This is a genomic window from Janthinobacterium sp. CG_23.3 (genome assembly GCF_046115965.1).
Lineage (GTDB): Bacteria > Pseudomonadota > Gammaproteobacteria > Burkholderiales > Burkholderiaceae_D > Janthinobacterium.
Genome location: NZ_JBJXIB010000042.1, coordinates 1 through 41,241, shown reverse-complemented (window position 1 = coordinate 41,241; position 41,241 = coordinate 1). Strand labels below are relative to the sequence as shown.

The following is a 41,241-nucleotide window of genomic DNA, read 5'->3' as shown; positions in this document are numbered from 1 at the left end:
GGGGCGGTTTTGGTGGCATGCACGCATGATGCGTTATCCACGATTCGTTTACAACAACTTTCTACGCTGTACGCTCAGGCTGAATAGTCACAATTGACATTACTCCCTCTTTAGGGGCAAAGAAATTTTTACGGCATTGCAAGCGTAAACAGCAGGAGGTGGTCGTATAATAGGCCGCATTGCAATGCGAACATGTCCCCTATCACCACAACGGGATCAGATCCAAAATATGCACAGATAAAAATGTATGCGATGAATATAGTGGATGAATAGGCAGAACAATGCCTGCGTGGCGGCCGGGGGTTGGCGCCAGCATTACACAAAATTAAGATAATAGCAACTTGCTTGGTACTGGCGGTATATACTCGGCATGCTGGATGGCAGAACTCCCGGCCTTACGCTGCCGGTTTAGACGGCCGCGCGCCCAGGGATAGAGCGACCGCACATCACATCGCGCCGAGCGCGAATTCTCCGGCCCACAGCTCGTCGACCCGTATGAACTGCCATTTTTCCCTCGGTTCGCGTCCGGCGATGCGGTCGCTGGCGTGTTTTTGCGACAGGTCGATGCGCTCGACCGGGATGTAGGTGTCCGACTTGGTCGAAAAGAAGACCTTGACGACCGGCTTGGTAAGCTGGGCCGGGTTCTGTTCAAGCACCACGGCCAGACGCCCGCTGTCCATTCTGACCAGGGCGCCGGTTGGGTAGATGCCGAGGGTTTTGATAAACGCCGACAATATCTTCTGGTCGAAATGGCCCTTCCATGAAATCATCTGGGCCACCGATTCAGCCGGGTCCCAACCCGACTTGTACGGCCGGTTCGAGGTGATCGCGTCGTACACGTCGCACACCGCCCCCATGCGCGCCATCAGCGAAATGTCCTCGCCGGCCAGCTTGTCCGGATAACCGCTGCCATCGTATTTTTCATGGTGGTGCAGACAGACGTCGAGCGCCGCCGCGTTGGCGGCATCGCCGCGCACCAGCAGCTCGTAGCCGCGCACCGGGTGCCGCTTGACGGAGTCGAATTCCTGGCTGGTTAGCTTACCCGGCTTGTTGAGAATGTCGTTTGAAATGGTGGCCTTGCCGATGTCGTGCAGCAGTCCGGCCAGGCCGGCGTCGCGGCATTGCTCTTCGTCCATGCCGAGCGCGCGCCCCAGCGACACCATCAGCGCGCACACCGCCACCGAGTGCATATAGGTGTAGTCGTCGCTGGTTTTCAAGCGCGCCAGGCTGATCAATGCGCCGGGGTTGCGCAACATCGATTCGGCGATTTCCGTCACCAGCGGCACGCATTGCTCCGGGTCGATGGCGTTGCCCAGGCGCGCCTCGTTGAACATCGACGCGGTGGCGTCGCGGGCTTTGCGGCACAGTTTCGCGGCGCGTTGCATTTCCTCGCCGAAGCTGGCGCTCACCGGCGGCAGCGCCGGCGCTTCCGGCAAGACCACGCGCGGCGCGGCGGCCGCTGGCGCCACGGCGACCGGCGGCGCCACATCCTCACCTTTTTCGATATCTATCCAGCACTCGGCCACGCTGCTGCCATGGGCGGCCAGCAGATCGGCCGGTTCCAGCAATAAAAACTTGGTTTTCCAAAAAGGGTGTTGCAGCCAGGCGCCGTCGAATCCGTTCAGGAACATTCCCAGACGCAATTCCCGCACTTTAATTTTTTTTAGGTTATTCATTTTATTTTCCATTCGGCGGCAACTCTTGCAGCGCACATTGCTGCTTATTACTGCTTATTACTGCTTATTGCTGAATATTACTGCTTATTACTGCTTATTACTGCTTATTACTGCTTATTACTGCCGACTTAATACAGCATACCTATTTCAGCCGACGTAGCACCCAAACGCCAGACGGAAAATCGCTATATCGATATCACTTAAAATTCTAACAGATGGTGCTTAATAGAAAAATTTTTCATGCCACAATAGTTTTTTTTATATCCTAAGGACATCATGAAGCTCGAAACGCTCGCCGTGCACGCCGGTTACTCGCCCGACCCGACCACCCGGGCGGCGGCGGTGCCGATTTATCAAACGGTCGCCTACGCCTTCGACAACGCCCAGCACGGCGCCGACCTGTTCGACTTGAAGGTGCCCGGCAATATCTACACCCGCATCATGAACCCGACCCAGGATGTGCTGGAAAAACGCGTCGCCGCGCTGGAAGGCGGGGTCGCCGCGCTGGCGGTGGCGTCGGGCATGGCGGCGATCACCTACGCGATCCAGACCATCGCCGAGGCCGGCGACAACTTCATCTCCGCCAGCCAGTTGTACGGCGGCACCTACAACCTGTTCGCCCATACCTTGCCGCAAATCGGCATCGAGGTGCGCTTCGCCGACGCGCGCCAGCCCGACACCTTCGCCGCGCTGATCGACGCGCGCACCAAGGCGATCTTTTGCGAGTCGATCGGCAACCCGTTGGGCAACGTCACCGACTTCGCCAAGCTGGCCGAGATCGCCCACGCCCACGGCATCCCTTTGATCGTCGACAACACCGTGCCCAGCCCCTACCTGTGCCGGCCGATCGAGCACGGCGCCGATATCGTGGTCCATTCGCTGACCAAATACCTGGGCGGCCACGGCACCAGCGTCGGCGGCGCCATCGTCGACAGCGGCAAATTCCCCTGGGCCGAGCATAAGGAGCGCTTCAAGCGCTTGAACGAACCGGACGTGTCCTACCACGGCGTGGTCTACACCGAGGCGTTCGGGCCGGCGGCCTTTATCGGCCGCGCCCGCGTGGTGCCGCTGCGCAATATGGGGGCGGCGATCGCGCCGTTGAACGCGTTTTTGATCTTGCAGGGGATCGAAACGCTGGCCCTGCGCATGGACCGCATTTGCAGCAACGCCCAGGCGCTGGCGCAGCATCTGGCGCGCCATCCGAAGGTGGCCTGGGTCAACTACGCCGGGCTGGAGGACCACCCCGACCACGCGCTGGCGCGCCAGTACATGGGCGGCCGGGCCTCGGGGATTTTGTCGTTCGGCTTGAAGACGGCGTCGCGCGACGATCCACGCGCGGCCGGCGCGCGCGTGCTCGACGCGCTACAATTGTTCACCCGGCTGGTCAACATCGGCGACGCCAAGTCGCTGGCGACGCACCCCGCCTCGACTACGCACCGGCAGTTGAATCCGGCGGAGCTGGCCAAGGCCGGCGTCTCCGAGGACATGTTGCGCCTGTCGGTAGGCATCGAGCACATCGACGACTTGCTGGCCGACCTGGAGCAGGCATTGGCCGCCGCCTGAGGCGTATGCCTTGCGTCAACATCAAACGCCAGCGTGTCGTGGGTCGGATTAACGCAAAGCGTCGTCCGACGCCGAGCCGCCGCCGACGCCAGTCCGGTTACGCCGTTGCGGCCCGCCCGACCTGTGAAAAGCGCGCTCACTTTACTCCCGGCTAGAATTTCTCGGCCACCAGGTAGTCGATCAGCACGCGCACTTTCAGCGCCAGGTGCGGCCCCGGCATGTAGACCGCGTGCACCGCGCCGGCGTAGGGTGCGCATAGTTGCCACTCCGGCAGCAACTGGCGCACCGTGCCGGCGGCCAGCGCGGCGCCGGCGCTGAAGTCGGTCACCAGGCCGATGCCGGCGCCGGCCTCGACCGCGCCGAGGATCGCCGCGCTGTTGTCGATGGTTAGCCGGGTCGTCACCGCCACGCTGTGGCGCACGCCGCCGCGCTGCAACTGCCAGCGATCGCCGTGCGAGAGATAGCCGAAGTGGATGCAGTCGTGCCCGGCCAGCGCCTGCGGCTGCCGCGGTTCGCCGCGCGCCGCCAGGTAGCCGGGCGCGGCCACCAGGATGTAGCGCATGTCACCGAGTTGCCGCGCCGCCAGCCCCGGCGCCAGCTGGTGCGCGATGCGGATGCCCAGGTCGTAGCCCTCGCCGACCAGGTCGACCAGCCGGTCCACCAGCGTCAGGCGCAGGTCCACCTCCGGGTACAGCGCCAGGAAGCGCGGCAGCCGCGGCGCCAGCCAGACCTGCCCCAGCACCACCGGCGCGGTGACGCGGATCACGCCGTTCGGACGCGCGCTGTAGCTGCCCGCCAGCGCGTGGATCTCGCGCGCGGTGCTGAGCATGCGCGCGCAGCCGTCGTGGACTTGCCGGCCCAGCTCGGTCAGCGCCAGCGAGCGGGTGGTCCGGTGCAACAGGCGCCCGCCCATGTGCGCCTCCAGCCGCGAGACGTGGCGGCTGACCGCCGAGGTGGTCAACGCCAGCTGGCGCGCGGCGGCCGAAAAACTGCCGCTGTCGACCACTTGAGCGAAGATCGCCATTTCCCTGAGCATTTCCACCGTCGCCACCTTTGCACACAGATCAACAATGCTTTGCATTTTAAGGCAATTGTTTATTTATTGGTGCAGATACATACTCAACCCCGTGGCAACATTTCTCACTTACTCAGGAGCGGCAAGCATGAAACAGCGGATGAAACAACGTCAATTGGGGGCTAGCGGTTTGCGCGTCTCGGCCATGGGCTTGGGCTGCATGGGCATGAGCACCACCTACGGCCCGGCCGACGACACCGAGTCGCTGGCCACGTTGCGCCGCGCGCTCGAATTGGGCGTCAATTTCTTCGACACGGCCGAGCAGTACGGCCCCTACCACAACGAGGAGTTGCTGGGCCGCGCCTTCGCCGGGCGCCGCCACGAGGTGGTGCTGGCGACCAAGTTCGGTTTCAAGATCGAGGACGGCGTGACCACCGGCGTCACCAGCGACCTGTCGCACATCCGCCGCGCGGTCGAAGGGTCGCTGCGCCGCCTCGGCACCGACTATATCGACTTGCTGTACCAGCACAGGATCGACCCGCGGGTGCCGGTCGAGGACGTGGTCGGCGTGATGGCCGAGCTGGTGCGCGAGGGCAAGGTGCGCTTCCTCGGCCTGTCCGAGGCGGGCGTGGCCAACATCCGCAAGGCGCACGCCGTGCATCCGATCACGGCGCTGCAAAGCGAGTACTCGCTGTGGGAGCGCAACCTGGAAGTGGAGATCCTGCCGGTGCTGCGCGAACTGGGTATCGGACTGGTGCCGTTCAGCCCGCTCGGCCGGGGCTTCCTCGGCGGTACCGCCCTGCGCGCCGAGCAATACGCGCCGTCCGACTTCCGCCACCTCGACCCGCGCCTGCAGGGCGACAACTTCGACGCCAATATGCGCGCCGCGCAGGTGGTCGGCGACATTGCCGCGGCCAGACAGCTGACCCCGGGCCAGGTGGCGCTGGCGTGGGTGCTGCAACAGGGCGACGACATCGTGCCTATCCCCGGCACCAAGCGGCGCAGCTATCTGGAACAGAACGCGGCGGCCGCCGAGGTCACGCTCAGTCCGGCCGAAACGACGACGCTGGAGCAGGCGCTGCTGCAGGTTTCCGGGGAACGCTACAGCAAGGAACGGATGGCCTGGATCGACCGCTAAGCGCCGCGCCTGCTGGCCGGTTTGCGGCACGCACCTGTGCGCCGCAAACCGGCCGCGACCCGGCATTGCTGCCGATCAATGCGGCCCCGGCCACCCTTCCGTACAGTCGAGTTCGGGCAGCCCGCCCGGATCGACTCAACCTGGGAGGAATTCGCATGAAACAGATGGCATTGGTTTTGCAAGGTGGTGGCGCGCTCGGCGCCTTCGAATACGGCGTGGTGGCGGCCCTGGTTGAACGCGGCTGGCAACCGACGGCGGTGACGGGCGTGTCGATCGGCGCCATCAACGCCGCGGCGGTGGCCGGCGCGCCCGGCGGCGACATTTGCGCCAGCCTGCACAAGTTGTGGGCCGCCATCACCCTGCCGGAGGTGCCGTGGCTGCCGGCATCGCAGCAGGGCAGCCTGTCGCTGTTCGGCAACCCGAATTTCTACAAGCCACGCACCGACTACTTCGACATGCTGAGCTGGACCAGCCTGTGTAGCACCTTGCCGATGTACACGACGCTCAACAAGCATTGCGACTTCGAACAAATCAACGACCCGACCCACATGCGCCTGGCGGTGACGTCGACCAATCTGCAAACCGGCGGACCGACCACCTTCTCCAACCACCTGGCGCACGGCGCCGAGCGCATCGTCGCCGAGGGCCACATCGCCCACCGCACCAGCATCGACGCCGCCCACATCATCGCCAGCGGCAGCCTGCCGCCCGGTTTCGGCGCCACCGAGATCAACGGCACCCAGTTCTGGGACGGCGGCCTGTTCAGCAACACGCCGATCGACGCCCTGCTCAACCTGCTTGAGCCCGACGAGATCGAGACGCTGCCGATTTTCGTCGTCGACTTGTTCCCCAGCGAGGGCTTGCCGCTGCCGACCAACCTGGTCGAAGTACAGACCCGCACCATCGCGCTGCAATACCAGAACCGCTTCTGGGCACAGTACGGCGGCACCGAGGGCCTGCAGGGTTTTATCCAGATGCTGGCCGAGCTGGAGCGCGAACTGCCGCAGGGCAGCGCGCTGCGCGGCCGGGCGTCCTACCAGTGGCTGATGCGCCTGCGGGCGCTGAAAAACGTCCAGGTTATCCAGGCGGCGGAACCACCGCTGACCGGCGGCGCCGACTTCTCGCCCTACGGCGTGAGCAACGCCTACCAGGCCGGACGCGACGCCGTGGAGAAACACTTTGGCAACGCGCCACAGGGCGCGCAGGAAGCGGCCGCCGCACTGACTTAATGACGCTCATTGGGTAGTAGGCCTGGAGCAGCGCGTGCCGCTTCGGCCAACATGGTCGGATTACGCTGTCGCTAATCCGACCCACAACACACGCTTACTTCTTAATCTGGTTGCCGATCACGCCGCCCACCACGGCGCCGCCAACCGCGCCCCCGGTTTCGCCACCGGTCAGCACCGAGCCGGCGACACCGCCGACGGCCGCGCCCACGGCCGTGTTGCGTTCCCGCTCAGTCAGATTGCCGCACCCGGCCGCCAGCAGTAAGCTCAGCATAACGACCGCCGTTTTAGCCTGTCCGTTCATGATGGTTTCCTCCTCCCGGTATTAGATCATCGTCCACCGGGCCAAGTTCCTTGAGTTGGCGCCAGCGCGCCAAGCCACCGGCCACGCTGACGGTCAGCAGGCCGAGCAGCGCCAGCAGCTCGTGGCGCACCTGCGCCAGCGACGCGCCGAGCTGGTTCAGGGCAATGAAGCCCTGAATGCCGGCGGTCGACGGCAGCAACCAGCGCGCCAGCGACAAGGCCGGCGGCAAGGCCGTCTCGGGCCAGGCCAGGCCGGCCAGGAACAGCACCGGCAGCGACGTGACGATGAGCAGTTGCGCGCCGCGTTCGCGGGTGCGAAACAGCGTGCCGAGCAGGATGCCGAAGGCCGCCACCGTCAGCGCGAACAAGGCGGTGAAGACGGCCAGGCCGACGCCGTTGCCGCCGCGCGGATAGTCCTGCCACCACAGCACGAAACCGAAGAAGTAGGCGCAGTTAACCGCCGCCACCGAGGCGTACGCCAGCAGCATGCCGCAGTAGCCGGCGGCGTCGCGCGCCAGCGGACAGTCGCGCCGCTGCGCCCAGGTGCCGAACATCATCGAGATCGCCATCAGCAGCGTTTGCTGGACGATCAGCGTGGCCACGCCCGGCACGATGTAGGCGCCGTAGCCCTCGCGCACGTTAAATAGCGGCACCGCGTTGACCGTCACCGGCTGGCGCTGCTGCGCCGCCTGCGGCGCCGACGGCGTGGCCGCGCCCAGGCGCTTGATTTCGATACCGGCCGAGACGGTGCCGACCACCTCGGCCAGGCCGTTCAGCGCGGCCTTGTTGAGCATCAGGTACAGGCCGTTGCCGGCCAGTTCAACCTCGGCCGCGCGCCCGGCCAGCACCTTGTTTTGCAGGCCGGCCGGCAGGAACAGCGTGCCGGCGATGTCGTTGCGCCAGATCAGGTCCTGCGCCACCCGCAAGTCCGGCGTCACCGCCACCACCTTGATCGACGGATGCGCCGCCGCGTAGCGCGCGATCTGCCGCGACAGCGCGCTGTGGTCCTGGTCGACGATCGCCACCGGCACCTGGGTGACGCTCTCGCGGCTGTACGGCAGCGGGTAGAAGAAGGAATAGATGACGCCGCCGACGAACAGCAGCGTCAGCGCGCCCTTGTCGGCCAACATCGCGCGCCAGGTCAGCGCGAACGCCCGCCAGAGCCGCGCCGGCACGCCGGTGTTGCCGTCTTCGCTGATGTGTTCTTTCATGTTTTGCCCCAGGCGGCGGCACTGTTGCCGCGCCGGCTCAGCAGCAGCAGGCCGAGCCCGCCGCAGCCGAGCGCGAAGCCGGCCAGCGTCAGCATGTCGACCACGCCGTAGCGCCAGGGAGCGCCGCCGAGCCAGTGGCGGCTTTGCAGTTGCAGGTAGTGCGTCAGCGGCAGCGCCTGCGCCCAGGCGCGCGCCAGCGGCGGCATCGCCAGCAGCGGGAAACCCTGGCCGGCGTAGGCGAAGGCCGGCGCCGTAATGAAGGCCGCCGCCGACAGCGCGTTGCGCAGCGACAGCGTGACGCCGATCAGCAGCAGGCCGACGCCGAGGTAGGCCAGCACCAGCAGCAGCAAGCCGGCCACCAGCGCGGCCACGCTGCCGGCCACGGCCCAGCCGCGCAGCACGGCGAAAAACAGCAGGAACAGCAGCGCCTGCAGCGCGAAGGCCAGCAGCGGCAGCGCCAGCTTGCCCAGCACCGCGCGCGGCCAGCTGCCGCCGGCCGTGGCCAGCCACTGCGGCACGCTGGCGTCGCGCAGCTCGCGCCCGACGCTCGTCACCACCGCCACCACGACGAAAATTTGCAGCATCGACGGAATCAGCGCCAGCACCAGGAACGATTCGTAGCTGGTGTTTTCGTTGAACAGGCTGACCATGCGGCTGCGGATCGGTTCGAACTGCTGCGCCGCCTGCACCGGGCCGGCGCCGCGCTTGGCGCGCGCGCCCAGCTCGACCCCGGCAGACAGGGTACTGGCGACGGTGCGCACGTCGCGCGTCAGGCCGCCGGCGTGGGAGGAAAACTGGCCGTTGTAGAACCATTGCACGCTGGCCGCGCGCCCGCCCAGCAGTTGGCCTTCGAAGCCGCGCGGGATCAGCACGAAGCCGTAGGCGCGGCGCTCGCGCAGCAAGGCCATCGCTTCGGCGCCGTCGGCCGCCTGCGCCACCACCGCCACGCCGGGCGAGGCGTCGAGCCAGCGTCCCAGCTGGCGCGAGGCGGCACTGTGGTCTTCGTCGACTAGCGCCACCGGCACGTCGCGCGCCATGCCGGCCGAGAAGATCAGCCAGATCAGCAGGTACAGCGCCAGCGGGATCCAGCTCAGCATGCCCAGGTCCCAGAAGTCGGCGCGCACCCGCAAGCACTCGCGCGCCAAGACCGCGCCGGCGCCGGCGGACCGCTTGTCGCTCATCGCGGCCCCATTCAGAGCGGCGGGAAGACGACCGACATGCCCGGCCGCAGGCCGTCCACCGCGGTCGTCGGCCGCAGGCGGATTTCAAACGTGCGCAAATCGGTGCCGCCCGGGCGCGCCGCGCGCCAGGTGGCGAAGTCCGGCATGACGGCCACCGAGCTGACCTTGAAACTGACTTGCCGCTTCAGCGCCGCGACGTCGCCGCTGTGGGCGCTGCCCATGGCGAAGGCGGCCATCTCGTCCTCGCGCACTTGCAGCACGGCCCAGGCGTCGTCGAGCTTGACCAGGGTGACGACCGGGAAGCCCTGCGGCGCCAGTTCGCCCGGCTGGATCTGGATCTTGCTGACCTGGCCGGCCGCCGGCGCGACGACGCGGGTTTCGGCCAGGGCGATTTCGGCTTCGCTGAGCACGCCGGCAACCTGGCGCGCCTGCGCGTGCGCCGCCAGCTTGTCTTCGCTGCGCGCCCCCTTCAGCGCCATGTCGTACTGGGCCTTGGCGGCCTGCGCCAACTGCTGCGCCGCGCGCGCCTGCGCCTCGGCCTCGTCGCGTTTCTGGCGCGCCACCACGCCCTGGCCGAACATCGCGTCGACCCGGCCAAAGGTGGTCTGGGCGATGTCGGCGCCGGTGCGGGCGCGCTGCCAATTCAGGCGCGCCGCCTCGACCTCCTCCGGCCGGGCGCCGGCGTCGGCCTTCGCCGCCACGGCCTGGGCGGCCTCGCCGGCGGCGGTGGCCTGGGCGATCTTGGCCTGCACTTCGGCGCTGGTCAGCTCGAACAGCGGGTCGCCGCGGCGCACCGTCTGGCCCAGTTGCACGTGCAGCGCGCCGACCCGGCCCGGCACCTTGGACGAGACGTTGACCTCCTGCGCGTCCATCTGCCCTTGCAGCGGCAGCCGCTGCGGCTGGAATGCCTGGAACAAACCCCAGGCCAGGAAGGCCGCGACCGCGGCCAGCCCCAGCCAGAGCGCGTACGGCGGGTTTTTCTTCGTTGTCGTCATATTAATGATCCTGCAGAGGGATGAGCACGTCGGCGGACGCGGCCAGCGCGGCCAGGCGCTGCGGCTGGCCGCTGGCCTCGAGTAGCTGGGCCAGCGCCATCACGTAGGCGTAGGCGGTTTGCGCGCGCTGGGTTTCTATTTTGGCCAGATTGAGGCGGGCGTCGACCTCGTCGAGCGCCGTGACCTGGCCGTTCTGGAAGGCGGCCGATTGCAGCTTGATGTTTTCGCGCGCCAGTTCCAGCGACGAGGCGCTGGCGAGGAACTGGATGCGGGCGTTTTCCAGCGCCCGCCAATTTTTTTCGATCAAAGTCGGAATGTCGCGCGCGGCCTGCCGCGCCGTCACCTCGACCCTTTCCTGGTCGAGCCGCGCGGCCTGGATCATCTTGCCGGTATCGATGCGCCCGACCAGCGGCACGCTCAGCGCCACGCCGACCATCCAGGTCGACTGCACCAACGCGTCGTTGCCGCGGTTGCGGTTGTAATTGCCGACCGCGAACACGCTGGGGCCGTACTCGCGCCCGTGCAGGCGCAGCGCCTGCTGCGCCTGGGCGCGCTTGCTGTCGATCTTGCCCCAGGCGGCGTTGCCGTCCATGCCGGCGTCGACGAACGATTGCAGCGGGCCGAGCGGCGCGCTGTGCACGAACAGCGGCGTGCGCGGACGCACCGGCACGGCCGACGCCAGCAGCCGGTTCAGCGCCACCTGCGCGATCTCGGCGTCGCTGCGCGCCTGCGCCTCCTCGCTGCGGGCGCCGTCCAGGGCGACGTCGGCGCGCAGCCGTTCGGCGCGCGAAATCAGGCCGCCGGCTTCGAGTTTTTTGGCGTGGCGCTGGTGTTCGGCGATGCCAGCGCTGGCGTCGGCGCGCACCGCGACGACGCGCTCGGCCAGCAGCAGCTGGAAGTAGCGCTGCGCCACCTGGGTCGCCAGTTTTTCCTCGACCTCGCGGCTGTCGGCCTCGGCTTCCTGGCGCATGCCGGCCGCCAGGCCCTTGACGGCGTCGAGGCGGCCGCCGGTGTAGAGCGGCCAGACGCTGCTCAGGCCGACCGAGGACAGGTTGGCAGTCAGGTTGCGGCTGATGGAAGTCGGAATGTCCGGCAGCGGCAGGCTGGGGATGGCGGCTTCGATGCCGCCGACCACGCCGGCCACGCGGCTGGTGTCGAGGTTGACGCTGGTGCTCAGGCGGCCCTGGAAGGCGTTCAGGCTCAGCGACGGCCCGTCGATGCGTGACAGCGCCTGCGCCTTCAAGTCCTTGGCGCGGGCGTCGAGCTGCGCGCCCTGCAGCGCGCCGGAGGCGGCGGCGGCGGCGTGCACGGCCTCGGCGAAGCCGAGCGCGACGGGCGTTTGGGCGGCGGCCTGCGGCGCCGCGACGACGGCGGCAATCAGTGGCCAGGGAGCGATCAGGCGGCTCAACCCTTGTGGTACTTCCATGTGCGATTTCCGTTCAGCGAAAGCGCGTGTTGCGCGTAGTATGTAAAATTGCATGTTACCAAAGCAATTATATACACGCCGAATCGGATTTCACGTTTGTTTGCCCCTTGAAAGCGCTGTTTTGACGGCCGCGAAATAGAGCAAAACCTCCAATTTAATTGCGTGCGGCGCGTGTGCCGGCCAGCGCGCCTGGCAATCGGTGGATAGCGTTTTGAAAAATTATGCGCTAAGATGGCTTTCGCAATCATTTGCCACACATGCATTATTGCAAATATATACTTGTTTATATCCATAAACAACATCGACAAACGGGCGCGCCGCAATCCACGCCGGCGCACCCCGGGCGCCACCCTCGCCGCCCCGCAATCCACCAGCACCACCGAATCAAGCCGACTGCACGACGTTCGGACCGACCAGTCGGCGCCGCCCGCCACCTATACATCTAGACAGAAAATGGAGCAAGACCATGAACGCCATCCTGGCCCCCAGCATTGTGCCGCTTGAACTGATCCTGCCGGACGAGCCGCTACTGATGATGGGAGCCGGCCCGGTTCCCATTCCGCACCGCGTGGCCTACGCCAACTCGATCGTCATCAACCATCTGGGCGAGACCATGAACAAGGTCATCGCGCAGGTCAAGGACATGGGCCGTTATGTGTTCCAGACCACGTCGAGCCATGTGATGGGCGTGGCCGGGCCGGGGTCGGCGGCGATGGAAATGGCGGTCTGCAACCTGGTGCGGCCGGGCGCGCGCGTGCTGTCGGTGTGCAACGGCTATTTCAGCAACCGCATGGCCGAGATGGCCCGCCGCGTCGGCGGCCAGGTCACGCTGGTCGACATCGCCAACAACGAAAGCGCCGACCTGCAACTGATCGAGCAGTATTTCAACAGCGCTCACTACGACGTCCTGACCATCGTCCAAGGCGAGACCTCGAACACCGTGTGCAACAAGGATTTGCAGCAGATCGCCAAGATGGCCAAGTCGCACGGCTGCCTGGTCGTGGTCGACGCCGTCTGCACGCTGAGCACCATGCCGCTGGAGATGGACCGGTGGCAGATCGACGCCGTCATCACCGGCGGGCAGAAGGGGCTGTCGTCGATTCCCGGCGTGTCGCTGCTGGCGTTTTCAAACGACGCCTGGACCCGCATCGAGGGCCGCGAGGACACGCTGGCGCATTGGTGCCTGGACGCCAAGCTGGCCGACAAGTTCTGGAACCAGAATTCCTACCACTACACGGCGCCGGTGTCGGGCATCCTGGCGCTGCACGAGGCGCTGCGCCTGGTGTGCGAGGAAACCCTGGCCCAGCGCTTCCAGCGCCACCGCCAGTGCTCCGAGGCATTGCAGGAAAGCATAGAGGAAATGGGCTTGCACTTGCTGGTGCCGCCGCGCGCCCGTTTGAATTCGGTGATCGGCATCACGATTCCGGACAAGGTTTCGGCCGACGCGGTGCGCGCCTACATGTCGAAGGTGCACAAGGTGGAGATATCCGGCTCCTTCGGCTTGAACATCCTGCGCATCGGCCAGATGGGCGAGCAAAGCCGCGCGCACCACCTGTTCAGGACGCTGCACGCCTTCGGCACCAGCATGCAAGCCTGCGGCGCGCGGCTCGATTTGCCGGCCGGAATGGCCCGGCTGGAAACGCGCCTGTCCGAGCGCTCGGCAACGCTGGCCGTCTAAAACAGGGGGCCGAGCCCGGCTCCCCGCCTTGGCCCGCGCCCTACTCCGCGAGCAGGCGCGCGGCGTGCGCGTACACCACGCAGCCGTGCTGGCGCGCGAAGCCGACCAGGCAAATGCCGGCCCGCTCGGCCATGCGCACCGCCAGCGCGGTCGGCGCCGAGATCGTCGCCAGCAGGCCGATGTCGGCGCGCGCCGCCTTTTGCACCAGCTCGTAACTGGCGCGGCTGCTCATGATGGCGAAGCCCGGCGGCCGCTTGCCGCCGCGCGCCAGTGCGCCGATCAGTTTGTCGAGCGCGTTGTGGCGGCCGACGTCTTCGCGCACCGTCAAGATGGCGCCGTCCAGGCCGACCCAGGCGGCGGCGTGGGTGGCGCCGGTCAGCGCGTTGAGCGGCTGGCGCGACGCCAGCGACGCGAAGGCGCGCAGCAAGGCCGCCTTGGCGATCACGTCCGCGGCGCCGACCGCGGCCGGCTCCAGGTCCAGCGCGCCCAGGCTTTCCAGGCCGCACAGGCCGCAGCCGGTATTGCCGGCCTGGCTGCGGCGGCGCTCCTTGAGGCGCATGAAGCAATCGCTGGCGATGCTCAGGCGCAGTTCGGCGCCGACCGCGCCGGGCGTGTACACCAATTCAATATCGTAGATGTCGCCGGGCTGGTCGACGATGCGCTCGGACAGGCTGAAGCCGACGGCGAAATCGTCCAGGTCGAGCGGCGTCGCCATCATCACCGCTTGCGAGATGCCGTTGTAGACCAGCGCCAGCGGCACCTCTTCGGCCACCGAATCGGTGGCCGGCAGGCCGGTGCCGCCGGGCGCGTGGCGCAGCACCGCCAGATTGCTCCAGCCGGACAGCGGCGTTTCGCTCATTGGCATGCGGCGCGGCCTTTGTCGCTCAGCGCCAGCATGGTGCGCTCGCCGTCCTGGCTGACGCGCACCAGGCCGGGCCCGGCGACGCCGCCGATGACGTCGTCGCCGAGGTAGGCCAGGCAGCGCAGCAAGGTGCTCTGGCGCACGCCGAGGCGCTTGCCCACGCGCGCCGTCGATACCGGCGTGGCGTGGCCGGCCAGTTCGGCCAGCAGCGCCAGCGCCAAGTCGGGCGCCGCCGTGGCGTCGTTGCCGCCCTGCCCGCTCATGGCGCGGCGCCGGCCGCGTGCGCCGCCAGCACGATCGGTATCGACTTCGAGGTCGGCGTGCGGGCGAAGTCGGCAAAGCTCGACAGCGGCACCAGCGGATTGGTTTCGGGGAAGTAGGCCGCCACGCAGCCGCGCGGAATGTTGTAGGCCACCAGCATGAAGCGCTTGGCTTGGCGCCGCGCCTGGTCGTCGCACAGGCTTTCCAGGTCGACCCAGGCGCCGGCCAGCAAGCCCAATTCGGCGATGTCGTCCGGGTGGATGAACAGCACGCGGCGCTCGCCGAAGACGCCGCGGTAGCGGTCGTTCAAGCCGTAGATGGTGGTGTTGTACTGGTCGTGCGAGCGTATCGTCGTCAGGTTGAACACCGGCGTGGCGCGGCCGCTGCGGGCCAGGTGGATCGGCAGGTCGGTCGGCACCGGGTACGCGAAGAAGTTGGCCTTGCCGGTGTCGGTCGCCCATTCGCGCTCGGCGGCGGTGTTGCGCAGGTGGAAGCCGCCGGGCGTCTTGACGCGCTCGTTGAAGCCGGCGAAGTCGACGAAGACGGCGGCGATCTTGTCGCGGATGCGGTCGTAGTCGGCCACCAGCCACATCCAGTCGGTCTTGCTGCGGCCCCGCAGCGTCGCCGCCGCCAGCCGCGCGACGATCATCGGCTCCGACAGCAGGCTGGCCGACGACGGCGCGTTGATGCCCGACGACAGGTGCACCATGCTCATCGAATCCTCGACGCTGACCGCCTGCGCACCGCCGGCCTGCTGGTCGATCTCGGTGCGGCCCAGGCACGGCAGAACCAGGGCGTCGTCGCCGCACACCAGATGGCTGCGGTTGAGTTTGGTGGCCACGTGCACCGTCAGCGCGCACTGGCGCAGCGCGCGTTCGGTCACGGCGGTGTCCGGCGTGGCCGCGGCGAAGTTGCCGCCCATCGCGAAGAACACCTTGCCCGGCTCGGCCAGCATGGCGCCGATGGCGCCAACGGTGTCGTAGCCGTCGGCGCGCGGCGGGGCGAAGTCGAACACCTCGCCGAGGCGGTCGAGGAAGGACGCCTTCGGCTTTTCGTAGATGCCCATGGTGCGGTCGCCCTGGACGTTGCTGTGGCCGCGCACCGGGCACGGGCCGGCGCCGGGGCGGCCGATGTTGCCGCGCAATAGCAGCAGGTTGACGATCATGCGGATCGTCGCCACCGAGTGGCGGTGCTGGGTGATGCCCATGCCCCAGCAGGCGATGACCTTGCCGGCGCCCATGTAGATGTCGGCGGCGCGCTGGATTTCGGCGCGCGTCAAACCGGCCTCGCGCACGATCACGTCCCACGGTTCGGCCAGCACGTCGGCCGTGAAGGCGTCGACGTTGGCGGTGTGCGCGGCGATGAAGGCGACGTCGACGATGCGCGCCCGCCCGCCCGCCTGGGCGGCGGCGTCGGCTTCGAGCACGCATTTGATCATGCCCTTGACGGCGGCCAAGTCGCCGCCTATCTTCGGCTGGAAGTAGTCGGAGGAAATCGCGGTCGAGCCGCCGGTGAGCATTTCGCCGCCGCTTTGCGGGTTCTGGAATTTTTCCAGGCCGCGCTCGCGCAGCGGGTTGAACGACACGATGGCGGCGCCGCGCTTGGCCGCGCCGCGCAACTCGCCCAGCATGCGCGGGTGGTTGGTGCCGGGGTTCTGGCCGAAAATGAACAGCGCGTCGGCCAGTTGGAAGTCGGCCAGTTGCACCGTGCCCTTGCCGACGCCGATGGCTTCGCGCATGGCGTAGCCGGACGGTTCGTGGCACATGTTCGAGCAGTCGGGGAAGTTGTTGGTGCCGAATTCGCGCACGAACAACTGGTACAGGAAGGCCGCCTCGTTGCTGGTGCGCCCAGAGGTGTAGAAGATGGCGTCGTCGGGCGTGGGCAAGGCGTTCAGGCGCGCGGCGATCAGCGCGAAGGCCTCGTCCCAGCCGATGGCCTGGTAACGGTCGCTGGCGCGGTCGTAGCGCATCGGCTCGGTCAGCCGGCCCTGCCCCTCGAGCCAGTGGTCCGACTGTTGCGTCAACCACTGCACCGTGTGCTGGGCGATCAAGGCCGGGGTGGCGCGGCGCGCGGTCGACTCGGCGGCGATGGCCTTGGCGCCGTTCTCGCAAAATTCAAAGGTCGAGGTGTGGTCGGCGTCGGGCCAGGCGCAGCCGGGGCAGTCGAAGCCGTCCGGCTGGTTGGCCGACAGCAGGGTGCGCGCGCCCTTGGCCGGAATGCCCTGCTGCAAAATCTGCTGCGCCACGCTCTTCAGGGCGCCCCAGCCGCCCGCTGGCCGGTTGTACACCTGGACTGTCTTCTTGCTCATGGGATCCCTTTGCGCGCGGCGTGCGCCGGCGGCGCCGCAGCTTTGTCGAAAGGGCAAATTTTATACGATAAGTGCGCCCTTTGCGGCCGCGCGCAAAAATGCCGGCGCCGGTATACACATCCGCCACAGGGGCGTGTCGGCTCGGCGCAAACGCGGGTCGCCCCCGTTCAAGCGGCGCCGCGGCGCGCGTATTTCGGCCGGGCCGGGCGATACCACAACTGCTTGCGCGCGCCGGCGACATGCCTGCGTGACCCGAACGTATCGGCTCACGCAAGCGTGTCGGCTGACGCTACGCTAAGCCGAACGATGTCGCGCGCACCAAGCTTGCGCGAAAGCCGCCTTGGTCAGCGCGCGGCGGGTATCCAGCAAATCTTCGATCAGTTTCTGGGCGTGGCGCAGCAGTTGCGGGTGGCGCGCGTCGCGTGGATGCAGCGCCAGCCGCACCAGCGGCGCCGACCGCTGCAACCAGGCCAGCGGCCGGGCGCAGCGCGGCGACAGGCTGCGCCCGACGCCGTTGCGGGCCGCGTATACCAGGGCCGGCGCGAACAGCGCCTCTTGCCGCGCCAGGCAGTGGAAATAGCACATCGTGGTGGTGTATTCAAACGGGCAGGCGCGCACGGCGCTCCAGGCTTCCTTGCTCAGCAACCAGGCCGGCGCGACAAAGCCCTTGACCGGCCAGTTGCGCCGGCCGAACCAGGCCAGTCCCAGTTCCAGGCGGCGCAGCGCCTGGGCCGCGTCGAGCGCCGCGAACTCGCCCTCGCCCTCGGTGTAGACGGTGCGCAGGAAGCGGTCGCGCCAGCGCCCCGGCGGCGGCGCGGTGTCGAGGTGGAAATAGCCGTGCAGCGCCAATTCGTGCCCCTGCGCCAGCAGCTCCCCCAGCATGGCCTCGTAGGCCGCCGAGTCGACGGCGCTGTGGTGGAAACGCGGCACCACCAGCAGCGTCAGCGGGATCTCGGCGACCGCGCGTACCGCCGCCAGCAGGCGCCGGCAGTCGCGCCAGGTGGCCGGCGCGACGTCGTGGATCGACACGCACAGCGCTTTCGGCTCAGCCGGCGACATAAGCGGCCTCCGTTTCCAGCACCAGGCGCTGATGCGAGGCCAGCAACCCGGCGTAACGCCGCAGCAACTGCGGCATGATACGGTTCCAGTCGTAGCCGTCGCAGGCCTTGCGGCGCGCGTTCGCCGCCAGCGCGCCGCGGTCGCGCCGGTAAATCGCCTCGATGCCCTCGGCCAGGCCGGCGGCGCTGTTCGGCGGCACCAGAATGCCGGTGGCCTCGTCCACCAGTTCGGCCACGCCGCCGGCGCTGGTGCCGACCACCGGCAGGCCGCAGGCCATGGCCTCCAGCACCACCAGGCCGAAGGTTTCACAATCGCCCGGATGGACCAGCAGGTCGCAGCTGGCGATCAGCCCGGCCAGCACGCGCTGGTCGCGCTGGAACGGGATCACGCTGGTGTAGGCGCAGCGCGGCGGCGCAGCGCCGCCGCCGACCAGCAGCAAATGGTAGGGCCGGCCCAGGCGGCGCACCGCGTCGGTCAGCAAGCCGAGCTTTTTCTCGGCGGTAAAGCGGCCGGCGTACAGCAAGAGGCGGGCGTCGTCGGGCAGGCCCAGTTGCGCGCGCAGGGCGGCGTCGCGGCGTTGCGGACAAAACACGTCGGTGTCAATGCCCAGCGGCTGGTGCAGCGCGCCGGCAACGCCCATCGCCTCCAGTTTCTGCGCCATCATCTTGCTGGGCGCCAGCACCAGGTCGAAGCGACGATAGAGTTGCGCCAGGTGGCGCTTGGCCGCGCCCGCGGCCAGCGCGCCGAAGCGGTTGCGCATCAATTGCGGCAAGTCGGAATGATAAAAGGCCACGGCCGGAATCTGCAACTGCCGCGCCGCCTTCAGCGCGGCCCATGCGCAGGGGCCGGCGTCGCCGGCCTCAACCAGGTCCGGCCGCAGCGCCCGCAGCACGCCGGCGGCGGCGCCGACCGAGCGCGGCATCCGGTAGCCATGGATGCCCGGCAGCGCCAGGCTGGGGATGCCGGCCTGGTCGGCCGTGCCGCCGGCGTGCGGGTTGGGGCTGACGATGGTATGCCTGATGCGTTCGCGCCCGGCCAGCCAGCGCGCCTTGGCGTTCAGGTAAGTGCTGACGCCGCCACCCTCGGCCGCGTAAAACATGGTGATATCGACGACATGCATGCCTGCGCCCCCTATGCCGGCGGACCGCCGTCGCCGGAGAGATTGATGCGGATGCCAATTCGACATGCGCGGACGCTTTTCGTTCCTGCGGCCCGGCCGGAACGATGCCGGCGCCGGCGCCGGCGCGCAGGGGCGCCGGCCGCTGCCTCATTCCGGGGTTAACGCCTCCGGCACGTGGTAGGAAAAGGCCTTGCTGTCAAACACCAGCTTCCAGGTCTTCTCCTGCATTTTGACGCCATCGCGCACGCCCTTGGCGGTGACCGTCAACGGCACCGGCACCGCGCCGGACACCGGACCGGTGCGATATGCCCAGCTGGCGTCGTTGCAGCGCAAGGGCACGTCGTCGACCTCGTGCTCGTGCTCGTGCTCGGACTCGTGCTCGGACTCGGTCTGCTCACCCTGCGTCGCGGCGGCCTCGGTGGCGGCGGCCCGCGGATGGCTCTCGCCGTTGGCCCAGGACTTGTAACGCGTTTCCGCCGCAGCGCAATCGATACCCGGGTCCGACGCCAGCGACGCCCTGAACCACGCCAGCACCGCGATATTGTCGCCGTTCGGCGCCAGCACCACGTTGTTGACCGTGACCGTCGCCAGCTTCGGGTCGGCGCCGTCCTGCACCTTGATGACCCAAGCCCACAGTGTCTCGCTCAAGGCCTCGAAACGCACGTTCTCCGGCGTCAACGGCACCGTCCCCTCGTAGCGATAAGGCGAGCTGATTTGAAACAGTTTGCCGGCCTCTTCCTTCTCGCCTGCGCGCACCTGGAAGACGCCGTACATGGCGCCCGGCTCGCCATCGAGCGGCTTGCCGCTGGTAACGAAATACAATTCGTCGCCGTGCGCCCCGTCGCTTGGCTTGGCCTGCTGGACCACCCGCACCACGTAGGTGCGATTGCCCTCGCCGACATACAACCAGCCCTTGTGTTCGTCGGAATACTTGCCGTAGTTGCTGGACATGAGCGAATCGATCATTTCCGTCTCGTCGATGGCGACGTTCTTCGGCTTCTTGCTGTTTTCGTACATGACCACAGCCACCAGCGCGAGCAGCAACACGCCCAACACCGCCAGCGTGTACATCACATAGCGCAGCCAGGGTTGTTTGGGCGCCTTCGGCGGCACCGGCGCGGCGCTCCCGGACGGCGGGGTCGCGTCCGCGTTTGGGCTGGAAATATCAGACATTCTCGTTCCTCAATAAATCGTGATTAATGACAATTGTTGCAAAAACGGAATGTACCAGAAAACCGGCGCGAGCGGCGACCCGTTTGGCGCCCGCGCACGAGACAAAAACAATGGGGAAAGCGCAGCGGTGGCAGGCCGCGGCCGCGAGCCAGAGTATCGGGTCGGCTGGTCCGGCGCGGCCGGGTCCGACCCGACGCCACTACACTTTTTTGACAAACTCCGTCTTCAGGCTCATCGAACCGAAACCGTCGATTTTGCAGTCGATATCGTGGTCGCTGTCGACCAGGCGAATGTTCTTGACCTTGGTGCCCATTTTGACGACGCCGCCGCCGCCCTTCAATTTCAAGTCCTTGATCACGGAAACGGTGTCGCCGTCTTGCAGCACGTTGCCGGCGCAGTCGCAGTAGACCCGGCCCCCCTCTTCCGCGGCCGCGGCGGCTTGCACCGGCCACTCGTGAGCGCACTCCGGGCAGATGTAGGAGGCGCCGTCCTCATAGGTGTACTCGGAATTGCATTGCGGGCAAGCTGGAAGAGCGCTCATGCTGGGTGATCCTTTCGGGTAAGGCAACGGCCGTAAAAAACCGGCAGTATACTGCTTGCGCGGGGCTAGCTTGGATCTATTTCCCCCCTGAGTACCCGCGCCGCCGCGCCGGGAGGCGTTGCCGACGCCAGCCACATGGCCGCTCTTTGAGCGCGCCCAAGAAGCACCGGGCGCCTACGCGTTACATTATTATTAATACAATAATGACGCGGAACTTGCGCCCAGGCGCAGCCCAGATCCGCCACTCGCTTGCCGGCGGCTCACTTGAGGTAGCGCAGCAACTGCCTGAATGAGCGGAACAGGAAGGTGTATCGCAGAGTCATACAAACAAGCCGGTACTGCGACGGAATCGGACCTTAATAAGGAGCAATCATGAACTGTGAAAACCTCGTGCTGGAGCAACTGCGCTTTATCCGGGCGGAAATCGCCGAAGTCAGGGCCGACACGAAAGAAATCAAACACCGCCTCCGCAGCGCCGAAATGGGCGTGGCAAGCTTGCGGCGCGACGGCGGCGATTTCGCCGTCATGCACGCCGGCCAGGAACTGTGCTACGACCGTATCCTCGGCCGCGTCGAACGCATCGAAAAACGCCTCGACTTGGTGGATTGAACGCGCCGTCTTCCATGCATTACTTCAACGCGAAATCGACGCGATTTGGCGCGCCCTTGTCCGCGATGCCGTCCGCCGTCACCTTCGGCGCCACCAGGAAAATGCGCTCGGCCGCGATGACCCCCTTGGTTTCCAGGTAGGCGCGCACCGCCTCGGCGCGCCGGCTGGCCAGCGCCCGCAGGGCGTCGGCGGTGACCGGGGAGTTGGCAAGGATCAGTTTTTCCATCTCGGCCGGCGGCAGGGACTTGACCAGGCCGACGAGGTTGCGCGGCTTGTCGAAAGTTTGCGCCGCATACACTTTCCCCATGTATTTTTCTTTGTCCGCGTCGGTCACGCCGACGTCTTCGGACACCGACTCGCCGCCGCGGTCGAGCGATTCCTTGCGCTTGAACGCGTTCAGCTTGCTGCGCAACACCTGCTGGCGCACGCCGTCCGCGTCGCTGCCGGGGTCCACCCGGCCGATCAGGTCCAGCTTCAGCCCGGGACGCTCGGTCAGCGCCTTGCCAATGGTGTCGAGCTTGCCTTGGCTGGCCTCGGTCAAGCTGGCCGAGCCGGCGGAAAATTCCGCATAACCAAGCTCGTCGCCGCCGCCAAATGCCGAACCGATCAGCGCGAACGGCGACGTCACCGCCTTCACGACCAGGTTCAGGAAAATGCGCACGATAATGCCGCCGAGCGAAAACTGCGGATCGTCCAGGGTGCCGGAGATCGGCAGGTTGATATTGATCTGGCCGTTGCGGTCCTTCAGCAGGGCCACCGCCAGCATCACCGGCAGCTTGGTGGCGGTCGGGCTGTCGATTTTTTCACCGAACGTCAACTGGTCGATGCGCACGTCGTTCTGCGCCACCAGTTTGCCCTGTTCAACCCGGTAACTAACCGCCATCGACAGCTTGCCCTTTTCAATCGCGTAGCCGGCGTACTTGGCCGCGTACGGCGTCAACCGCGGCAGCTCGACGCCATTCGCGCTGGCTTTGATGTCGAGGAACATCGGCGAGAACAGCGGGTTCAGCGTGCCGGAAATGGCGACCGCCGCGTCGTTGTCGATCTTGCCGCTCAAGTCGAGCGGGGCCGGCTGCGGCTTGTCCGAGGCGATCGCGCCGACGGTGCCGTTCATGCCCGTCATATTGGCGGTGTAATTCGGTTTGACGAAATTGTCGGTGTAGTTGATGTTGCCGCCTTTAATCGTAACCTGGCCGATCCTGATGACCGGGGCGTTCGACTTGGGCGGCGGCGGCGCCACGACCGCGGTGGCAAGCGGCGCCGCCCTGGACGGCGCGGCCGGCTCGGCCGAGGTCAGCGACGCTGCCGGCGCGCCGATCGGCGCGTTTTTCGACACCACGATATTGCCCAGGTTCAGCTTGGCCGACTCCGACAAAATGATGCGCGCGTAAAAATCGCTCAGCGCGACCTTTTCCAGCCCAATGTTTTGGCGCGGGCCGCCCAGGCTGAGGTTGATACCGTTAAAGTCGAGCGCGCGCCATTTCAGGAAATCGGCGGCGTTCTCCTTGTCGAGCATGCGGAAATTGGCCAGGCGCAGCATGCCGCGGTAGGTGGTGGCCGTTTCCTTGCCGGCGTCGGCCGGCACCAGCAGCAATGTCCCCTTGCCGCTGGCCTGGCCCGAGGCCAGCGTGACGTTCAGGTAGTCGGCGAAATACGGTTGCAACGCCGGCACCTGCAGGTTCTGGGCGTCGATAGCCAAATCATAGGACTTGAATTGCGGCGCGATACTGCCATCGATCGACAACTTGCCGGTTTTGTTGAGCTGGGTGCGCAGCGTTACCTTCAGCGGTCGGTCGAACCGGCTGGAGATGTCGTCGAGCGTCAGGTTCAAGTCGTCGGCGCGCAGCTTGACGGCCGGCTTCACGGCGCCGTCGGTATAGGCGAGGGCGCCGTCGCTGACGGCGAACTGCTTGAGCGCCAGTAACCAAGCCGGCGCGGCCTTGTCCGCCGCGGCCGCCTTGGCCGGGCCGCCCACCCGGCCGGACAATTGCTGCACATTGAATGCGCCGCGGGCGTCGCGCCGCACCTCGCCCTGCAACCCGGCCAGGCGCAAGGCGTCGGCGGCGACGGTGCGGGCGGCGGCGTCGACGCTGGCGTTTTCAAGACCGATACGCTGGGCGCCGACGACATCGCCCGGGCCAAGGAATAATTGCGGCTGCACGATCTCGACTTTTTCCAGCGCGCCGACGCCGGCGAGGAGGTCAAGCTTGCGCAACTGCAGCAGCATTTCCTGCGCCTTCAACAAGGGCGCGGCGCGGTTGTCGTGCAACACGACATCGGCCAGTTTGATGGTGCCGGACAGCACCACCTGCGGCCGGCCCCGGTTTCGCACGAAGGTCAAGTCGAGCTTGGTCGACAGCTTGGCGCTCTGCACCGCCAGCGGCAACGCCACCGGGGAAAATTTCATGTAGCTGGCCAGGTCGAGGCGTTCGACGTCCAGCGCGAGCGCGGTGTCCTGGCTGCCGGCGAACGGTTTGCTGCGTCCTTTCAACACGAACTGCGAACCGTTCACCGTCGCCGACAGGCGCGGTTGCACGAAGGAGTCGACCTGATCCGGGAAATTGGACAGGTACGGCAAGCCGATGCTGAGCGCTTCAACCTTGACCTGTTTGTCGTTGAAGCGGTCGTCGAAGGTGATCGCGCCGTGTTCAAGCTGGATGTTGGCGACCGAAAACAGCGTCGGCTCCGCGCTTTTTGGCATTGCCAGCACGCGCTCGATCACATCGGAAAAGTTATAGCGGGCCACGCCGGCGTCGCCGGTGCGCACAATATGCAGTTGCGGGCCGACCAGCCTGACCTCGCTCAGCAAGGGCGCCAGTTTGAACAAGGCGGCCGGGGTGACGCCGACCAGCAGCGTCCGCGCCGAAAAAGCGGCGCTGGTCTTGTCCCGCTCGTAGAGGAGGAAATCGGACACCGTCAACACCAGCTTGAACGGGTCGAAGGCGACCGCGCCGATGCTGGCCTTGCGGCCGATTTTGGCTTCAATTTGTTGTTCGCCAAAATGTTTGACCAGCGGCGGCAGCGCCAGCCAGACGGCGCCCACCAAGAGCGCGAGCAGGAGTAGCGTGAAGCCAAGCCAGCGCGCGGCGCGCAGTGGCCAGCGCGAACGCGGGGAGTTTGCCATTTTTTCCTTATTATCGACATTGTCCGCAACGCTGTGCAAGACAGAATTGCCAGTCTAACTGTATATATAAACGCCAAAAATGGACGCCGGGCGGCCCTGAACGCGGGCGCGTTAAGGTGCCCATTGGGCAACAGTGGATATTATCGCTGAAACTTGCGCGCCGTGCGCCACGGAAACCACGCCGGCACAGCCGTGCGCGGCGCCCAAGCGATGGCTCGCCTGGCGCACGCGCAGCCGCACTTCGGGCATGCCGCGTCGTCTCGGTAAGTGCCTGCTTGCCTGTGTAGTTGGGTACGATTACACTGCACCAACAAATTCATCATCAAGCGATCCGCCGGCCGCGTCGGGTGGCAATCGCAACGCCTCACATGTGTCGGAGAAAAAAATGGGGAAATATCTCCTGATGTTGGTCGCCTGCCTGGCTTTCGGAACTGGCCCTGTGCTTGCCAGCGACAAGGACATGAACATCGTTTTCATTGCGAAATCGCCCGATCAAGAGTTTTGGAAATTCATGCGCGACGGCGTCGAGCGCGGCATCCGCGAGGAAGGGCATATCGCGCTCACTTGGCGCGGTCCGACCTACAGCGATAAAACCGACGAGCAAATCAAGCTCCTGCAGATGTACACCACTGCCGGCGTTGACGCGATCATTATCGCCCCAACCGACAGGGCGCGCCTGGCGGGGCCTGTGGCGCGGGCCGTGGCGACGGGCATCAAAGTCGTCGTGGTCGACTCCGAACTGGACGGCGACCGCCATTTGAACTTCATCACGACGGACAATTTCGCCGCGGGACAGCTGGCGGCGGAACATATGTCGACGTTGCTGAATGCGCGCGGCAAAGTAATGGTCTTACGCACGGTGACGGGCAGCGGCTCGACCGAAGAGCGTGCCCGCGGCTTTATCGCCTACCTGAAACGAAATGCGCCCCGCATTCGCGTCGTCGCCGACGAGTATGGCGGCGCCACACGCGACCAGGCCACCCGCGGCTCGGCGAAGCTCTTGAAAAAATTCCCGTCCGTTGACGGTGTCTTTGCCGTCAATGAATCCTCTACCGAAGGCATGTTACGTGCCCTGCGCGAGCTTGGCGTGGCCGGGAAGAAGAAATTCATCGGATTTGACCCGACGGATTTCCTGCTCGGCGGCCTGGCGCTACAGGACATCAATGGACTGGTGGTGCAGAATCCGCGCCAGATGGGATATCTGGGCATCAAGGCCGCGGTAGCGGCGGTACGCAACGCCCCCGTCAAAGACCGTATTATCTTCACCGGAGCGGTGATGGTGACCCCGGCGAACCACAAGAACTCGGAAATCCAGTCCTTGCTGCTGCCTTAACGGGTACTCGGACTCGATGCCGGGGCAAGAATCATTCGGAATGATCATCTGACCAATTGTTTGTATTGGCAACACCTTATCGCTCCACTGCCGACGAAGAGCGGGTCGAATCGGTCCGCGTTTTTGCGCGAGCCAAGCCAGTACAGGGAAATGAGTTATTGACGAGGATCCAGACGGCACCAGCCGGCGGATGTGTCGCGATATTGGCAGGCCGCAGCGAAGCGACAGTTCTTGCGTCGTCGTTAGCTTGTATTCGATGGTCCGCCCGGAGGGAATCGAACCCCCATGATCGCTTTAGAAGAGCGAGGTCCTATCCGTTGAACGACGGGCGGATTGAAGCCGATATTTTACCCGCTGGCAGCGGTTTTGTGACGGCACTTTATACTCTTGATGCAAGCCGAGCTACCGAAGGTTATATCCGGCCGAGCTATCGGCAGAATGAATACTCAAGAACATTCAAATGCCATACACGAAATGAAAAGCGGGCTGCCAAGAATCTGACAGCCCGCTTATATTTTGGTCGGAGTACAAGGATTCGAACCTTGGACCCCCTGGTCCCAAACCAGGTGCGCTACCGGGCTGCGCTACACTCCGAAGACAAGATAATACCGTCTGGGGCCCACTCCGTCAATCGCCCAAGGAAAATTAAATCAAAATAGCTATCGAAGCTGCTTGCATGATGGCATCAGACTACCGCTCCGCCGAGCCGCCGGGCGCAGCTTCGGACCATTGACTTGATACACAATCCGCTGGCCTTCCTCGAGCGGTGCCTGCCAGCGCCAACGACAAGCACACCGGCCCCGCTTGCGCCTATTGCGGACCAGCCACGGCCACGGTCGCCACGATACCCTGCGCCACGGCGCCGGCGAAATCGCTTTCCGCGCGCGCCAGCAATTCACCCGCGGGCTCCCGCAGACTGGACGCGATGACGGCGCGGTTGCGTCCCTGCGACTTGGCATAATACAGCGCCATGTCCGCCAGTTGCACCGCCTTCTCCCAGCCGAAATGCGCTTCCGGCAAGTCGCAGAATGGCATAGGCACCGTGCCGGCGCTGATCTTCACTGGCACCTGCACGTCGCCGCAATCGACGGGCGCCGTGCCCACGCTGTGCAGTAGCCGCTCCACCATCGCTTCGATCTGGTTCGGCGGCATCCCCGGCGCAAAGACCAGGAATTCCTCGCCGCCCCATCGCAGCACGATATCGCTGCTGCGCACCGCCTCCGTCAGGCGCCGCGCCACCTCGACCAGCGTGCGGTCGCCCACGGCATGGCCCCAGCGGTCGTTGATCTGCTTGAAGTGGTCGATATCGATGATCGTGATGGCGTCGATGCCGCTGCCGCGCTGCTGGCGCCGCTCCGCCTCGGGCAGGCCGGCCCGTCGCTGCATGCGTTCCAGGAACACGCGGCGGTTGAACAGCCCCGTCAGCGGATCGCGCGTGGCGTGGAATTCCAGCTGTGTATTCAAACGTTCCAGTTCGGCGTTGGCGCTGGTGGCCCGGCGGTATTGAAGGTACACGAATACGCCCGCCACCAGCAGCAGCGCGGCCGCGATACCGATGACCCACTGTTCTTGGCGCTTGTTGCTGATCACCGCGTCCTTCAGCAGATTGTCGCGCGCCAGCTGGCCGATCTGGCGCTGGCGCCGGTCGGCTTCGAACTTCTCCTGCAGCGCGGCCAGCAACCCTTTCTGGACGTCCTGCTGCTCGCGCACGAACGTCAGCGCTTCACGTGGCCGCCCGGCTCCCTCGAGCATGCGGCTGGTTTCGTCCAGCATGCTGACCAGGTCGCCACTCGCGTTTGATGCGCGTAGCGAAGCAATCACTTCATGGATGTACGGCAGCGCCGCGTCGACCTTGCCCTGCCCACCCAGCGCAAAACCGAGATTGGCCTTGGCCATCAGCGTCGAACTGGCGTCGCCTACTTGCAGCGATTTCGCCAACGCCTTGCGCGCCGCCACCTCCGCCTTCATATACTGGTGCGCGCGCAGATAATGGTTGGCGATGTTGCCGAGTATGGTGCCCTCCATCGCCACCAGCCCCGCGCGCTCGGCCGTTGCGAGCGCCAATTCGAACGCGGCCAGACCCTCGGCGTTGCGGTCCAGCGCCACGTAGGCGATGCTCTGCGCGAACAGCAGCCAGGCAAGCGGCCTGGCTACGATGGCGCCACGGTAGGCGTCCAGCGCGGACGTCGCCATCTCCAGCCCCTTTTCGGGGTTACTCATGTTGACGTAAAGACGGCTGATCAGCATCACCGCCTGCAGGCGCGAGCGCAGCGTCGCCTCGCCGCTGCCCTCGGCGCGCCTCAGCACGGCAAGATAGCGACTTGTGCCAGCGTGGCGGCGTCGTCGGCCCGCGCGACTGGCGCCCACAGTGTCGCCGCCAGCAGGGCGGCTCTCGCCAGGGTACTGGCCCGGCGCACCGGAAATGAAGACAAAACGTTCATGGCTGCAGGTGCCGGCGCGATCAGCGCGGCGCGAAAAGGTCGGTTACGTACCCGCGCGGGAAGCGCGTCCGTGGGTGCCGGGCGAGTCGGAATCGGGCGGCGGTCGCAGCGCGGCAGCTAGGTCGAGGCGGCGGCGATCGTCCCAGCATGATTAATTGCCACAAGGAAATCAAGCAATGATTGGCCCGGCGGCCTCGCCATGGCAATTTCGGCCTGTGTCGGCGCAACGCCTTCCGGGTGGCAGCCACCCGGACCCAGTGGAAACCGAGCATACACGCCGCGCGCGCCCGGGGGCCTGCTCCCGGGCTGGCAGGCCCGAATCGAAACGGGAACAATCAGAGTTGTCGGGATCCCCGGCCAACGAGGCCGCCGGGACGCGTGTGCGAACCCGACTTAGCGAACCTTATCAAACATCGCCACGTACAGCGCCAAGTCGCGTTCGCTTGCCGCCTGCCCTCCCGCGTGGGAATAGCCAATGACCGCGTAAGAATAAAAACGGGCGAGTGCCGCCGCGTCATCTACCGACCAGCCTATCTCATGCAGCAGCTGCGTAATATACGATAGCCGGCCCTGCCGCACGGGATACAGTGGAGAATGATATGGAATGGAGCTGGAAAATCATGGTCGCGTGGGGAATAACCCTCCTGGGGATTCTTCATATAGGGATGGCGGTCGTGCGCTTCCGGCATCCGTTTGCCGCTGCGCTGCAGGACGGGTTTATCGGTGCTTTTTCGGCCAATGATTCACGCGCGTTGCCGCGCGGTTCACCTTGTTTGGACCTGCCATAACGGTATGCGGGCATCTTGCAATACGTGCCGCTACCGTGTCAGATCTTGAGACCCTGAAAATCATCGGTCTTTATTTGTCTGCCACCGCCTTGTTCGGCGTGGCGGCCTTTCCCAACTCGCCGATCTGGGCGCTTTTGTTATTATCAATTGCCCTTGTTACGATTGGATATGGTCGGCTCGCGTGAGCTACCGGGTGATTGACCACTCCAGCGTCATTGATACGTTTCCCCGACTGACCATACACTTGCGCGCCAAGAACCGCGTCTTGCGCGCGCCGGCCCGGACGCAACCCGTAGCTGTACTCGCTGAAGGGCTCGCACACGCTGAACACTTGCAGCAGGTTCCCCCGTCTCAGCGCCGCAGGCAGCAGGCAGCAGCGCCGATCCTGACTTCCTGGCGCATGGCGCGGGCTTCGTCGCTGTGGTCAGCTCGCGGCGGGACTTGCACCCACAGGAGTGCACCCATGCTGGGCGCACACGTGAAAAGGGCCGCCATAGTGGGCGGCCCTTCGCATATTCGCGGCGGTTTGGGCCGGCGGCGCCGGCGCCCCCTCCCTACCGCCGGAGGCTTAGGCCACGACTTTGTCGGCGATGCGCTGCGCCATGGCTTTGGCGTGCTCGGCGCTCTTGGCCTCGACCATGACGCGAATCAACGGCTCGGTGCCGGATGCGCGGATCAGCACGCGGCCGGTATCGCCCAGTTCCCGCTCGACTTTTTCCTTTTCGCCGACCATGGCCGGGTTCTTTTGCCAGTCGAAGCCCGCCGCGACGCGCAGGTTGATCAAGGTTTGCGGGAACAGCACCAACTCGCTGGTGCATTGCTCCAGCGTCTTGCCGCTACGCTTGAGCGCCGACAGCACCTGCAACGCCGATACGATGCCGTCGCCGGTGGTGTGCTTGTCCAGGCACAGCAGGTGGCCCGAGCCTTCGCCGCCGAGGATCCAGCCACGCTCTTTCATCACCTCCAGCACGTAGCGGTCGCCCACCTTGGCGCGCGCAAAGCCGATACCCATTTCCTTGAACAACACTTCCAGCGCCATATTGGTCATCAGGGTGCCGACCGCGCCCGGCACCGGGCCGGTTGCCAGGCGGTCCTTGACCATCACGTACAGCAGCTCGTCGCCGTTATACAGGCGGCCCTTGCCGTCGCACATGATCAACCGGTCGGCGTCGCCGTCGAGGGCGATGCCGAGGTCGGCGCCGTGCTCGACCACCGCCGCCGCCATTGCGGCCGGCGCCGTCGCGCCAAAGCCCGCGTTGATGTTAAAGCCGTCCGGCTTGTTGCCGATGGCGATCACTTCGGCGCCCAGTTCGTGGAACACGTGCGGCGCGATGTGGTAGGCGGCGCCATGGGCGCAGTCGACGACGATTTTCATGCCGCGCAGGTCCAACTCGTTGGGGAAGGTGCCCTTGCAAAATTCAATGTAGCGGCCCTGGGCGTCGGCCAGGCGCTTGGCGCGCCCCAGCTTCTCCGACGCCACGCAGGACATCGGCGTGTCGAGCGCCAGTTCGATTTCCTGCTCGGTCGCGTCGGGCAATTTGGTGCCCTGGTGCGAAAAGAATTTGATGCCGTTGTCGTGGAACGGGTTGTGCGACGCCGAGATGACCACGCCGGCAGCCAGGCGCAGCGCCCGCGTCAGGTAGGCGATCGCCGGCGTCGGCATCGGGCCGGCCAGCATGACGTCGACGCCGGCGGCCGAGAAGCCCGCCTCCAGCGCCGCTTCCAGCATATACCCGGAGATGCGCGTGTCCTTGCCGATCAGCACGGTCGGCTTGATCGCGGCGGTCTGGGCCTTGGCCAAGACTTTACCGGCGGCGTAGCCGAGGCGCATCACGAAGTCAGGGGTGATTGGCGCGGCGCCGACCAGACCGCGGATGCCGTCTGTTCCGAAGTATTTACGTGTCATTTTAGTCTCTTCTATCAAGTTGATTACTTACGTATGTTGTTAGCGCGCCGCGTGCCATACGCTCAGCGCGTCGACAGTCTCAGCCACATCATGCACCCGTACGATATCGGCGCCATGCGCTACCGCAGCCAATGCGCCGGCCAGGCTGCCGGCCAAGCGCCGCTCCACCGGCTTGCCGGTGACGGCCCCGAGCATCGATTTGCGCGACAGGCCGGCCAGCATCGGCAGGCCCAGTTCGGCGCGGATCTGCCCGCTGGCCTTGAGCAGCGCGAAGTTGTGTTCGACCGTCTTGCCGAAACCATAGCCGGGGTCGATGCAAAGGCGCTCGCGCTCGACGCCGGCCGCCGTCAGGGCAGCGACCCGCTCGCGCAGGAAGTCGACGACCTCGCGCACCACGTCGCCATATTCCGGGCGCGCCTGCATGGTTTGCGGCACGCTTTGCATGTGCATGATGCACAAGGCACAGTCGCTGCCGCGCACCGCCTCGATCGCGCCCGGCGCGCGGAAGGCGTTGATGTCGTTGATCATATCGGCGCCGGCCAGGATGGCTTCGCGCATCACCTCCGGCTTGTACGTGTCGACCGACAGCGGCTTGCCGCAGTCGCGCAGAGCGTACAGCGCCGGCATGACACGCTGCAGCTCGTCCGCCAGCGACAGCGCGGGCGCGCCGGGCCGGCTCGATTCGCCGCCGATGTCGATAATGTCGACGCCTTCGGCAACCATCTCGTCGGCGCGGGCCAGGGCAAACTCCAGCGACTGGAACTGGCCGCCGTCGGAAAACGAATCGGGCGTGACGTTCAGGATGCCCATTACCAGGGCCTTGCCGCCCGGGGCGGTGAGGTTGAAGCCAAACCGGCCGAATTGAAAGTATTGTCGCATGGGACTGGGAAACGGTAGGAAAAACGGCAGGAGGCCGCACGACGGAAAAGGGCAAGGATCGCTCCTCGCCCCTTTACTGACGGCACGAAGCCGACATCAAACGGCCAGCGTCAGGCTGGCGCCGTGACGTTCGGCGAGATGCCGCCGGCGCCGCTGTCGCCCGAATTGCGGCGCGGCGGCACGCCGGCCTTCGGCAGGCGCGGCTCCAGGCCAGCCATGATGTCGTTGATCTGGTCGGCGTCGATGGTTTCCCATTCGAGCAGAGCCTTCGTCATCACTTCCACCTTGTCGCGGTTCTCTTCCAGCAGCTTGCGCGAAATCGCATACTGGGTGTCGAGGATATTGCGGATCTCGGCGTCGACCTTTTGCTGGGTCGCCTCCGAAATCGTCTTGGCCGAGCCGCCGAAGAAGCCATCTTGCTGGCTGTCCTCGTAGACCATCACGCCCATGCTGTCGGACATGCCGAAGCGTGTCACCATCGAACGCGCCAGTTTGGTGGCGCGGGAAAAATCGTTCGAGGCGCCGGTCGACATTTGGCCGACGAAAATTTCCTCGGCGATGCGCCCGCCGAAGAGAATCGAGATCTCTTCGAGCATCTTGTCCTTGTAGCCGGACAGGTTGTCGTGCTCTGGCAACTGCCAGGTCAGGCCGAGGGCGTAGCCGCGCGGCATGATCGTCACCTTATGCACCGGATCGGCCTTCGGCAACAGTTTCGCCACCACCGCGTGGCCCGACTCGTGGTAGGCGGTATTGCGACGCTCTTCCTCGCGGATGATCATCGACTTGCGCTCGGGACCCATGAAGATCTTGTCTTTGGCATCTTCGAAATCGGACATTTCCACCAGGCGCTTGCTGCGGCGGGCCGCGAACAGCGCCGCCTCGTTGACCAGGTTGGCCAGGTCGGCGCCGGAAAAGCCGGGGGTGCCGCGGGCCAGGATGTCGGCCTTGACGTCGGTGCTGATTGGCACTTTGCGCATGTGCACGTTCAAGATCTGTTCGCGGCCGCGGATGTCCGGCAAGCCCACCGACACTTGGCGGTCGAAGCGGCCCGGACGCAGCAGCGCCTTGTCGAGCACGTCCGCGCGGTTGGTCGCGGCAACGACGATGACGCCGGAATTGGCCTCGAAACCGTCCATCTCGACGAGCAACTGATTCAAGGTTTGTTCGCGCTCGTCGTTGCCGCCGCCCATGCCGGCGCCGCGGTGGCGGCCGACGGCGTCGATTTCATCGATGAAGATGATGCACGGCGAATGTTTCTTGGCGTTCTCGAACATGTCGCGCACGCGCGAGGCGCCCACGCCGACGAACATCTCGACGAAATCGGAGCCGGAAATCGAGAAGAACGGCACCTTGGCTTCGCCGGCGATGGCGCGCGCCAGCAGCGTTTTACCGGTGCCCGGAGGGCCGACCATCAGCACGCCGCGCGGAATGCGCCCGCCCAGCTTCTGGAACTTGGTCGGGTCCTTGAGGAAATCGACCACTTCGTTGACTTCTTCCTTGGCCTCGTCGCAACCGGCGACGTCGGCGAAGGTGACGGTGTTATTGGCCTCGTCCATCATGCGCGCCTTCGACTTGCCGAACGAGAAGGCGCCGCCCTTGCCGCCGCCCTGCATTTGCCGCATGAAGAACACCCAGACGCCGATCAACAGCAGCATCGGGAACCAGGAAACGAACACTTGCTGCAGCAGCGACGGCTCTTCCGGCGGTTTGACGTCGAAACGCACGCCGTTTTCGCGCAGGTCGCCGATCAGGCCGCGGTCGAGGAAGGTAGCGGTGGTGCGGACCTTGCTGTCGTCGATGCGGGTGGCGGTAATGTTGCCGCCCTCGATCAAGACTTCCTTGACGCGCTTGGCTTTGACCTCATCCAGCAAATCGGAATAAGCGATGGCCTTGCTGCCGCCCGCGACGCCGTGGCTGTCAAATTGTTTGAACAACATGAAAAGAAGCAGGGCAACGACAACCCAGATGGCAGATTTGGAAAACATGTTATTCACGAAGACTCCTTGGATGCGGTACGCATCTTTTTCCTATAGCTGAAAACACGATTTTACTCGCAATAAGCGGGCCGTGCCAAAGCCTGCCGATGCGTGCGCGCAAAAAACACCGCGCGCACGCGGGAAGCGTAACCGGGCTTATGTGCCTGCGAGCATTTTCATACCCTCACGGCATTACCCTTCCCTGCTTTGATGTGCGGCTACAAGCGTCAAATATCAAGGGCGGATTCGTCCAGAAGCGGCTTATTTTCCGCCGCATTCTTGACGCCACGTCCCAAAAGGAAGATTTCCGACGATTTATCGCGGCTGGCCTTGGGTTTTTTCTGCGTCACCACCTTGAACTCGGCGCGGAATTTCTCCACGATCTGGCTGTAGCCGGTGCCGTTGAAGCACTTCACCAGCAAGGCGCCGGACGGTTTCAGGTGCAGTTGCGAGAATTCGATGGCCAAATCGATCAAATGCTCCATGCGCGCCGCGTCCGCCGAGGCGATGCCCGACAGATTGGGCGCCATGTCCGACAACACCAGGTCGGCTTTGCGCCCCTGCAACACCACTTCCAGCTGGCGCAGCACGCGCGCTTCGCGGAAGTCGCCCTGGATGAAGTTGAAGTCGGCAATCGGCTCCATCGGCAGCATGTCGAGACCGATCAGGGTGCCGTCGATGCCGCCGCCGTCCTTGCCGGCCAGCTTGCGGCGCAGGTATTGCGCCCAGCTGCCCGGGGTGCAGCCGAGGTCGACGATCACCTGGCCGTGTTTGACAAGTTTTTCGTCCTCGTCGATTTCCTTGAGCTTGTATGCGGCCCGGGCACGATAGCCCTCTTTCTGCGCCAACTTCACATATGGATCATTTATGTGGTCGTGCAACCAGTTTTTGTTTAATTTCTTCTTTGCCATTCGCGTAGAATACTGCTTTTAAGGGATTACTAAAAATTATTATGCTAAAACTTACACCCGTAGAGCGCAGCGCACTGCGCGCCGAAGCTCACGCGCTGAAGCCTATCGTCATCATTGGCGAAGCGGGCTTGACACCTGCCGTACTCAAAGAAATCGATCTTGGCCTGGATTCGCACGGTCTGATTAAGGTCCGCGTATTCGGCGACGACCGCGAAGCCCGCGTGGGGATGTACGAGACGATTTGCGGCGATCTCGGCGCCGCTCCGGTACAACATATTGGCAAACTGCTGGTGATCTACCGTCCGAAAAAAGAAGTTGTCAAAGAACGCAGCGTCACCACGGGCAAGGGTATGCGCGAAGTGACCATCGTCAAGGCCAGTGCCAGCGGAACCAAGCGTCCGTCGGTCACCAAAGTCATGATCAAGGGCAATGAGCGCGTTACCGAAGGCGGCTCCATCAAGCGCGCCAAGCCGCGTCAGAAGAGCGCCAAGAAAAGCGCGCTGGGCAGCAAGTAAGCCCAGCCAGGCAACCCGCCACCGGCGGGCCGGTCCGCAACCCCTGGGTTGCGGACCGGCCCGCTTTTTTTCGTCCGCCGCGCCCGCCCCGGTCGCGCTCGATTGCACATTTATCGACTGACGAGCGTTTTACTGTTGTTTTTAGCGCTGCTTCCAGATGAGCACGCCGGCCAGCGCGCTCTGCACCATGTACACCAGCATCGAGGCGCCGTGCAGCACGCCGAACAGCTTGCGCTGCGGCGACGCGTCCAGGCCGCCCGGCCCGGCCGCCTCGCGGATGCCGGCGATCAGCGGCTGGATGCCGAGGTAGTTCAGCAGCACGCAGCCGAGCATCGCCAGCACCAGGGCGAACAACAGGCGGCGCCGCTTAGGTTCCAGGTCGGCGCCACTCCAGGCCAGCAAGGCCAGCATCAGCAACGCGAACGCGGCCGACAGCAGCGCGCCGGCGCGGAACATGCTGCCGGCAATCGTGCCCGCCAGCGCGCGGTCGGCCAGCGTGGCAAACAGCACCGGCGCCACCAGATAGCCGACCGTCCACAGGCTGCCGGCCCACAAGGTCGCCACGGCGACACGCACGCGCGCCAGCGGCATCAGATGTACAACACTTCCAGGATTTCGTATTCGCGCGGACCGGACGGCGCCTGCACCTCCACCACGTCGCCGGCGTACTTGCCGATCAGCGCGCGGGCGATCGGCGAGGTCACCGACACTTTGTTCAATTTCAAGTCGGCTTCGTCGAGGCCGACGATCTGGTAGGTCACCTTGGTGCCCCTTTCCAGGTCTTCCAAGTTGACGGTGGCGGCGAACACCACGCGCCCTTCCGCGTCCAGCGTGGCCGGGTCGATGATCTGGGCCGCGCCCAGCTTGCCTTCCAGTTCGGCGATGCGGCCTTCGACGAAGGCTTGGCGCTCCTTGGCGGCGTCGTATTCGGCGTTTTCCGACAGGTCGCCGTGCGAACGGGCTTCCGAGATCGCGTCGATGACGATGCGGCGCTCTTTGGTCTTAAGCTGATGCAACTCCGCTTTCAACAGTTCTGCGCCGTATTTGGTAAGTGGGACTGAGGTCATGTTTTATCTACTAAGTTGTCGGTGGAACCGGTCCACCAAGTGAAAACCACAGAGGCCGCGCGATACTGCCGCGCGGGGCTCTGTGGTCAAGGGTGCCGCAAACAGGCTTAGTGTAAGGTTTTATGCAGACCTTGTAAATCGTAGACGCGCAACTCGTCGAGATGACGGATCCCCTCCACCGCCGCTTCGGCGCCGGCGATGGTGGTGTAGGTGGTCACGTGCGCGGCCAGCGCCGAGGTGCGGATGGCCCGCGAATCGACGATGGCGCTGCGTTTTTCCTCGACCGTGTTGACGACCAGAACGATTTCATGGTTCTTGATCATGTCGACGATGTGCGGACGCCCTTCGATCACCTTGTTTACCGGCGTCACCGGGATGCCGGCGGCGGAAATCACCGCGGCGGTGCCCTTCGAGGCCACCAGCGTGAAGCCGATGTCGACCAGGTCGCGCGCCACCTGCACGGCGCGCGGCTTGTCCGACGCCTTGACGCTCAGGAAGACCTTGCCCGACTTCGGCAATTTGACGCCGGCGCCCAGTTGCGACTTGACGAACGCCTCGCCGAAAGTCATGCCCACGCCCATCACTTCGCCGGTCGACTTCATCTCGGGGCCGAGGATGGTGTCGACGCCAGGGAACTTGACGAACGGGAAGACGGCTTCCTTGACGCTGAAGTAAGGCGGCACCACTTCCTGCGTGATGCCCTGCGACGCCAGCGACTGGCCGACCATGCAGCGGGCGGCGATCTTGGCCAGTTGCAGGCCGGTGGCCTTGGAGACGAACGGCACCGTGCGCGAGGCGCGCGGATTGACTTCCAGCACGAACACGACGTCTTGCATCTGGCCGTCGATCTCTTGCTTCTGGATCGCGAACTGCACGTTCATCAGGCCGACCACGTTCAAGCCCTTGGCCATCAGCGCGGTCTGGCGCTTCAGTTCGTCGATGGTTTCCTGCGACAGCGAGTACGGCGGCAGCGAGCAGGCCGAGTCGCCCGAATGCACGCCGGCTTGTTCGATATGCTCCATGACGCCGCCGATGAAGGTGGTTTCGCCGTCGGAGATGCAATCGACGTCGCACTCGATGGCGTCGTTCAGGAAGCGGTCCAGCAACACCGGCGAATCGTGCGAGACCTTGACCGCTTCGCGCATGTAGCGCTCGAGGTCGCGTTGCTCGTGGACGATTTCCATCGCCCGCCCGCCCAGCACGTACGAGGGGCGCACCACCAGCGGATAACCGATTTCCTGCGCCAGGCGCAACGCGTCCTCTTCGGTGCGGGCGGTGCGGTTAGGCGGCTGGCGCAGCTCGAGCTTGTGCAACAACTGCTGGAAACGCTCGCGGTCTTCGGCGGCGTCGATCATGTCCGGCGAGGTGCCGATGATCGGCACGCCGTTCGCTTCCAGGTCCAGCGCCAGCTTCAACGGCGTCTGGCCGCCGTACTGGACGATAACGCCGACCGGTTTTTCCAGCGCGACGATTTCCAGCACGTCTTCCAGCGTCAGCGATTCGAAATACAGGCGGTCCGAGGTGTCGTAGTCGGTCGACACGGTTTCCGGGTTGCAGTTGACCATGATGGTCTCGTAACCGTCTTCGCGCATCGCCAGCGCCGCGTGCACGCAGCAATAGTCGAATTCGATACCCTGGCCGATGCGGTTCGGGCCGCCGCCCAGCACCATGATCTTTTTCTTGTCGCTCGGATTGGACTCGCACTCTTCATCGTAGGTCGAGTACATGTAGGCGGTGTCGGTGGCGAATTCCGCGGCGCAGGTGTCGACCCGCTTGTAGACCGGGCGGATGTTGAGCGCGTGGCGCCTCAGGCGCACCGCCGTGTCGGTGGTTTGCAGCAGGAAGCCCAGGCGACGGTCCGAGAAACCTTTTTGCTTCAACTTGTACAGCGTGGTCTTGTCGAGCGCGTCGAGCGACTGGGTGTCGAGCCACAGTTCGAGGTCGACGATTTCCTTGATCTGGATCAGGAACCACGGGTCGATATGGGTCAGCTGGTGCACTTCTTCCATCGTGAAGCCCTGGGCGAAGGCGTCGCCGACGTACCAGATGCGCTCCGGACCGGGCTCGCCCAGCTCTTCCTCGATCTTCTCGCGGTCCTTGGTCTTCTCGTTCAGGCCGTCGACGCCCACTTCCAGGCCGCGCAGGGCTTTCTGGAACGATTCCTGGAAGGTGCGGCCGATCGCCATCACCTCGCCGACCGACTTCATCTGCGTGGTCAGGTGGTGGTCGGCGGTCGGGAACTTCTCGAACGTGAAACGGGGGATCTTGACGACGACGTAATCGATCGACGGCTCGAACGAGGCCGGGGTCTGGCCGCCGGTGATCTCGTTGCGCAGCTCGTCGAGCGTGAAGCCGACCGCCAGCTTGGCGGCGATCTTGGCGATCGGGAAACCGGTTGCCTTCGAGGCCAGCGCCGACGAGCGCGACACGCGCGGATTCATTTCGATGACGATCATGCGGCCGTCGGCCGGGTTGATCGAGAACTGCACGTTGGAGCCGCCGGTGTCGACGCCGATCTCGCGCAATACCGCCAGCGAGGCGTTGCGCATGATCTGGTATTCCTTGTCCGTCAGCGTCTGCGCCGGCGCCACCGTGATCGAGTCGCCGGTGTGCACGCCCATCGGGTCGAGGTTTTCGATCGAGCAGATGATGATGCAGTTGTCCGCCTTGTCGCGCACCACTTCCATCTCATACTCTTTCCAGCCGATCAACGATTCTTCGATCAGCAACTCCTTGGTCGGCGACGCTTCCAGGCCGCGCTTGCAAATCGTTTCGAACTCTTCCTCGTTGTAGGCGATGCCGCCGCCGCTGCCGCCCATCGTAAACGACGGCCGGATGATGGTCGGGAAACCCAGCTCGCGCTGCACGGCCCACGACTCGTCCATCGAGTGGGCCACGCCGGAGCGGGCCGAACCGAGGCCGATCTTGGTCATCGCCTGCTTGAACTTGGAGCGGTCCTCGGCCTTGTCGATGGCTTCCGGGGAGGCGCCGATCAACTCGACCTTGTATTTTTCCAGCACGCCGTTGTTGTGCAGGTCCAGCGCGCAGTTCAACGCGGTCTGCCCGCCCATCGTCGGCAGGATCGCGTCGGGACGCTCCTTGGCGATAATGCGCTCGACAACCTTCCACGTGATCGGCTCGATGTAGGTCACGTCGGCCATTTCCGGGTCGGTCATGATGGTCGCGGGGTTGCTGTTGACCAGGATGACTTTGTAGCCCTCTTCGCGCAGGGCCTTGCACGCTTGCGCGCCGGAATAGTCGAATTCGCAAGCCTGACCGATAACGATCGGGCCGGCGCCAATAATCAGAATACTTTTAATATCTAAACGTTTAGGCATTTTTCTTTTTCTCCACCGCATCCATCAAGCCGATGAAGCGATCAAACAGGTAAGCAACATCCATTGGGCCAGGCGACGCTTCCGGGTGGCCCTGGAAGCAGAACGCCGGCTTGTCCGTGCGGGCGAAGCCCTGCAGCGAAGCGTCGAACAGCGACTCGTGCGTAACGCGGCAATTGGCCGGCAAGGTCGCCGCGTCGACCGCGAAACCGTGGTTCTGCGACGTGATCAGCACTTGCTTCGAGTCCAGGTCCTGCACCGGGTGGTTGGCGCCGTGGTGGCCGAACTTCATCTTCAGGGTCTTCGCGCCGGAGGCCAGCGCCATGATCTGGTGGCCCAGGCAGATACCGAACACGGGAATGCCGCGCTCGATCAACTCCTTGGTCGCGGCGATCGCGTAGTCGCACGGTTCCGGGTCGCCGGGGCCGTTCGACAGGAAGATGCCGTCCGGGTTCAGCGCCAGCGCGTCGGCCGCCGAAGCCTGGGCCGGCAACACCGTCACCTTGCAGCCGCGCGCGGTCAGCATGCGCAGGATGTTGCGCTTGACGCCGTAGTCGAAGGCCACCACGTGGAACTTGGAATCGGCCAGCTTGCCGTAGCCCTCGCCCAGCGTCCACTCGGTTTCGGTGAACTCGTAGGCGGCCTTGGTCGAGACCACCTTGGCCAGGTCCATGCCGGACAGGCCGGGGAAGGAACGCGCCAGTTCCAGCGCTTGCGCGGCGGACGGCTCGTTGCCTTGGGTACCCACCAGGATGGCGCCGCTCTGGGCGCCCTTTTCGCGCAGGATGCGGGTCAGCTTGCGGGTATCGATGCCGGCGATGGCGACGATGTTCTCGGCCTTCAGATAGTCGCCGAGCGACTGGGTCGAGCGGAAATTCGAGGCCAGCAACGGCAGGTCGCGGATGATCAAACCGGCGGCGTGCACCTTGGATGATTCCACGTCTTCCGGGTTGACGCCGGTGTTGCCGATGTGCGGATAGGTAAGGGTCACGATCTGGCGGCAGTAGCTCGGATCGGTGAGGATTTCCTGATAGCCGGTCATGGAAGTGTTGAACACCACCTCGCCCGTCGTATGACCGGCGGCACCGATGGAAAATCCTTTGAAAATCGTTCCATCAGCAAGCGCTAAAATGGCTGGAACGGCAGGGCCAGAAAAAAATGGCGGCAAGGGCAACTCCTGATAAAGTTACCGTAGCTGCGCCACGTCAGACCGACCGCCAAGCATCCCAAGCAGCTGCGGCTTGAGGGTCAACGGTCATAATGAATGATGGGATGGTGGTAGTCGGCTACGGTATGTGTAAGAATGGCTAAACCTTGCAATTATAGCGCATCGGCGCCCTTCCGGCAATCGCCGCGACCCCAAAAAGGGCGCAAAAATAGCCGCCGGCGACACATGCCGGCGGCGCCCCGCACCGGCGTCCGACAACGTTAAACTATTGCCAAGCAAGCTAGTTCCGAGCGCGGCCGGGCCGGCTTCGATGATCCGACGTGGAAGCCGACTGGCTGTTAAGCGCAGATACAAGGAAGTCGGGGGGGGGGGGGGGGGGGGGGGGGGGGGGGGTGGGGGGGGGGGGGGGGGGGGGGGGGGGGGGGGGGGGGGGAGGGAGGGGGGGGGGGGGAG

General features: G+C 65.1%; 33 protein-coding genes and 2 tRNA genes. 9 read left to right on the top strand and 26 right to left on the bottom strand.

All coding sequences use genetic code 11. The features are described from left to right. Window positions 1-446: 446 nt before the first annotated feature. Entirely contained in the window at window positions 447-1,676 is a 1,230-nt protein-coding gene (locus ACFDR9_RS12190) for an HD-GYP domain-containing protein (RefSeq protein WP_409031158.1), read from the bottom strand. 276 nt (window positions 1,677-1,952) lie between these two features. On the opposite strand from ACFDR9_RS12190, the gene ACFDR9_RS12185 reads away from it, so the two are divergent. Further along, window positions 1,953-3,239, top strand: coding sequence for an O-acetylhomoserine aminocarboxypropyltransferase/cysteine synthase family protein (locus ACFDR9_RS12185; RefSeq protein ID WP_017876236.1), 1,287 nt, complete (start codon window positions 1,953-1,955; stop codon window positions 3,237-3,239). 151 nt (window positions 3,240-3,390) lie between these two features. Here the strand turns inward: ACFDR9_RS12185 and ACFDR9_RS12180 are convergent, their stop codons facing one another. Then, complete coding sequence (locus ACFDR9_RS12180) at window positions 3,391-4,320, bottom strand: LysR family transcriptional regulator (protein WP_232429683.1); 930 nt, start codon at window positions 4,318-4,320, stop codon at window positions 3,391-3,393. Window positions 4,321-4,414: 94 nt separating this feature from the next. On the opposite strand from ACFDR9_RS12180, the gene ACFDR9_RS12175 reads away from it, so the two are divergent. After that, entirely contained in the window at window positions 4,415-5,392 is a 978-nt protein-coding gene (locus ACFDR9_RS12175) for an aldo/keto reductase (protein WP_409031157.1), read from the top strand. A 155-nt stretch (window positions 5,393-5,547) separates the two neighbouring features. Continuing rightward, window positions 5,548-6,621, top strand: coding sequence for a patatin-like phospholipase family protein (locus ACFDR9_RS12170; RefSeq protein WP_409031156.1), 1,074 nt, complete (start codon window positions 5,548-5,550; stop codon window positions 6,619-6,621). 94 nt (window positions 6,622-6,715) lie between these two features. Here ACFDR9_RS12170 and ACFDR9_RS12165 read toward each other — a convergent pair whose 3' ends face one another. Genes ACFDR9_RS12165 through ACFDR9_RS12145 form a run of 5 tightly spaced genes read right to left on the bottom strand, consistent with a single transcriptional unit; the run spans window position 6,716 to window position 11,734 of the window. Beyond that, entirely contained in the window at window positions 6,716-6,922 is a 207-nt protein-coding gene (locus ACFDR9_RS12165) for a glycine zipper 2TM domain-containing protein (RefSeq protein ID WP_026132772.1), read from the bottom strand. After that, window positions 6,906-8,132: an ABC transporter permease gene (locus tag ACFDR9_RS12160; RefSeq protein WP_409031155.1), complete on the bottom strand. Its 1,227-nt coding sequence runs from the start codon at window positions 8,130-8,132 to the stop codon at window positions 6,906-6,908. The genes ACFDR9_RS12165 and ACFDR9_RS12160 overlap by 17 nt, the downstream gene beginning before the upstream one ends. Then, the gene (locus ACFDR9_RS12155; RefSeq protein ID WP_409031154.1) at window positions 8,129-9,313 is read right to left on the bottom strand and encodes an ABC transporter permease; all 1,185 of its coding nucleotides are present in this window, start codon (window positions 9,311-9,313) and stop codon (window positions 8,129-8,131) included. The genes ACFDR9_RS12160 and ACFDR9_RS12155 overlap by 4 nt, the downstream gene beginning before the upstream one ends. A gap of 11 nt (window positions 9,314-9,324) precedes the next feature. Beyond that, window positions 9,325-10,308, bottom strand: a complete 984-nt coding sequence (locus ACFDR9_RS12150; protein WP_409031153.1) for an HlyD family secretion protein — start codon at window positions 10,306-10,308, stop codon at window positions 9,325-9,327. Between the two features lies 1 nt (window position 10,309). Further along, entirely contained in the window at window positions 10,310-11,734 is a 1,425-nt protein-coding gene (locus tag ACFDR9_RS12145) for a TolC family protein (protein ID WP_409031152.1), read from the bottom strand. Between the two features lie 466 nt (window positions 11,735-12,200). On the opposite strand from ACFDR9_RS12145, the gene ACFDR9_RS12140 reads away from it, so the two are divergent. Then, the gene (locus tag ACFDR9_RS12140; RefSeq protein WP_409031151.1) at window positions 12,201-13,412 is read left to right on the top strand and encodes a pyridoxal-phosphate-dependent aminotransferase family protein; all 1,212 of its coding nucleotides are present in this window, start codon (window positions 12,201-12,203) and stop codon (window positions 13,410-13,412) included. Window positions 13,413-13,452: 40 nt separating this feature from the next. Here ACFDR9_RS12140 and fdhD read toward each other — a convergent pair whose 3' ends face one another. From fdhD to ACFDR9_RS12105, 7 genes are all read right to left on the bottom strand, one after another. Then, window positions 13,453-14,271, bottom strand: coding sequence for a formate dehydrogenase accessory sulfurtransferase FdhD (gene fdhD, locus ACFDR9_RS12135; RefSeq protein ID WP_409031159.1), 819 nt, complete (start codon window positions 14,269-14,271; stop codon window positions 13,453-13,455). Continuing rightward, the gene (locus tag ACFDR9_RS12130) at window positions 14,268-14,537 is read right to left on the bottom strand and encodes a hypothetical protein (RefSeq protein ID WP_409031150.1); all 270 of its coding nucleotides are present in this window, start codon (window positions 14,535-14,537) and stop codon (window positions 14,268-14,270) included. Before ACFDR9_RS12130 ends, fdhD begins: the two co-directional genes overlap by 4 nt. Next, window positions 14,534-16,843: an FdhF/YdeP family oxidoreductase gene (locus ACFDR9_RS12125; RefSeq protein WP_409031149.1), complete on the bottom strand. Its 2,310-nt coding sequence runs from the start codon at window positions 16,841-16,843 to the stop codon at window positions 14,534-14,536. Before ACFDR9_RS12125 ends, ACFDR9_RS12130 begins: the two co-directional genes overlap by 4 nt. A 294-nt stretch (window positions 16,844-17,137) precedes the next feature. Continuing rightward, a complete protein-coding gene (locus ACFDR9_RS12120; RefSeq protein WP_017876249.1) occupies window positions 17,138-17,902 on the bottom strand; it encodes a DUF2334 domain-containing protein in 765 nt (254 codons plus the stop codon). Continuing rightward, entirely contained in the window at window positions 17,889-19,022 is a 1,134-nt protein-coding gene (locus ACFDR9_RS12115; RefSeq protein ID WP_409031148.1) for a glycosyltransferase, read from the bottom strand. Before ACFDR9_RS12115 ends, ACFDR9_RS12120 begins: the two co-directional genes overlap by 14 nt. Before the next feature lie 147 nt (window positions 19,023-19,169). Continuing rightward, window positions 19,170-20,195: a hypothetical protein gene (locus ACFDR9_RS12110; protein WP_409031147.1), complete on the bottom strand. Its 1,026-nt coding sequence runs from the start codon at window positions 20,193-20,195 to the stop codon at window positions 19,170-19,172. A 199-nt stretch (window positions 20,196-20,394) separates the two neighbouring features. Beyond that, the gene (locus ACFDR9_RS12105) at window positions 20,395-20,736 is read right to left on the bottom strand and encodes a zinc ribbon domain-containing protein YjdM (protein WP_026132775.1); all 342 of its coding nucleotides are present in this window, start codon (window positions 20,734-20,736) and stop codon (window positions 20,395-20,397) included. Between the two features lie 372 nt (window positions 20,737-21,108). Here ACFDR9_RS12105 and ACFDR9_RS12100 point away from each other — a divergent pair, with 372 nt between their 5' ends. Continuing rightward, entirely contained in the window at window positions 21,109-21,345 is a 237-nt protein-coding gene (locus ACFDR9_RS12100) for a hypothetical protein (protein ID WP_017876253.1), read from the top strand. A 19-nt stretch (window positions 21,346-21,364) separates the two neighbouring features. Here ACFDR9_RS12100 and ACFDR9_RS12095 read toward each other — a convergent pair whose 3' ends face one another. Further along, entirely contained in the window at window positions 21,365-24,469 is a 3,105-nt protein-coding gene (locus ACFDR9_RS12095; RefSeq protein WP_409031146.1) for a DUF748 domain-containing protein, read from the bottom strand. A gap of 385 nt (window positions 24,470-24,854) precedes the next feature. On the opposite strand from ACFDR9_RS12095, the gene ACFDR9_RS12090 reads away from it, so the two are divergent. Beyond that, complete coding sequence (locus ACFDR9_RS12090; protein ID WP_409031145.1) at window positions 24,855-25,802, top strand: substrate-binding domain-containing protein; 948 nt, start codon at window positions 24,855-24,857, stop codon at window positions 25,800-25,802. Between the two features lie 257 nt (window positions 25,803-26,059). Here ACFDR9_RS12090 and ACFDR9_RS12085 read toward each other — a convergent pair. The 3 genes from ACFDR9_RS12085 to ACFDR9_RS12075 all read right to left on the bottom strand — a co-directional run bounded on the left by ACFDR9_RS12085 (window position 26,060) and on the right by ACFDR9_RS12075 (window position 28,109). Continuing rightward, a tRNA-Arg gene (locus ACFDR9_RS12085) sits at window positions 26,060-26,134 on the bottom strand. 185 nt (window positions 26,135-26,319) lie between these two features. Continuing rightward, window positions 26,320-26,396: transfer RNA gene (locus ACFDR9_RS12080), tRNA-Pro, on the bottom strand. A gap of 216 nt (window positions 26,397-26,612) precedes the next feature. Further along, window positions 26,613-28,109 (bottom strand): diguanylate cyclase, encoded by a 1,497-nt coding sequence (locus ACFDR9_RS12075; protein ID WP_409031144.1) that lies wholly within the window; start codon window positions 28,107-28,109, stop codon window positions 26,613-26,615. Between the two features lie 733 nt (window positions 28,110-28,842). On the opposite strand from ACFDR9_RS12075, the gene ACFDR9_RS12070 reads away from it, so the two are divergent. Further along, a complete protein-coding gene (locus ACFDR9_RS12070; RefSeq protein WP_409031143.1) occupies window positions 28,843-29,031 on the top strand; it encodes a hypothetical protein in 189 nt (62 codons plus the stop codon). Continuing rightward, window positions 29,013-29,216 (top strand): hypothetical protein, encoded by a 204-nt coding sequence (locus ACFDR9_RS12065; protein WP_409031142.1) that lies wholly within the window; start codon window positions 29,013-29,015, stop codon window positions 29,214-29,216. Before ACFDR9_RS12070 ends, ACFDR9_RS12065 begins: the two co-directional genes overlap by 19 nt. A 383-nt stretch (window positions 29,217-29,599) precedes the next feature. On the opposite strand, the gene glmM is transcribed toward ACFDR9_RS12065, so the two are convergent. The 4 genes from glmM to ACFDR9_RS12045 form a co-directional block, all read right to left on the bottom strand. After that, entirely contained in the window at window positions 29,600-30,937 is a 1,338-nt protein-coding gene (gene glmM, locus ACFDR9_RS12060; RefSeq protein ID WP_409031141.1) for a phosphoglucosamine mutase, read from the bottom strand. Between the two features lie 39 nt (window positions 30,938-30,976). After that, on the bottom strand, window positions 30,977-31,816 hold the full coding sequence (gene folP, locus ACFDR9_RS12055; protein ID WP_409031140.1) for a dihydropteroate synthase: 840 nt from the start codon (window positions 31,814-31,816) through the stop codon (window positions 30,977-30,979). A 110-nt stretch (window positions 31,817-31,926) separates the two neighbouring features. After that, the gene (gene ftsH / locus ACFDR9_RS12050; RefSeq protein ID WP_026132777.1) at window positions 31,927-33,810 is read right to left on the bottom strand and encodes an ATP-dependent zinc metalloprotease FtsH; all 1,884 of its coding nucleotides are present in this window, start codon (window positions 33,808-33,810) and stop codon (window positions 31,927-31,929) included. A gap of 209 nt (window positions 33,811-34,019) precedes the next feature. Further along, window positions 34,020-34,703: an RlmE family RNA methyltransferase gene (locus ACFDR9_RS12045; protein WP_017876261.1), complete on the bottom strand. Its 684-nt coding sequence runs from the start codon at window positions 34,701-34,703 to the stop codon at window positions 34,020-34,022. Between the two features lie 41 nt (window positions 34,704-34,744). On the opposite strand from ACFDR9_RS12045, the gene ACFDR9_RS12040 reads away from it, so the two are divergent. Next, entirely contained in the window at window positions 34,745-35,218 is a 474-nt protein-coding gene (locus ACFDR9_RS12040) for a YhbY family RNA-binding protein (protein ID WP_026132778.1), read from the top strand. A 141-nt stretch (window positions 35,219-35,359) separates the two neighbouring features. Here ACFDR9_RS12040 and ACFDR9_RS12035 read toward each other — a convergent pair whose 3' ends face one another. The 4 genes from ACFDR9_RS12035 to carA all read right to left on the bottom strand — a co-directional run bounded on the left by ACFDR9_RS12035 (window position 35,360) and on the right by carA (window position 40,788). Further along, window positions 35,360-35,809, bottom strand: coding sequence for a DUF4149 domain-containing protein (locus ACFDR9_RS12035; RefSeq protein WP_017876264.1), 450 nt, complete (start codon window positions 35,807-35,809; stop codon window positions 35,360-35,362). Next, on the bottom strand, window positions 35,809-36,285 hold the full coding sequence (gene greA, locus ACFDR9_RS12030; protein ID WP_026132779.1) for a transcription elongation factor GreA: 477 nt from the start codon (window positions 36,283-36,285) through the stop codon (window positions 35,809-35,811). Before greA ends, ACFDR9_RS12035 begins: the two co-directional genes overlap by 1 nt. A 107-nt stretch (window positions 36,286-36,392) precedes the next feature. Further along, window positions 36,393-39,623, bottom strand: coding sequence for a carbamoyl-phosphate synthase large subunit (gene carB, locus ACFDR9_RS12025; protein ID WP_017876266.1), 3,231 nt, complete (start codon window positions 39,621-39,623; stop codon window positions 36,393-36,395). Then, entirely contained in the window at window positions 39,616-40,788 is a 1,173-nt protein-coding gene (gene carA / locus ACFDR9_RS12020) for a glutamine-hydrolyzing carbamoyl-phosphate synthase small subunit (RefSeq protein WP_035787573.1), read from the bottom strand. Before carA ends, carB begins: the two co-directional genes overlap by 8 nt. Between the last annotated feature and the right edge of the window lie 453 nt (window positions 40,789-41,241).

Excerpts from the sequence above, each read along its gene's own strand:
- ACFDR9_RS12190 (WP_409031158.1), bottom strand. The coding sequence starts at position 1,676 with ATGAATAACCTAAAAAAAATTAAAGTGCGGGAATTGCGTCTGGGAATG.
- ACFDR9_RS12185 (WP_017876236.1), top strand. The coding sequence starts at position 1,953 with ATGAAGCTCGAAACGCTCGCCGTGCACGCCGGTTACTCGCCCGACCCG.
- ACFDR9_RS12180 (WP_232429683.1), bottom strand. The coding sequence starts at position 4,320 with ATGCAAAGCATTGTTGATCTGTGTGCAAAGGTGGCGACGGTGGAAATG.
- ACFDR9_RS12175 (WP_409031157.1), top strand. The coding sequence starts at position 4,415 with ATGAAACAACGTCAATTGGGGGCTAGCGGTTTGCGCGTCTCGGCCATG.
- ACFDR9_RS12170 (WP_409031156.1), top strand. The coding sequence starts at position 5,548 with ATGAAACAGATGGCATTGGTTTTGCAAGGTGGTGGCGCGCTCGGCGCC.
- ACFDR9_RS12165 (WP_026132772.1), bottom strand. The coding sequence starts at position 6,922 with ATGAACGGACAGGCTAAAACGGCGGTCGTTATGCTGAGCTTACTGCTG.
- ACFDR9_RS12160 (WP_409031155.1), bottom strand. The coding sequence starts at position 8,132 with ATGAAAGAACACATCAGCGAAGACGGCAACACCGGCGTGCCGGCGCGG.
- ACFDR9_RS12155 (WP_409031154.1), bottom strand. The coding sequence starts at position 9,313 with ATGAGCGACAAGCGGTCCGCCGGCGCCGGCGCGGTCTTGGCGCGCGAG.
- ACFDR9_RS12150 (WP_409031153.1), bottom strand. The coding sequence starts at position 10,308 with ATGACGACAACGAAGAAAAACCCGCCGTACGCGCTCTGGCTGGGGCTG.
- ACFDR9_RS12145 (WP_409031152.1), bottom strand. The coding sequence starts at position 11,734 with ATGGAAGTACCACAAGGGTTGAGCCGCCTGATCGCTCCCTGGCCACTG.
- ACFDR9_RS12140 (WP_409031151.1), top strand. The coding sequence starts at position 12,201 with ATGAACGCCATCCTGGCCCCCAGCATTGTGCCGCTTGAACTGATCCTG.
- fdhD (WP_409031159.1), bottom strand. The coding sequence starts at position 14,271 with ATGAGCGAAACGCCGCTGTCCGGCTGGAGCAATCTGGCGGTGCTGCGC.
- ACFDR9_RS12130 (WP_409031150.1), bottom strand. The coding sequence starts at position 14,537 with ATGAGCGGGCAGGGCGGCAACGACGCCACGGCGGCGCCCGACTTGGCG.
- ACFDR9_RS12125 (WP_409031149.1), bottom strand. The coding sequence starts at position 16,843 with ATGAGCAAGAAGACAGTCCAGGTGTACAACCGGCCAGCGGGCGGCTGG.
- ACFDR9_RS12120 (WP_017876249.1), bottom strand. The coding sequence starts at position 17,902 with ATGTCGCCGGCTGAGCCGAAAGCGCTGTGCGTGTCGATCCACGACGTC.
- ACFDR9_RS12115 (WP_409031148.1), bottom strand. The coding sequence starts at position 19,022 with ATGCATGTCGTCGATATCACCATGTTTTACGCGGCCGAGGGTGGCGGC.
- ACFDR9_RS12110 (WP_409031147.1), bottom strand. The coding sequence starts at position 20,195 with ATGTCTGATATTTCCAGCCCAAACGCGGACGCGACCCCGCCGTCCGGG.
- ACFDR9_RS12105 (WP_026132775.1), bottom strand. The coding sequence starts at position 20,736 with ATGAGCGCTCTTCCAGCTTGCCCGCAATGCAATTCCGAGTACACCTAT.
- ACFDR9_RS12100 (WP_017876253.1), top strand. The coding sequence starts at position 21,109 with ATGAACTGTGAAAACCTCGTGCTGGAGCAACTGCGCTTTATCCGGGCG.
- ACFDR9_RS12095 (WP_409031146.1), bottom strand. The coding sequence starts at position 24,469 with ATGGCAAACTCCCCGCGTTCGCGCTGGCCACTGCGCGCCGCGCGCTGG.
- ACFDR9_RS12090 (WP_409031145.1), top strand. The coding sequence starts at position 24,855 with ATGGGGAAATATCTCCTGATGTTGGTCGCCTGCCTGGCTTTCGGAACT.
- ACFDR9_RS12070 (WP_409031143.1), top strand. The coding sequence starts at position 28,843 with ATGGAATGGAGCTGGAAAATCATGGTCGCGTGGGGAATAACCCTCCTG.
- glmM (WP_409031141.1), bottom strand. The coding sequence starts at position 30,937 with ATGACACGTAAATACTTCGGAACAGACGGCATCCGCGGTCTGGTCGGC.
- folP (WP_409031140.1), bottom strand. The coding sequence starts at position 31,816 with ATGCGACAATACTTTCAATTCGGCCGGTTTGGCTTCAACCTCACCGCC.
- ACFDR9_RS12045 (WP_017876261.1), bottom strand. The coding sequence starts at position 34,703 with ATGGCAAAGAAGAAATTAAACAAAAACTGGTTGCACGACCACATAAAT.
- ACFDR9_RS12040 (WP_026132778.1), top strand. The coding sequence starts at position 34,745 with ATGCTAAAACTTACACCCGTAGAGCGCAGCGCACTGCGCGCCGAAGCT.
- ACFDR9_RS12035 (WP_017876264.1), bottom strand. The coding sequence starts at position 35,809 with ATGCCGCTGGCGCGCGTGCGTGTCGCCGTGGCGACCTTGTGGGCCGGC.
- greA (WP_026132779.1), bottom strand. The coding sequence starts at position 36,285 with ATGACCTCAGTCCCACTTACCAAATACGGCGCAGAACTGTTGAAAGCG.
- carB (WP_017876266.1), bottom strand. The coding sequence starts at position 39,623 with ATGCCTAAACGTTTAGATATTAAAAGTATTCTGATTATTGGCGCCGGC.